The following is a 57,671-nucleotide window of genomic DNA, read 5'->3' as shown; positions in this document are numbered from 1 at the left end:
GCCCGTAATTCACTGCTTTCAGGGCACGATGGTGCGATAATCCCACTTTGCGAATCGATATCCGGCGCAGCCAGTGGCTGAGCCGTCACTTTTTCTGGCGAAGCAGCATGAGCATCCACCTGAACACCGCCGAAGACATCGCCCAAATGCGCGTGGCTTGCCGCCTTGCCTCCGAAGTCCTCGACTACATCACCCCGCACGTCAAGCCCGGCGTGACGACCGGCGAACTCGACAAGCTCTGCCACGCCTACATGCGTGACGTGCAAGGCACGGTGCCCGCGCCACTGAACTATGCGCCCCCTGGCTACCCGCCCTTCCCCGGCGCCATCTGCACCTCGGTCAACGACGTGATCTGCCACGGCATTCCCGGCGACCGCGTGCTGAAGAACGGCGATGTCATCAACCTCGACATCACCGTCATCACCAAGGAAGGCTACTACGGGGACACCAGCCGCATGTTCATCGTGGGCGAGGGCTCGATCCTGGCCAAGCGCCTGGCGCAAATCACCTACGAATGCATGTGGAAGGGCATCCAGCAGGTGCGCAACGGCGCGCGGCTGGGCGATATCGGCCATGCCATCCAGGTGCACGCGGAAGCCGCCGGCTACAGCGTGGTGCGCGAGTACTGCGGCCACGGCATCGGCAAGGTCTTCCACTCCGACCCGCAGGTGCTGCACTACGGCCGCCCCAACACCGGCATGGAAATCAAGAGCGGCATGATCTTCACCGTGGAGCCGATGATCAACGCCGGCAAGCGCGACATCCGCACGATGCCCGACCACTGGACCGTCAAGACGCGCGACCGCAGCCTGTCGGCGCAGTGGGAACACACCGTGCTGGTCACCGATACCGGCTTTGAAGTGTTGACGCTGTCGGCGGGATCGCCGGTGCCGCCGGCCTTTGTCACCGAACCCGTCGCGGCCTGACGTCGCGTCGATCGCCAGGGCGCCGACCGCGGCGCCCTTTCTACTTCCAGCCGTGCCCACGACCCCCATCGCCCAACCCATGGACACCACGCCGGAACTCCTCCTCTGCCAGCGCATCCGCGACAAGCTCAAGGCCGACAAGCAGGCCCTGTTTGCCGAATTCAATGCGCACAACCAGGTCAATCCGCTCGTCACCCGGCTGCGTCGCGCCGTGGATGCCGCCCTGATCGATGCCTGGAGTGGCCTGGAGTTGCCCGCCGACGCCGCACTCGTCGCGGTAGGCGGCTATGGACGCGGCGAGTTGTTTCCCCATTCGGATGTCGACGTCCTGCTGCTGCTGCGCGCGGAGCCCGACGCCGAGACCGCGGCCAAGCTGGAGCGCTTCATCGGCCTGTGCTGGGACCTCGGCCTGGAGATCGGCTCGTCGGTCCGCACCGTGGACGACTGCATCCGCGAGTCCGCGGCGGACATCACGATCCGCACATCCTTGCTGGAAGCCCGCCTGCTGACGGGCAACAAGGCGCTGTTTGCCGACTTGCGCACACGCTACCAGGCCGACATGGACGCGGCCGACTTCTTCCAGGCCAAGCTGCTGGAAATGCGCCAGCGCCACGCCAAGTACCAGGACACCCCCTACGCGCTGGAGCCCAACTGCAAGGAAAGCCCCGGCGGCCTGCGCGACCTCCAGGTCATCCTGTGGATGACGCAGGCGGCGGGCCTGGGCGACAGCTGGAAGCAACTGTTCGAGCGGGGCCTGCTGACCGAGCGCGAGGCCCAGGAGCTCACCCGCAACGACCGCCTGCTGCGCACCATCCGCGCCCGGCTGCACCTGCTTGCGGGCCGGCGCCAGGACGTGCTGGTGTTCGACCTGCAGACCGCGCTGGCGGAATCGTTCGGTTATCGGCAGACCACGCACAAGCGTGCCAGCGAGCAGCTGATGCGCCGCTACTACTGGGCGGCCAAGGCCGTCACGCAGCTGAACAGCGTGCTGCTTCTCAACATCGAAGCCATGCTGTTCCCGAGCGAGTCCAAGGTCACGCGTGTGATCAACGACCGCTTCGTGGAGCGCCAGGGCATGCTGGAAATCACCAGCGACGACCTGTACGAGCGCGATCCGCACGCGATCCTGGAAACGTTCCTGCTTTACGAACGCACGCCGGGCGTCAAGGGCCTGTCGCCGCGCACGCTGCGTGGCCTCTACAACGCCCGTACGGTCATGGACGCCAGCTGGCGCAACGACCCGGAAAACCGCCGCCTGTTCCTGGCCATCGTGCAGGAGCCGCAGGGCATCACGCACGCTCTGCGCCTGATGAACCAGACCAGCGTGCTGGGCCGCTATCTGATCAACTTCCGGCGCATCGTTGGGCAGATGCAGCACGACCTGTTCCACGTCTACACCGTGGACCAGCACATCCTGATGGTGGTGCGCAACATGCGCCGCTTTGCCATCGTCGAGCACTCGCACGAGTTTCCGTTCTGCAGCCAGCTGATGGCCAGCTTCGACCGGCCATGGGTGCTGTGCGTGGCCGCGCTGTTCCATGACATCGCCAAGGGTCGCGGCGGCGATCACTCCAAGCTCGGCACCGTCGATGCACGCCGCTTCTGCAAGCAGCATGGCATCTCGCGCGAAGACACCGACCTGATCGCCTGGCTGGTAGAAAACCACCTGACCATGAGCCACGTGGCGCAGAAGCAGGACCTGACCGATCCCGAGGTGGTGAAGTCGTTCGCCAGCGTGGTCGGCAACGAACGCTACCTGACCGCGCTCTACCTGCTGACCGTGGCCGATATCCGCGGCACCAGCCCGAAGGTCTGGAACGCATGGAAGGGCAAGCTGCTGGAGGACCTGTACCGCATCACGCTGCGCGTGCTCGGCGGCGCGCAGCTCGATCCCCACTCGCTCTGGGCCCAGCGCCGCGACGACACCATCGCGCAACTGCGTCTCAAGGCGTTCGACCCGGACCTGGCCAGGCCGCTCTGGGGCAAGCTCGACGTCTCCTTCTTCCTGCGCCATGACGCGCGCGACATCGTCTGGCTGACGCGCCACCTGTTCAACAAGGTGGACAGCGACGCAGCCGTGGTGAAGGCCCGCATCTCGCCAGCCGGCGAAGGCCTGCAGGTGGCGGTCTACGTCAAGGACCAGCCCGACCTGTTCGCGCGGATCTGCGGCTACTTCGAGCGCAAGGCGTTCTCGATCCAGGACGCCAAGATCCACACCACGCGCCACGGCTACGCGCTGGACACCTTCCAGGTCACGGACCCGGGCCGGGATGGCGACTACCGGGACATCCTGACCCTTGTCGAACACGAACTGGCGGAGCGTGTGCGGCTGGAGTGCCCATTGCCCGAGCCGACGCAAGGCCGGCTGTCGCGCCAGTCGCGCAGCTTTCCGATCAAGCCGCGCGTGGACCTGCGGCCCGACGAACGCGGCCAGTATTACCTGCTGTCGCTGTCCGCCAACGACCGCACCGGCCTGCTCTATGCCATTGCCCGTGTACTGGCCAAACACCGCGTGTCCGTGCATTCGGCACGCATCAACACCCTGGGGGAACGCGTCGAAGACGTGTTCCTGGTCGATGGCAGCCGTCTTGCCGCCGACAACCGATTGCAGATTCAGCTTGAACAGGACTTGCTCGAAGCGCTGGCTATCTGATGGCCACGCGTATCGGGACGCAACGATATGACCGATAGCAAAACGCCCGGCCGCAAGACGCTGGGCATCAAGACCTCCCCCACCACCGACGCGCCCCGCAAGGCCACCCGGCCTGTACGCGTATCGGACCTCAATCGCAAGCGCGTGCAGGATGTGGTGACGGGAATCAAGCAAGCGAAGGAGCGCGCTGGCGAGAAGGCCAAGCGCAAGGCCGCGCCTGCGGAAGGCGCCGCGCGCCCGGAACGATCGACCCGTCCTGCGCGTCCTCGCCCGGCCGATGGCGAACGGGCACCGCGCCGCTTCGGCAACGACGACTCACGCCCGCCGCGTCGTTATGGCGACGATGAATCGCGGCCGCCGCGTCCGCGCAGCTTCGGCGACAACGAGTCGCGTCCGCCGCGTCGCTATGGTGACGACGAACGCCGTCCGCCGCAGCGTGGTTTTAGCGACGACAATCGCCCCGCGCGCCCGCGCAGCTTCGGCAATGACGATTCGCGCCCGCCGCGTCCACGCAGCTTCGGCGACAACGAATCGCGGCCGCCGCGCCGCTATGGTGACGACGAACGCCGTCCGCCGCAGCGTGGTTTTGGCGATGACAATCGCGCACCGCGCCCTCGCAGCTACGGCAATGACGACTCGCGCCCGCCGCGTCCGCGTAGCTTCGGCGACAACGAATCGCGGCCGCCGCGCCGTTATGGTGATGACGAGCGCCGTCCGCCGCAGCGTGGTTTTGGCGATGACAATCGCGCGCCGCGCCCTCGCAGCTACGGCGACAACGAATCGCGCCCGCCGCGCCGCTATGGTGACGACGAACGCCGTCCGCCGCAGCGTGGTTTCAGCGATGACAATCGCGCGCCGCGCCCTCGCAGCTACGGCGACAACGAATCGCGCCCCCCGCGCCGTTATGGTGATGACGAGCGCCGTCCGCCGCAGCGTGGCAGCGATGACAATCGCGCATCGCGCCCTCGCAGCTTCGGCGACAACGAATCGCGGCCGCCGCGCCGTTATGGCGACGACGAGCGCCGTCCGCCGCAGCGTGGTTTCAGCGACGACAATCGCGCACCGCGCCCGCGCAGCTTCGGCAACGACGACTCGCGCCCGCCGCGTCCGCGCAGTTTCGGCGACAAGGAATCGCGCCCGCCGCGCCGTTATGGTGATGACGAGCGCCGTCCGCCGCAGCGTGGTTTCAGCGATGACAATCGCTCACCGCGCCCGCGCCGTGCAGGTGGCGACGACTCGGCTCGCCCGGCCGCACCGGCCCGTCGCTTTAGCGACAATGCGGATCGCGCACGCCCGGTCCGCACCGAGCGTCCGGCACCGCGCACCGAGGCCCACGAACAGCGCGAAGCGCACGAGGCCGATGAAAGCGGTTTGGTTCGCCTCTCCAAGCGCATGTCGGAACTGGGCCTCTGCTCGCGCCGCGAAGCTGACGAATGGATTCCGCGCGGCTGGGTGCTGGTCGACGGCAAACCTGTCACTGAACTGGGCTCGCGCGTCCGCCCGGACGCCGAGATCGAGATTCTGCAGGCCGCCCGCTCCGAACAGGGCGAACGCGTGACCGTGCTGCTGAACAAGCCGGTGGGTTACGTATCCGGCCAGGCGGAAGACGGCTACGAGCCGGCCGCCGTGCTGTTCGCGCCCGAGAACCAATGGGCGGAAGACCCCACGCGCAAGCGCTTTGCGCCGTGGCAGCGCAAGAACCTGGCCCCGGCTGGCCGCCTGGACATCGACTCCACGGGCCTGCTGGTGCTGACGCAGGACGGCCGCGTGGCCCGCGCGCTGATCGGCGACGACTCCAACGTCGAAAAGGAATACCTGGTGCGCGTGGTCTGGGAATCGCCGGAAGGTCCGGTCGAGCGCAATATCAGCGCCGCGTTCCCGGCTGACCAGCTGGAACGCTTGCGCCACGGCCTGTCGCTCGACGACGTCCCGCTCAAGCCCGCGAAGGTCAGTTGGCAGAACGAGGAACAGCTCCGCTTTGTGCTGCGCGAAGGCCGCAAACGCCAGATCCGCCGGATGTGCGAACAGGTGGGCCTGAAGGTGATCGGCCTGAAACGCGTGCGCATGGGCCGCGTGGTGCTGGGCGACCTGCCGCCGGGCCAATGGCGCTTCCTGGGTCCGTTCGAGAAGTTCTGAACCGTTTGGCCAACAGACGGCCGCGAGAAATAAAAAAAGCGGAACGCGCGTGCGTTCCGCTTTTTTTATGCGTCATCCCCCCTGGCCATTCCTGGAACCGGCTATCGCGGCCGTACGGGCGGCAGGCGACGCAGCGCTGCCTCGGTCGCCTCATCGGCAGGCACATAGACCAGCAGCCGCGCGCCGTTGCGCGGCGCCGTCCACCAGTTGGTCTGCGTCAGGCTCAGCACGCCCGTTTCCGGATGCGTGAACTGCTTCACGTGATTCTGGATGCCGCGCACCTGGTAGCGCTGCCAGAGATCGCGGAACAGGTCGGAAACGGCCAGGTAGCGCTGCAACTGGGCTTCCCACAGCGGGTCGTTCATATGCTCGGCCATGGCCGCACGGTACAGCGCCACCATGTTGGCCACCATCCCCTGCCAGTCGACCACGATCGCCCGCCAAACCGGCTGCGTCAGCGCCAGATAAATGCAGTTGCGATCCTCGACGGGCAGGTTTGGCACGTCGATCTGAAGCAGGCGGCAGTATGCGTCGTTGTGGGCAACGATGTCGAAACGCGCATTCTGGACCAGCGCGGGGATCGGATCGAGCTGATCGAGAATGCGCTGCGTGCTTGCCGCCACCGTCTCGCAGACAAAGGAAGCGGACGGCGGCACCGGACGCTGCATGCCCGCCAGCGTAAAAAGGTGTTCGGTCTCGGACTCGCTACATTGCAGCGCCGCCGCCACGGCACTCAACACCTTGACGGAGACCCGGATCGGGCGCCCCTGCTCCAGCTTGGTGTACCAGGTGATGCCGATGTCCGCGAGCGCGGCCACTTCCTCCCGACGCAGACCCGGTGTGCGCCGCCGGCCGATACGGGCCATGCCGACCCGTGACGGGTCCAGGCTCTCCCGGCGGGCGCGCAGGAAGGCGCCGAGCTCCGCTTCCCGGCCGGTAGCCGCCGGCAGGTCGGCGTCACTGGGATCGGCCAGCTGCGCGGGATCGTGGCGAACGTTCATGATGCGGCACTCCGGATAGGGGCTGGGGGGCGGCCTGAAGGTGGGTCGAAGGTGGTTCGAAGGCAAGTCGACGGCTGCCCGACGGCTGGCTGAAGATAGGCTGGCACCATTTATACCAGTCTAGCCGGGCTCTTGTACCAGTCTCGATCGGCCACCATACTCCGGTCCTCTGTTTCTGTCGAGGCGCGCATCGCCATGCATTCCGAAGCATCTCCCACCACTCTCCGGCAGGCCGGGCTCTTTGTGCTGCTGGCCGGCCAGCTTCTTCCGCAAATCGATTTTTCCATCGTCAACGTGGCGATGCATGCCATCGCGCACTCGCTGCATGCCACGGCCACCGAGCTGGAACTGATGGTGGCGGTGTACGGCGTCGCGTTTGCCGTCTGCCTGGCCATGGGCGGCCGGCTTGGCGACAACTATGGCCGCCGCCGGATCTTCAATTTCGCCGTCTTCCTGTTCGGCGTGGCCTCGCTGCTCTGCGGCGTGGCCAACTCGATGTGGTTCCTGCTGGGCGCCCGGGTTCTCCAGGGCATCGCGGCCGCGTTGCTGATTCCGCAGATCCTGGCAACGATCCACGTCGGCCTGCGCGGCCACGCACACTCGCGCGCGCTGGCGCTGTTTGCATCGATCAGCGGGCTGGCGTTCATCATCGGGCAGGTGCTGGGCGGATTCCTGGTCGCGGCCGATATCGGCGGGCTGGGCTGGCGCAGCGCGTTCCTGATCAACCTGCCCGTATGCGCCGCGATTCTTGCCCTGTCGCGCCGGCTGATCCCGGAAACGCGCCGCGACAACGCGGCGGGCATCGACGTGCCCGGCACCATGCTGCTCGCGATCGTCATTCTGGCCGTCCTGCTGCCGCTGGCCATGGGGCCGTCGATGCACTGGACGTGGCCGGTGCTGGCCGTGCTGGTGGCCGCCGCACCGCTCACGCTGTGGCTCTGGAAGACGGAACTGCGCCAGGAGCGGCGCGGCCTGCATCCGTTGCTGCCGCCGTCACTGGTGCGGCTGCCCAGCGTGCGCTTCGGCTTCTTTGTCGCCATCCTGTTCTATGCGTGCTGGAGTGGCTTCATGTTTGTGCTGGCGCTGGCATTGCAGGCGGGGGCCGGCATGGCGCCGACGACTGCCGGCAATGCCTTTATCCCGCTGGGCCTGGCGTTCTTTGCCGGATCGCTGATGAGCCCGCGCCTGGTCGGGGCATGGGGCCGCACGCGCGTGCTGATCCTGGGTTGTCTGATCCAGATGGTGGGCATGGTCGCGCTCGGCTACACGCTGCACCATGTGTGGCCGCATCCGGACATCCTCGACCTGGCCGCGCCGACCATGCTGATCGGCATCGGCAATTCGCTGGTGGTGGGATGCTTCTACCGGATCGGGCTAGCCGATATTCCCGCCGATCAGGCGGGCGCCGGCAGTGCGACGCTGGCAACAGTGCAGCAGGCCGCCTTCGGACTGGGATCGGCGCTGCTGGGCTCGGTGTTCGCCCAGTCGCTGCACCAATCGGCCCACCTTCCCACCGAACTTGTGGCCCGATACCTCGATGCCACGCTGGCCAGCCTCGGCGCCGAGCTTTGCATGATGGCGATACTGGTGTGCGGCGCGATGGTCTATCACGTCCGCCACGGGCAGCCGGCGCTGGCGGCCGGCGCCGCCTCCGCTCAATCGTCGTAGTTCGGCGGCAATTCCGGGAACAGCACCTCGGTGAACCCGAAGCGCGTGAAGTCCTTGACGCGCATCGGGTACAGCACGCCGATCAGGTGGTCGCACTCGTGCTGGACCACACGGGCGTGAAAGCCTTCGGCCACGCGCTCGATCGGGTTGCCGAGCAGGTCGTAGCCGGAATACTTCAGCCGCGTATGCCGGGGCACCACGCCGCGCAAGCCGGGCACGGACAGGCAGCCCTCCCAGCCGTCTTCCATCTCGTCGGAGAGCGGCTCCAGCACCGGGTTGATCAGCACGGTCTTGGGCACCATGGGTGCGTCCGGGTAGCGCGGGTTGCGATCGAAACCGAATATCACCACCTGCAGGTCCACGCCGATCTGCGGCGCGGCAAGTCCGGCACCGTTGGCATGCTCCATGGTGTCGAACATGTCATCGATCAGCAGCCGCAACTCCGGCGTGTTGAACTGCGTCACCGGCCGCGCGACCTGCAGCAGGCGCGGGTCGCCCATCTTGAGAATGTCTCGGATCATTGTGCGTTCTCCGGTTCCGCACCGCCCTGTTGTTCCATCTGTGCCACCTCGGCCAGCAGCGCCAGCATGCCGTCCTCGTCCAGCACGGGCACGCCCAGCGCCTGGGCGCGTTCGAGCTTGCTGCCGGCTTCCGCGCCGGCCACCACGTAGTCGGTTTTCTTCGACACCGACCCCGCTACCTTGGCGCCCGCGGCCTCGAGCCGTTCCTTGGCATCCTCGCGTGACATCGTCGGCAGCGTCCCCGTCAGCACGAAGGTCTTGCCGGCCAATGGCAACGGCGCGCGCGCCATGGGCTCGGTCTCCGGCCAGTGTACGCCGGCGGCGCGCAGTTGTTCGATGACCTCGACGTTGTGCGGCTCGGCCAGGAAGCCGGCGATCGACTGCGCCACGACGGGGCCCACGTCGTTGACTTCGAGCAGCGCGGCCTCGTCCGCCGCCATCAGGTTGTCCAGCTTGCCGAAATGCTTCGCCAGATCCTTGGCCGTGGCCTCGCCCACATGGCGGATGCCCAGCGCGAAGATGAAACGGTTCATCGTCGTCTCGCGGGACGCCTCGATCGCGGCAAGCAGGTTGGTCGCGGACTTGTCTGCCATCCGGTCCAGCGCCGCCAGCTTGGCCACGCCGAGCTTGTAGAGATCGGCCGGTGTGTGGACGATGCCCTGGTCGACCAGTTGCTCCACGACCTTGTCGCCAAGGCCCTCGATGTCCATGGCGCGGCGCTGCGCGAAATGCAGCAGTGCCTGCTTGCGCTGGGCGGCGCAGATCAGGCCACCCGTGCAACGCGCGATGGCTTCACCCTCCAGCCGCTCGATATGCGATCCGCATACCGGGCACGCGGTCGGCATCACGAATGCGCGGGCACCTTCCGGGCGGCGTTCGAGCACCACGGCCACCACTTCGGGAATCACGTCGCCGGCGCGGCGCACGATCACCGTATCGCCGACATGCACATCCTTACGCCGGATCTCGTCCTCGTTGTGGAGCGTGGCATTGGTCACCGTCACGCCACCCACGAACACGGGGGCGAGCCGCGCCACGGGCGTGATCGCACCCGTGCGCCCGACCTGGACCTCGATGTCCTCGACGACCGTGGTCATCTCCTGCGCCGGGAACTTGTGTGCCAGCGCAAAGCGCGGTGCGCGCGAGACAAAGCCCAGTTGCTCCTGCTCCGGCACCGCATTGACCTTGTAGACCACGCCGTCGATGTCATACGGCAACTGGTCACGGCGCGCGCCGATTTCGCGATAGAACGACAGCAGGCCCTGGGCGCCCTTCACCACCTGGCGCTCGCTGCAGACCGGCAGGCCCAGCGTGGCAAAGCCGTCGAGCATGACGCTGTGGGTCGGCGGGCGCTCGGCGCCCTGTAGTTCGCCAATGCCGTAGGCGAAGAACGACAGCGGCCGCCTGGCGGTGATGCGCGGGTCCAGCTGCCGCAGGCTGCCAGCCGCCGCGTTGCGCGGATTGACGAAGGTCTTTTCGCCGGCCTCGGCCTGGCGCTCGTTGAGCTTGTCGAATTCGGCGCGATACATGAAGACTTCGCCGCGCACCTCCAGCACTGCCGGCGCCTTGCCACGCAGTTTCAGGGGAATCGCCTTGATCGTGCGGACGTTGACCGTCACGTCCTCGCCCGTTTCGCCATCGCCACGCGTTGCGGCCTGGACGAGCTTGCCGTCCTCGTAGCGCAGCGACATCGCCAGACCATCGAACTTGAGTTCGCAGGCGTACTCGACGGCACTGTCGGCCGCCTCGGCAGCGCTGAACAAATCTTCCGCGGGCGCGGCGGCCGCCGTACGGCCAAGACCCTGCGCGCAGCGACGGTCGAAACCGATCACGTCCTCGTCGTCGAAACCATTGTTCAGCGACAGCATCGGCACGCGGTGCCGGACGGTATCGAACGCGGACAGCGGCGCCCCGCCGACGCGTTGCGTCGGGGATTCATCGGTCAGCAGATCGGGATGCTCGGTCTCCAGCGCCTGGAGTTCGCCGAACAGCGCATCGTAGTCGGCGTCCGGAATGGTGGGCGCATCGAGCACGTAATACTGGTAGTTGTGGCGTTCCAGCTCGTCTCGCAGCCACTGCACGCGGGCGGCGGCGGCCGCGGGCGCGGCGGTGGCCGACAAAGCGCCGGCTGGCGCGGAGGCCGGAGCCTGCGCGCCCTGAATCTTCGCGGTCATGGCAGGCTCCGTTACAGGCTGAACAGTCGAATGGCCACGGGTGACCCGGCTGGCATGCCGCGGGCATCCAGCGTCTCGTACAGTTTTTCCAGCTGGCCGAAGATCGCGACGAATGACGCCTCGGTCAGCGGACGCATGTTGTCGTCGACCAGTTGCGCGCCCATGCGCTGGGCCAGGCTGTAGCCGTATTCGCAGACCAGCTTGAACGGCTTGATCGACTGCGGCGCCTGGGGCACGTCCAGCAGCAGCGTGATCTGGCGGCCGGCATTGAGCGTCAGGTCATCGCGGAGGAAGTTGGTGTCGCCAAACTGCAGCGTAAACAGCGGCTTTTGCACGCCGTCGGCACCTGGCGCGTAGCGGATGAAGCGCGTGCCGTCGCGAGAGAGCACCAGCCCGTCCTGCGTGGCCACGGTCTGCACGTAGGCGGCGGACCACGGTGCGCCATCGGAAATCACGTTGACACCCAGCTGGACGTCGGACGCCGCCGCGAAGCCATCGAGTTCGCGCGCATTGGCCACGGTCTCGGTCATGTCCGGCAGTTCCGCCGATGCATCCAGCGCTTCAGCCAGCGCCTCGACGGCGTTGACGAACTCGGAGAACTCGAGCGCATTGAGCGGACCGCTGCGGCTGGCCAACTGCACGGCAACCTGAATATCCTCGTACTGGTGGCCCGCGGTCACGGGTTCCCACGCGTTGGCCTCGGCGCGCAGGCCCTCGATATGCACGGGCTTGGTGCCGGCGCGGCGCAGCCGGCCCGTCAACGGCAGGATGCGGTCACCGGAAGCCTTGCGCTCCAAGTGCATGGGCACGATGCAATCGATCAGCGGATCGATCATGGCCGGCGTGGGCTGGCCGTCCAGCAATGCCACGGGGGCCTCCACATCCGGCTGGGACTGGGGCTGGGCTGCAGACGAAGACGGTGCCGGTTGCGCGTGGGCCTGCGCCTCCAGTTCCGCGCCCGCCTCGGCTTCCGCTTCGTGAGCGGAGGCGCCGCGGCTCACGGCCGGCGATGCGGCCACGGCCACTTCGTCAGCCACGATCTCGTCGGCATCGGCGGAACCCGCTGCCGCGCTCGCGGCGGCAGCCACCACCTCGTCGTCGTGTCGATGGTCCTTGCCCGCACCCAGCGTCGGCTCACGGCGCGAAACATGCTCCGGCGGCGTTTCCTGCAGCCTGGCCGCCGTGTCCGGATGGGTCGTCTTGCCGACCACCGGCTCGCGCATCGGCGGCAGGTCATCCTCGGGCATCAGCGGACGCACACGGCGCGCCTTGTGAATCTGCCAGCGGTTGTACGCCACCAGCAGCAACAGAAGAACAGCACCTGCGATGATCAATGCATTCTGCAGTTCCATCTTAAGCGGCCTCCGCCATCGACACTGCTGCATCCATATCCACCGCCACGATCCGCGATACACCCTGCTCCTGCATGGTCACGCCGATCAGCTGGTGGGCCATCTCCATCGCAATCTTGTTGTGGGAAATAAAGACGAACTGCGTCTTGTCGGACATGCGCGCCACCATGTTGGCGTAGCGTTCCGTGTTGGCATCGTCCAGCGGCGCGTCCACCTCATCCAGCAAGCAGAACGGGGCGGGGTTCAGCTGGAACATCGCGAACACCAGCGCGATCGCCGTCAGCGCCTTCTCGCCGCCGGACAGCAGGTGAATCGTCGAGTTCTTCTTGCCCGGGGGCTGCGCCATCACCTGCACGCCGGCATCGAGGATTTCCTCGCCGGTCATGATCAGGCGCGCCTGGCCACCGCCGAATAGCGACGGGAACAGCTCGCCAAAATGATGATTGACCTGGTCGAACGTGCCCTGCAGCAGCGCGCGGGTTTCCTGGTCGATCTTGGCGATCGCGTCTTCCAGCGTGTTGATGGCGTCGTTCAGGTCGGCGGACTGCGCGTCAAGGAACGTCTTGCGTTCGCGCGCGGCGGCCAGTTCGTCGAGCGCGGCCATGTTGACCGGACCCAGCGCGTTGATCGCGTTGTTGATCCGCGTGACTTCGCCCTGCAGATACGACGGCTTCAGGTCGCCGGTCAGTTTGTCCGCCAGCGTCGCTTCGTCGACCTGCGCGGTCGACAGCTGCTCGGTGAACTGCTCCTGGTTCAGGCGCGCGGCCTGCTCCTTCAACTGGCATTCCGTGATGCGGTCGCGCAGCGGCTGCAGGCTGCGTTCCGCGGCCAGGCGTTGCTCGTCGTACTGACGCAACTGCGCGGACAGCGCATCGAGTTCGATACGCGCGGCAGCCAGCTTTTCTTCCTTCTCCGCGCGCACCTCGAGGGCGTCCTGCAGGCCGGTGTGGGCGGTCTGCTCGTTGATCGTTTCCAGCTCGACGCGCGCATTTTCCAGCGACTCGGCGATGCGCTCGGACTGATCGGCGGCCATTTGGATATTGCGGCGCAGTTCGTCGATGCGACCCGACAAATTGCGCTCGGCAAACAATGCCTCCTGCGCGGCACGCTCGAAATCGCGCAACTGATGGCGGGCGGACGACAACTTGCTGTCCAGCGCCTCGAAGGCCATCTGGTGGTCCTCGTGCGAGGCCTGCATCTCCGCCAGCTGGGTATCGTGCTGCTCGAAGCTCGCCTCGGATTCCGCGCGCACGGCGCGTTGCTCCTCGATCTGCGCGCCGATCTCGGCCAGTTCCTCGCGGATCTGGCCGCTACGCGCCGAGAAGCGCTCCATCGCCTGCGACAGCTTGAGCACGTCCATCTGCAGCGTATGGACGCGGCGCGTGGCCTGCTCGGCACGCGAGCGGGCGTCGGCCAGCGTCTGGCTGGACTGCGTGTAGGCAGCCTCGGCCCGCACGGCCTGGGTCTTGGCCTCGTCGGACAGTAGCGTCTGCGCGCGGGCCTGCTTCTGCAGGTTTTCGATTTCCTGCTCGCGGGCCAGCATGCCGGCCTGTTCGGAATCGGCGGCATAGATCTGGATCGCGTTGCGGCCGACCAGGTGGCCATCCGCTACGACGAATTGCGCGCCTTCCGGCAGCGTATTGCGCGCAGCCAGGGCCTGCGCCATGTCGGTGGCCGTGTAGATATCGGCCAGCCAGTCCTGCATCACCGCGCGGATGCCGGGTTCGGTGATCTGCACCAGCGACATCAGCGGACGCAGGCCAGCCGGCGCCTCAATGGGGCGGGCGGCGGGCGGCGGGGAATAGAAGGCCAGCTTGGCCGGCGGCGCATCGGACAGGAAGGCCTTGACCCAGTCCAGGTTCGAGACTTCCAGCGCGGCGAGCTTTTCGCGCAGCACGGATTCCAGCGCGTTTTCCCAGCCCGGCTCGATATGGACCTTCTTCCAGAGACGCGGCAACTCGGACAGGCCATGGCGTTCCAGCCACGGCTGGACCTTGCCTTCGGTCTGGACGTTTTCCTGCAGCTGGCGCAGTGCCGCCAGACGCGCTTCCAGCGAGGCGATGGTCGCGGCTTCGCGCTGCACGCGCTCCTGCGCGCCACGGCGCTCGGCGTCCAGGCGCGGCACGGTGTCCTCGCTGTCCATCAGCACGGCCTGCGCTTCTTCCAGCAAGGCTTCCTGCTCAGCCAGTTCGGCGCGCTGCTCTTCCAGGCGCGTCTCGTCCGGGCGATCCAGACCCTTCTCTTCCTGAGACAGGCGATCCTTGCGCTGCTCCAGCTGCTGCAGCATCTGATCCGCGCTGCGCTGCTGCGCGGCTTCCAGCTTCAGTGCCTGCTCGGCCTGCATGATGCCGGCGCGCTGCTCGCCCAGCAGTTGCTGGGCGTCGCGCCACTGGCCTTCCAGCGTCGGCAGCTCATCGTTCTTCACGGCGACCGCTTCCTGCGCCTCGATCGTGCGGGCTTCGGCCAGCGCCAGGCTTTCCTCGGCCTGGGCCAGTTCCTCGGTGGCCTGTTCGGCCTTGCCCTGCCACTGCTCACGCTGCGTGCTCAGGGCCGCGATCTGGGCCTGCACGCGGTTGCGCGACTCCACCACGTAGCGGATCTCGGCCTCCAGCTTGCTGACCTCGGCGTTGGCCTCGTACAGCGCGCCCTGCGCGGTGTGCATGCCGTCGGACGCGGCATAGTGTGCCGCGCGCATCGTTTCCAGCTCGGCTTCGACGTGGCGCAGTTGCGCGGTCTGGGCCTCCAGGTCGATCTGCGCCGTTTCAATCGCGCGCGTGTGGCGCTCCTGCTCGGCCTGGGCTTCGCGCTTGCGCAGCAGCCACAGCAGGTGCTGTTTCTCTTCGCCATCGGCCTGCAGCGTCTTGAAGCGTTGCGCCACCTCGGCCTGCCCCTCGAGCTTGTCGAGGTTGCTGCCCAGTTCGCGCAGGATGTCTTCCACGCGGGTCAGGTTCTCGCGGGTGTCGCCCAGGCGGTTTTCGGTCTCGCGGCGGCGTTCCTTGTACTTGGACACGCCGGCGGCCTCTTCCAGGAAGATCCGCATGTCATCGGGCTTGGCCTCGATGATCCGGGAGATCATGCCCTGCCCGATGATGGCGTACGCGCGCGGGCCCAGGCCGGTGCCCAGGAAGATGTCCTGGATGTCGCGGCGGCGGACCGGCTGGTTGTTGATGTAGTAGGACGACGTGCCGTCGCGCGTCAGCACGCGCTTGACGGCCACTTCGGCGTATTGGCTCCACTGGCCGGCGGCACGGCCTTCGGCGTTGTCGAACACCAGTTCCACGCTGGCGCGGCCGGCCTGCTTGCGGGCCGTGGAGCCATTGAAGATGACGTCCTGCATGGATTCGCCACGCAACTCGGAGGCACGTGACTCGCCCAACACCCAGCGCACGGCGTCGATGATGTTGGATTTACCGCATCCGTTGGGACCTACGATGCCGACCAGCTGGCCGGGCACTTGAAAATTGGTGGGATCGACGAAGGACTTGAAGCCCGCCAGCTTGATCGAGGACAGTCGCACGGTTGTCGTGTGGTTTGGGCAATACGAAGATAGGAAAAGCCGGGCTGTCCCGGAGCGCTCGGCGCGGCGTGACGCCTGCGACCCTTCCTGCCCCCGGTGCCCGATAGATTGGCGGTAATCATACCATCGCCATACCCTCGTCCGGCCGCTTTATCGACCGTTGCGCAGGCCCCGAAACGGCTCCGGCCGGAATTGGAAAACCCTTGCCATTCCATCGCTTGCGGACGTTGCTGCAAGCATTTTCTAGGCACCCGGCCTGTTACGCCGAAACGTCACCGTGCCGGCGCCGGCGGAAATGTCTTAGGGTTATTGCTAATCCGTTCCAATGCCCGCGTGATCCCGGAGACCCTCCGGGCAAGCGCCCTCCCCGCCGCTCCGCCGCCATCGTGGCCGTCACATGCCAGGGCCGGGTGCGGCTTGCTGTACGGATGACGACCCACCCGCCACGCGCGCGGCTGGCGGGCCAGTGCTATCCGCCGCGCGCCTGGCGTGCCTCGTAGGCCTTCAGGTGGCCATAGGCGAGGCGCAGCAGCGACAGCCCGCCGCGCTGCCCCTGCGCCGACGGCCCGCGCCGGATCAGGTCGCCGAGGATATGGTCGGCTTCCGTGCGCGAGCGGTTCTCGACATCGCGCAGCATGGATGCCGTCAGCGGCGACGGCGTGAGAAGCATTCTGTTGGCACGCACATCGAATTCCGGCGGCATGACGTGGCCATTCTCCTGCGCAACGGCACGGCATTCGTCCAGCAGGCCTTCGATAAACGCCTTGCCGTCCGGCGTGCCGAGGATATCGCCGACCGATGCCCGCATCAGGCAGGTGCTGCCCGCCAGCGTTGCGAGGAATATCCATTTCTCCCACATGCTTTGCACGATGTCCGGACTGACCGCGATATCGAATCCGGCCCCCGTCATCGTGTCGGCAATCGCCTGCACGCGCGGCGACACGCCTCCCGACAGTTCGCCAAAGGTGATGCCGTGAATGTCGTTCAGATGAACGATTTCACCCTCGGGATTCAGCGTCGCCGCGATCACGCACTGGCCGCCCAGCACCTGGTCGTTGCCAAAGCGCTGTTGCAGGACATCGATGTGCCGCATGCCGTTGAGCAACGGCAGGATGACCGTCGACGGCCCCACCATCGGCGCGAACGATGCCATGGCATCGTCGTCCAGGCTGTACGCCTTGCAACTCAGCAGGACCAGGTCGAATGCCCCGGCGGCGTCGCCGGTCTGGACCGTCCTGACCTCTCGCAACGCAAGGTCGCCGCGCGGGCTCCTGATCACCAGCCCGCCGTGACGCAGCGTCTCGGCCCGCTGCGGCCGCACCAGAAAGGTCACGTCCCGGCCGGCTGCGGCAAGACGCCCACCAAAATAGCCGCCGACGGCCCCCGCTCCGACTACCAGCACTCGCATGATCCACGCCTCCTGAAATGTCGCGTCGGCACGCATCGCCGTGTGGCCAACGAGATCGATGCACGGACTCTAGCAGAGCGACGCGTGGATCGTCGTCCGCATTGCCGCGACCGAAGCACCTGAGCGCGGCAACGCAGCATCGACAAGCGCACAACAAGGGTGACTGCTCCTTGCATTGACCCGCGCGCGTACTATGCTTCAGCGAAATCCAATAGTTATTGGCTGTACTTTGGTTGTCTGCAAGGTCAGTTAATCACGTAACTGCCCGGGGGATGAAGAAGAAAGAGCGCACCCCACAGCGCTCGAAGGCAGGAAACATTATGTGTTTCTACGGTCGCAATTCGCGTTGCCTGCAATTGGCAATGCTGAGCGTGCTCAGCCTCCCCGCCTTTGCCTATGATGTCGCCCCCGTCTCCGGCGGCGGCAAGATCGAGGGCAAAGTCACCTTCCAGGGCACCGTCCCCATCCGCAAGATCATCCCCACCAAGGACCGTGACGTCTGCGGTGGTCCGCGCGATGAACCTCAGGTTCGCGTCGGCGCCGGCAAAGGCGTCCAGGACGCCGTGGTGTATCTCAAGGAAGTTCCCAAAGGCAAGGACTGGGGCGCACCGGACAAGGTCCCCGTGCTGGACCAGGAGCACTGCATCTTCAAGCCCGCGGTACAGGTGATCCGCCCCGGCAAGATCGAAGTCACCAGCTCCGATCCGGTCCTGCATAACACGCACGGCTTCTACGGCCAGCGCACGGCGTTCAACCTGGCACTGCCGGAAAAAGGGGTCAAGATCACGCGCGATTTGCCGCGGCCCGGTCTCGTACGCGTCGAATGCGATGCGCATGGCTGGATGCTGGCGCATATCTACGTCGCGGACAGCCCGTACTACGCCCTGACAGGTGAAGACGGCAGCTTCCGCATCGACGATATTCCGCCCGGCAATTACACCGTGGTCGCCACGCAGTCCTACACCGGAGACACCGAGATGCCCGTCACGGTAGCCGGTGGCCAGACCGCAAAGCTCTCGATCGAACTGAAGAAGAAATAACTTCAGTTTCACACCGCAGTTTCATCACCCCCCCAGGGGGGGCGGAGGGCCGCCAGATGAACGACTTTGAACTCGAACGACGCGAATTGCACCGGACCCTGCGCGGGCCGGGCGATCGCCCCGAAGGCGGTGCGGTCTGGACACGCCGCACGTTCATGCACCAGGCGCTGCTGAAAGGCGTGGCAGGGGCCGCCGCATGTGGATTCTTTCCACTCCTCAGCACGCTCGACGTGGCCTACGGCCAGACCGGCCAGACCTTCCGCTTTGCCTGGGTGTCCGACACCCACCTCTATCCCCGGGACGTGAACTCCCGCTTCGTGGAAAAGACCGTGCGCGCCTTCCAGGAAGTCCAGGCGATGAATCCGCCGGCCGACTTCATGATCTTTGGCGGCGACCTCGCGCAACTTGGCGATCCCGTCGAACTGAAACTCGGCGCCGACCTGCTCAAGGAAGTGAAGATCCGCAAGGTCTTCATTCCGGGCGAGCACGACTGGTACCTGGATATGGGGTCGACCTGGAACAAGACTTTCGGCACCGCGCCGTGGACCTTCGACCACAAGGGCGTGCGCGTGATCGGCCTGAACACCATCGCCGGCGCGCCAGATTTCTGGACGGCTCGCAAGATGACGCCGAAGGAGCGAATGGGACATATGGCCACGCTCGACGGCACGCTGGGCGGCGCGTGGTCGGTCATCGGCGACAAGCAGCTGCGCTGGCTCAGCAGCACGCTGTCAGGCTGGCCCAAGACCAGCCCCGTGATCCTGTTCACGCATACCCCGCTGTATGAGTACTACCCGCCGTGGAACTTCTGGATCCGCGACTGGCGCGAGGCGCATGAAGTCCTCAAGCCGTACGACAACGTCACCAATATCCACGGCCATACGCACCAGGTGCTCTACAACGAGATCGGCAAGATCCGCTCGATCGGCATGCTGGCCACCTCCTGGCCGTGGCCGTATGCGCCCGAAGGCGTGCCCCTTCTGACCAGGCCTATGATCCGGGCCGATCCGGGCGATCATTTCGACGGCGTGGGCTGGAGCACCCTGACGATGACCGCACCGGGGCGGGTCGACAACGAATACAAGATGTGGCGCAAGACGGTGTTCGCCGATCACCCGGCGGACTCCGGCACCGAGGACAATCGCAACCAGGTCCTCAGCCCACGCATCGCCGACCGTATGTAGAGAAGGAGCGGCCGGCACCCCTCATCCGGCGCAGCAATGCGTGAGGAGAGAACGATGAAAAAACACGAATGGCATGCCCGGGCCCTGACGGCGGGCGTGGCCGTGTTGCTGCTGCTCGGCTACGACAGCGACCGGCCGATGGCGCACAAGGAACCCCACACATCGGATCAACTGAAAGCGTTCGAAGACGTCTTCATGGAACAGGTGAAGGTCGGCGACCAGCTCTTCCACGGCGATCCCGGCGCGCAGAAGCAGCTGAACGTCAAGCTGACGAACACCGGCATGGCCTGCGCGATGTGCCACCCGTTTGCCTCCGACACGCACCCGCACGAGTTCCCGAAATTCCAGGAGCAGATGAACGAGTTCGCCACATTGCGCGACATGATCAACTGGTGCATCGAGAAACCAAACGAAGGCGAGAAGATCGACCCCAACGGGCCTGCCATGAAGGCCCTTGAGGCTTACATCTACTACTCGAACCGCAACAGCAAGCTCGACCCTGGCAGGCACTGAGTCGCCCAAGAGAGCGCAAGCCCATGACCACCACCGCCCGCGCGACATCGGATCCATCCGAAGCATTTCCCGACCTGGATTCGCTGATCGACCGCGGGCTGGTGCTCAAGTGGCTGTACTGGGGCCTGTTCTGGCTGATGTTCACGCCCAGCATCGGCGTGACCATTTCCAGCCTGTTCAACTACCCCGACTACCTTGGCACCTCGCAGTACCTGACCTTCGGCCGCCTTCGGCCGATGCATGTCAACGGCGTGATCTTCGGCGCCTTCTCCACGCTCTTCATCGGCCTTTGCCACTATCTGCTGCCGCGCCTGTGCGGGGTGCCGGTCTGGAAGGGGCAATGGGGACACTGGCTGGTCTGGGTATGGAACCTGGGCCTGATCGCCGGCATGGCGTCACTGATGCTTGGCTACAACCAGGGGCTGGAAGCCGGCGAATTCCCGACGGCGATCGACGCCGTCATCTTCTTCGTGGTGTCCGTCACGACCGTGCAGTTCCTCATGACGATCGCGCATCGCCGCGAACCGCAACTGTATGTGGCGGTCTGGTACCTGATCGGCGCCTTTGTCTGGACCGTGATGAACCTGGTGCTGGGCAGCTTCATCCTGCCCTTCGCCATCACTGGCATCAACAGCGCGGCATTCCACGGCCTGTTCATCCACTACATCGTGGGCCTGTGGATCACGCCCGCGGGCTATGTGCTGATCTACTACTTCCTGCCCGCAAGCGTGCAGAACCCCGTCTACAGCCACAAGCTGTCGCTAGTGGGTTTCTGGTCGCTGGCGCTCTTCTACCCTTTCGTCGGCATTCACCACTATCTGTACAGCCCCATTGCCGACTGGGCGGAAACGCTGGCGATCATCACCTCCATGCTGCTGATCGTCCCGGTATGGACGGTCCTGCAGAATTTCTTCGGCACCATGATCGGCCGCTGGCACACGTTCACCCAGAACCTCACGGCCAAGTTCCTGATCATGGGGTCGCTGATGTACCTGGTGGGATGCTTCCAGGGTTCCACGGAAGCGCTGCGTTCGATCCAGCAGCCGACGCATTTCAGCGATTTCGTGATCTCGCATTCGCACCTGACCGTGTTCGGCACCTTCGTGGTCTGGGCCATCGGCGGCACGGTCTATGTGATACCCAAGCTGGTGGCGCGGCCGCTCTGGTCTCCCCGGCTCGGCAACTGGTCGTTCTGGCTGATCACCTTCGGCATCAGTCTGATGGGGCTGGACCTGACCATGGCCGGCCTGCAGCAAGGCTACATGCTGATGGCAGGCGTGGAATGGCTGGACTCCCTGGTGGCCATCCGCCCCTACTGGCTGGTTCGCACCACGGCCGGCATCTCCATGGACATTGGCATGTCCCTGCTGGTCTATAACCTGATGCGCACCGTCCTGTCGGCGGAGCCGGCAACGGACACAGGCCCCGCGCGCTCCGTACAGGGAGCCGCCCCATGACCCGGCGCCCGGATGGCCGCTACGGACTGCGCTTCTATGCGCTGGTCGCCGGATTCGGCTGCATTTCGCTGGCCGCGTTCGTGCAGGGCGTGCTGCCCATGCTGGAGCCCCAGTCGCGGACCGACAAGGTCACCCAGGTGGTGCGCACCGATCTGGGCGAACTCAAATGGATCGAGGCCCAGGCCACGGACTACACGCCGCTGCAACTGCGCGGGCGCGCGGTCTATACGCGAGAAGGCTGCTGGTACTGCCACTCGCAATTCGTGCGCCCCGTCACTGGCGAGACACGACGCTGGGGCCCCGTCGCCCAGGCTGGCGAGTACGCCTTCGACCTGCCGCATCTGTTCTCCACGCGACGCATCGGACCCGACCTCTCGCGCGTGGGCCTGAAATACAGCGATGCCTGGCACCTGGCGCATTTCTGGGATCCGCGCATGCTGTCGCCCGACTCCATCATGCCGCGGTTTTCCGCGCTGTTCACCGGCCCCCACGTCGCCAAACTGGTGACGGATCAGCAGGGGCGCCGCACCATCGAGAACACGCCGCAAACCCGCCTGCTGTTCGATTTCGGCAGCAGCCAGACGATCACCCTGACTCCCAACCAGTCTGGGCTGCTCTACGTGCCGGAACGCGGCAAGTACCCCGTGATCCTGACGCCCAATCACGAGTTCGAAGGCGAGACCGTCACCCTGCTGACCGACACCGAGGACCTGCGGGCGCTGGTGGCCTATCTGCAGAAACTCGGCACCAACCGCGGCAAGTGGCGCGACCGGTTCGAGCCGCAGCAGATGGAAGCCTCGCAGACTTCCGTGCCGCGCTCGGAGGAATGGATCGCGCATGGCAAGACGGTGTACGAGCGCCGCTGCCTCGGCTGCCACGGCGTCAAGGGCGACGGCAACGGCCCGGCCGCCGCATTCATGCAAAAGGACCGCCCGCGCAACTTCACGCTGGGCGTGTTCAAGTTCCGCCTCACGCCGTCGGGCTCGATGCCGGATGACGGCGACCTGCTCCGCACCATCACGCGCGGCGTGCGCGGGACGGCGATGCCGAGCTGGCACGAGCTGCCGGAGAAGGATCGCCTGGCGGTGATCCAGTACATCAAGTACGAACTGGCGGCCGACCGCAGCAAGCCCGACAAGCCTTACTTCTATTTCCTGGAGGAACCGGCGCTGGCTCCCATCTTCATCGGCGTTCCGCCCAAGCCGTCGGCGGAAACCATCTTGCGTGGCAAGCAGGCCTGGGACCGCGCCAAATGCTGGGAATGCCACGGGCGCGGCGGCAAGGGTGACGGCGAAAAGGCGGCCGGCCTCAAGGACGACTTCGGCTTCCCCATTCCGCCGGCCAACCTGACCACCGGGCAATTCAAGTCCGGCGCATCGGTCAAGGACATCTTCCGCACCATGAGCACGGGGCTCTCCGGTACGCCGATGCCGTCGTTCAGCGACACCGTGTCCGAGGCCGACCGCTGGGCGCTCGCGTACTTCGTCCTGTCGCTGTCGGCCTACACCGATCCGCTGACCGGCCAGCCGTTACCCATTTCACCCGAGCAAAAGGCCGCGCTGAACGACCCCGCGCTGCGCGCGGACGAGTCGCGCCAGGCTTACCGTGCACCGGGCACCGGTCAGCCGGCGCAACCTGGCCAGCCGAGCACCTATGCGGGCGAAGCCTGGGCCAGGCGGCATGGCTTCGCGTTCGCCGACGAACGCTGACACGAACGCTGACGAACCCGGGGCGCGATCATGGCCGAACTCACCTTCCTGCAATTCGTCGTGGCCTTCTTCATGAGCCTCGGCGCGGTCTGCCTGTTCATCTGGGCCGTGCTGTCCGGATTGTTCGAGGACGTGGAAGCCATCAAGTACAAGGCCTACCGGGCCGAGGTCAGCGATGACGGCGCGGAGGAGAAAACCGGCCATGAGTAACGAACGCGACGACACCCCCGCCGGGCAGGAACTGCCCCACCACCGTCAGACCGAGGACTACGGCGGCGGCCACATCCAGGCGCGCCACGGACGCATCAACGCCTGGCTGCTGGTCGTCTACCTGGTGCTGTTCATCTGGGCGCTGTACTACGGCTACACATACTGGGGCGGGCTTGGGCCGGGGCTCGACCTGACACGCTAGCCCGCCACCCGCCTGCGCACGACCCACTGGAGATCCACATGGCACCGAGACTGCTGCTGGCACTGGCCCTGCTCAATCTGGCCTTCCTGTTCGGCGAGCTTGCGCTTAACATTCTCGGCGTGCGCCTGCTGTGAAGGGCGAAGGGAGCCTGCCATGACCCTTTACGAATCGATCGCCTTCTGGATCTTCGTCATCATGACGGTCGGATTCTTTGCGTGGGTGGCGTATCTGGCGGCACACAAATAACGGGAAAGCCATGACCGCCCTGTGGCTCGTCTTCCTGGCCGGCGCCGCCGGCAGCATGCACTGTGTCGGCATGTGCGGCGGCTTTGCATGCGGCCTGGGGCCCGCGCCCGGCGGACGCCTCGCCACCCTGCTGCGGCACCTGGCCTACAGCGTGGGCCGCATTGGCAGCTACGCCTTCCTCGGCACGCTGGCCGGCTATCTCGGCATGCTGCTGGTCGGTCACGCGGGCGAGAACAGCACGGCCAGCATGATCCAGCGCGCGCTGGCCGTATTGTCCGGCCTGCTGATGCTGGGGATCGGGCTGAACCTGGCCGGACTGCTCGGCCATCGCGGCCATGCCCTCGGCGGGGCAGGAGCCCGGTGGCTGACACAGTCGCTGCGCACCTTGCTGCGCCAGCCCGGGCCCGGCGCGCCGCTGGCGTTTGGCGTGCTGAACGGGTTTCTCCCCTGCCCGCTGGTCTATGCCTTCGCCGCCCAGGCGGCGGCCAGTGGCACGGCGCTGACCGGGCTGCAGATCATGGTCGCATTCGGGCTGGGCACCTTGCCGGCGATGCTGGCCATGAGCGGACTCGGTCTCTGGTGGCGCGCGCGCCACCAGCCTGACGGCGCGCCGGCGCAGCCGGTGGTAGCCAGCTTCCTGCCCGCGCCGGCCGCGCGCCTCGACTGGCGCATGCAGGGCGTGCGGGCGGCCGGCGGATTTATCGTCCTGCTGGGGCTGATTACGCTGGCCCGTGGCGTCGTGCCGATGAGCGCCCACCTGCACTAGGGATTTCCGACCACCGCCATGGAAACTCCCCACGCCTGCAGCCACTGCCAACTGCCAGTCGGCCGACTGGGCCAGCAGCGCGAGATCGATGGCGAAGCCCACTGGTTCTGCTGCTATGGCTGCTGCCTGGCCTATCAGGTGCACCACGGCGACCACGAGGAACCGCAGGCGGCGGCGGCCCTGATCCGTCTCGGCGTGGGCGGCTTCCTCGCGATGAACGTCATGCTGTTCAGCTGGTTGTTCTACGCGAATGCCTTTACCGGTGACGAGGCATGGTTGCGCCAGCCCGTTCTCTGGCTGTTGTGGGCGCTGGCCACGCCGCTGGTGCTGCTCCTCGGTCGCCCATTTGCCGAAGGCGCGTGGCAGACTGCGCAGCGGGGACGGTTCTCCACCGACACACTGGTCTGCATCGGCGTGCTCGCCGCCTATGGCTACTCGGGCTGGCAGGTATGGCGGGCGTCCGAACTGGTCTACTTCGACACCGCCGCCATGGTGCTGCTGCTGTTCACGCTGGGCCGCCTGCTCGAAGCGCAGGTACGGGTCCGCACGGCGCGTCGGCTGGCGCCCATGCTGGCGGCCGAGCGCGCCGAAGCGCGCGTGGTCGATGGCCATACGGAATGCTGGCGCGCCGTCACCGCGATCGGGCCGGGCGAACTGGTGCGGATTCTCCCCGGCGAACGCGTCCCGGTTGACGGCATCGTCGTCGATGGCCGCTCGGAGTGTAACGAGGCCGTGCTGACCGGGCAGAGCGAACCCCAGTTCAAGCCGCCCGGCGCGCTGGTGCATGCCGGCAGTGTCAACGGAAGCCGGCCGCTCCTGGTCCAGGCCACGGTGGCCGGCGCCCAGACGCGTTGGCAGCAGATCGGCCGGCAGGTGCGGGAAGCGCTGGCGCGCAAGACCCTGGCGGGGGATACGGTGGATCGCATCGTGGCCGTATTCGTGCCGGGCGTGCTGGCCCTGGCCGCCGTCAGCGCGTGGTTCTGGGGCAGCCGCGCGGGCGATCCGGCGCAGGCGGCCGATGCGGCCATGCTGGCCGGGCTGGCCGTGCTGGTGGTGGCCTGTCCTTGCTCGCTGGGCCTGGCCGCGCCGCTGGCCCATGCGTTGGCCATCGGCCAGGCGGCGCAGCACGGCATCCTGGTCCGCGGCGGCGACGTGCTGGAGTCGCTGGCGCGCCTGGAAGGCGTCGCCTTCGACAAGACCGGTACGCTGACCGCCGATACGCTGCTGCCCGTCGGCATACAGGCCGACGGCGCCAGTCATGCGCAGGTCCTGCGTGTGGCGGCAGGGCTGGCACAGGCCTCGGTCCATCCGGCCGCGCGGGCGATTGCCGCGATGGCACGCTATGCGGCAACGCCGGGCGCGGCGCCCGCATCCAACGACATCGCCTCCAGTGCCGGCGAGGGACTCACCGGATCCTTCGACGGGATGCATTGCGCGCTGGGATCGCCGGCATTCCTCGGCACGCTTGGCTGGGAGGTTCCGCCCGCTCTGCTCGCCGTGGCACCGCTCGGCTGCACGCTCGTGCTGGTGGGCTGGGACGGGCAGGCGCATGGCCTGATCGCGCTACGCACGCTGGCCATGCCGGATGCCGGCGAGGTGATCGCCGAGGTGCAGCGCCTGGGCCTGCGCACCCTGCTTCTGAGCGGCGACAACGCGCATGCGGTGGAGGAAATGGCCGGCGAACTGAACATCGGCGCGTGGCAGGCCGGGCTGCTGCCGCAAGAGAAGGTGCGCGCGCTGCGCGACTGGGCAAGCGGGACGGGGCGAGTCGCCATGGTCGGCGACGGCCTCAACGACGGGCCTGTGCTGGCAGCCGCATCGGTCGGCATCGCGATGGGCAATGCTGCCGATCTGGCGCGCGAGAGCGCGGACGTCGTGCTGCCGCGCACCGGGCTGGCCAGCCTGCCGTGGCTGCTGCAGCGATCGCGTCAGGTGCGCCGGACCGTCCGCACCAACCTGGCCTGGGCCTTTGGCTACAACGCGATCGCGCTCGCGCTGGCTGCCAGCGGCCTGCTGCAGCCGGTGCTCGCGGCGATCCTGATGGGCGGCTCCAGCGTGCTCGTCGCCCTGCGCTCATGGCGCGCCTGCGCCGTTGCCGACGCACAGCCGGAAACCGGGGGCAGCCCGGGTGCCCGCAGCCCGGGCCGGCCTGCCGCGCTGCCTTCCGGCCAGGGAGCGTTGCCATGAATCGATGCCTGCCCCGGCTTGCCGCCTGCCTGTGCGCAATCCTGCTGCCGCTGCTGGCGCAGGCCTCGCACAACGCGACGCAGCAAACCGATATGTCCTCGGGAGGCTGGCCGGTCGGCGCCTTCAGCCTCACGGACCAGCACGGCCGGCCCTTCACGCAGGCACAGCTGCAGGACCGCTGGACCCTCGTGCTGCTGGGCGACACACACTGCGGCGAGCCGTGCAGCAAGGCGCTGACCGCGCTGACAGGCCTCTACCAGCGCATCAGCACCACGCAGAAACTTGCCACCACGCAAGTGCTGTTCATTTCGCTGGACCCGCGGCGCGATAACCCGGAGGCGCTGCGGCGGTATCTGGCGCCCTATGACGCGCGCTTCGTCGGCGCCACGGGCAGCGCCGAGACGCTGGCGGGACTCATCGACGATCTCGGCGCGAAGCCTGGCGTGCCGCCCACTGCCAATGCCCCGTATCCCGGGTCGCTGATTCTGATCGGGCCAGATGGGACGGTGCGCGGGCAGTTCCTGCCACCGTTCGACGTCCCCTTGCTGACCGCCGCATACCTGAAGGCACGCGTACGGAAGTGATGCGCGGCTCGCCTGTCGGCCAACTGACGACCAACGGATACGAGCCGGCTCGATGTGACCTTGCCGCACGACCCGGAGTGACGCGGAAGTATCAAACCCTACGCGGCCGCCTCCACGCCCGGCGCCGCCACCGTGCCGGCTGGCTTCGCGCGGTGCACCAGCCCTGACAAGGCGCCGGCCGCCACGATGCACAGCCCGCCTGCCGCCTCCTTCCAGCTCAGTGTTTCCGTCGCCAGCCACCAGGCCGACACGGCCGCCACCACGATCTCGAACAGCATCAGCAGCGACACCCGGTTGGCCGGCAACCGCTGCAGCCCATACTGGACGATGGCATTGCTCACCACCAGCACGACGGACAGGCCGAGCACCAGCGACGCCACGGACACGCCGGCACCGCGTGCCAGCACCACATGGCTGCCATCCAGCAACAGCGCACAGGGCACGCCGACCACCGTGCAGCCGACATAGACCACGACCGTACGCAGACGGGCGTCCATCTCCGGAAAGCGCTGCCCCGCGCGGCGTGACAGCACATTGTTGACGGCAAAGCCCATGCCGCCGGCGAGGCCCGACCATTCGGCGGCATTGCCCGGCAGCGGCACCCCGACCTCGGGCGTCCACAGCATCAGCCCGGCGCCAAAGAGCGCCAGCGCCACCAGCAGCAGGCCGGCGGCGGACAGGCGCTCGCCCAGGAACATCCGGGCAAACAGCGCGGTCCAGACCGGCGTGAGGTAGAACAGCAGCAGCACGCGCATCACATGGCCATTGACGCTGCCCCAGACAAACCCGGCATTGGTCACGCCCGCGGCCAGCCCGATCGCGGCGAACAGCCACGACCCGCGCAGGCCCGACAGTTGCCGCCGGAACACGATCAGCGAAATCAGGGCGGCGGTGCAACTCACCAGCGCCGCCGCGCTCATGCCGCCCAGCCCCCAGCCGTTCAGCACGCGATACGGAAACCAGGCGATGCCCCAGACCGAGGCGCCAAACAGGATGGACAGGGACGATTTGACGGAATGCGGGTCGGCGGGGATATGCTGCGCCGCAACGTTGGATGCGCTCATGGAAATGGGAAAAACGGGGAAAAACAGGAAAAGATCGCAAGGCAGGCGGCCGCACGAAGCACACAGCATGGAGGGGTGGCGGGAGCGGCGACGGCCAGTGCGGTGGCCATCACCGGTTGCCGATGCCCGGCATCGGTGCGCGAACCGGGCGCCAGGGCCTCGCCGACGCACGGAATGCGGTGCCATTCCTCTATAATGCGTGGTTTTAACCGGCCCCCACCAGATGAATCCGCGCCTCGACCTGCTCCAGTCCTACCCCTTCGAGAAACTGCGGGTGCTCTTTTCGGATGTGAAGCCTGCCGACAAGCCAGCAATCAGCTTCGGCATCGGCGAACCCAAGCACCCCACGCCCGAATTCATCAAGACGGCACTGGCCGGGTCCCTCTCGGGGCTGGCGAATTATCCCACAACGGCCGGTTCCGACGCACTGCGACAGTGCATCGCCCGCTGGCTGGAGCGCCGCTACGGCCTGCCCGGCGTCAACGCCGCGACCGAAGTGCTGCCGGTGACCGGCTCGCGCGAAGCGCTGTTCGCCTTCGCCCAGACCGTGGTCGACGGCACCCGTCCTGACGCGCTGGTGCTGTGCCCCAATCCGTTCTACCAGATCTACGAAGGCGCGGCCCTGCTGGCCGGCGCCTGCCCGGTTTTCGCCAACAGCGACCCAGCGCGCAATTTCGCCCCGGCGTTCGACCAGATCGACGCCGATGTCTGGCCGAAGGTCCAGCTGCTGTACGTCTGCACGCCGGGCAACCCGACCGGTGCGGTGCTGTCCCTGGAGGACTGGCGCCAGCTGTTCGCGCTGTCCGATCGCTACGGCTTCGTGATCGCCTCCGACGAGTGCTATTCCGAGATCTATTTCGACGAGGCTCAGCCGCCGCTGGGTGCGCTGGAGGCCGCCCACAAGCTGGGCCGCGGCTTCGAGCGGTTGGTCATGTTCTCGAGCCTCTCCAAGCGATCGAACGTCCCGGGCCTGCGCTCCGGCTTCGTGGCCGGTGACGCCGCGATTCTCAAGAAATTCCTGCTATACCGTACCTACCACGGTGCCGCGATGAATCCGGCCGTGCAGACGGCCAGCGTGGCCGCCTGGAACGACGAAGCCCATGTGCGCGACAATCGCGCCGCCTACGTGCGCAAGTTCGGCGAAGTCACGCCGCTGCTGGCCGAGGTGCTCGACGTGGCGCTGCCCGATGCGGCGTTCTACCTGTGGGCCGATGTTTCGCGCACCGGGCTGACCGATACCGAATTCGCCGTGCGCCTGCTGGCCGAGCAGAACCTGACCGTGCTGCCCGGCAGCTACCTGGCGCGCGACGCCCACGGCACGAATCCGGGCCGGAACCGCATCCGGATGGCGCTGGTGGCCACGCCCGAGGAGTGCCTGGCAGGCGCGCGCCGGATCGTCGAATTCTGCAAGTCGCTGGGCTGACCGGCGCGAACGTTTGACCCTGATTCACCAAATGTCCCGGCGCCGGGACACGCAAACTCCGGCGCCGCCTCCGCAAATTCACCACTGAAGACACAAACATGACGCAAGCACTGCAAGCCCTGATCGACCAGGCCTGGGAAGACCGCGCCAGCCTGTCGCCGAAGTCCGCCCCGAACGATATCCGCGAGGCGGTGGCCAACGTGATCTCCCAGCTGGACACCGGCGCCCTGCGCGTGGCCGAAAAGCAAGGCAAGGACTGGGTGGTCAACCAGTGGATCAAGAAGGCCGTACTGCTGTCGTTCCGCCTGGAAGACAACGCGCCGATGAGCGCCGGCGGCTTCGCCCAGTTCTACGACAAGGTGCCGACCAAGTTCGCCAACTGGACCGGCGACGACTTCGCCCGCGCCGGTTTCCGCGTGGTGCCGCCCGCCGTGGCACGTCGTGGCTCGTTCATCGCGAAGAATGCCGTGCTGATGCCGTCGTACGTGAACATCGGCGCCTATGTGGATGAAGGCACGATGGTCGACACCTGGGCCACCGTGGGTTCGTGCGCGCAGATCGGCAAGAACGTCCACCTGTCCGGCGGCGTGGGCATCGGCGGCGTGCTGGAGCCGCTGCAGGCCAACCCTGTCATCATCGAGGACAACTGCTTCATCGGCGCCCGCTCGGAAGTCGTGGAAGGCGTGATCATCGAAGAAAACTCGGTCATCTCGATGGGCGTGTACCTGGGCCAGTCGACCAAGATCTATGACCGCGAAACCGGCGAAATTCATTACGGCCGCGTGCCGGCGGGTTCGGTGGTGGTGGCGGGCAACCTGCCGTCGAAGGATGGCAAGTACAGCCTGTACTGCGCCGTCATCGTCAAGAAGGTGGACGCGCAAACCCGCGCCAAGACCAGCCTGAACGACCTGCTGCGCGGCGACTGATCGCCGGCGAGCGGATCGCGCGACGCCGCCGGCCGGCCTGCTGGCTGGGCTGGCGGCGTCGAGACCTGCCGATGCCGCCAGCCAGTTTTCCGGCGGCGTCGACATCTGCCAATGCCCTCCCTCCGCAAGCGACTCATGGCCCTGGACCCCGCCACCGTCAGCACCGTGCTCTCCCTGCTGCCGACCATTCTCGAACAGGCCAACAAGACCATCGAGAAGATCAAGAAAGGCAAGCGCAAGGGCGAGGCGCCCGGCGCCCCGGACCTCGTGGAAAACCGCGATCCGGTCGCCCGCATCGCCGAGCTGGAAGCGGCCGTGGTGCAACAGGCCGAAGCCGTCAAGATGCTGGCCGAGCAACATGCGATCACCATCGAGGCCCTGCGAAAGGAAGCGGCGCGGCTGGAACGCCGCCTGCGCCTGATGACCGGCGTGGCCATGGCCGGCGTGGCGCTGGGCCTGGGCGGGCTGGTCATCGCGATCAACCTGCTGTTCCGCTAGGCGCCTGGCGACGCCGGCCCCTGGCAGGCCCTTTACAGGCCCCCTGGCGTCGCCCCGGCAAAGCCCTTACCCAACCGGCCTTTCATGGCCCCAGACACCATGACCGTCCTGCTCTACGGCATTCCCAACTGCGACACCGTCAAGAAGGCCCGCACCTGGCTGGATGCCAACGGCGTGGCCTACACCTTCCACGACTTCAAGAAGCAAGGCGTGGACGAGACGATGCTGCGCGCCTGGCTTGGCCATGTGCCGCTGGCAACGTTGCTGAACAAGAAAGGCACGACGTACCGCTCGCTGTCCGATGCCGACAAGGCCCGGGCGGAAAGCGAAGCCGGCGCCATCGCCCTGATGCAGGCCAGTCCGTCGCTGATCAAGCGGCCCGTGCTGGACCGGGGCGGCAAGGTCAGCGTCGGCTTCTCTGCGGACGCCTACGCCACGTTGTTCTGATATTTGTTTGCTCCCCTCGCCCTATGAACCCCACCCTCGCCCTCACCGAAGACCTGATCCGCCGCCGTTCCGTCACGCCCGCTGACGAAGGCTGCCAGGCCGTGCTGGAAACCCGCCTGAAGGCGCTCGGTTTCGAATGCGAAAACATCGTCAGTGGCCCGGATGACTTCCGCGTGACCAACCTGTGGGCAGTCCGGCGCGGCACCCAGGGCAAGGCGGGCAAGCTGCTGGCCTTCGCCGGCCACACGGATGTGGTGCCCACCGGCCCGCTGGACCAATGGAAATCCGATCCGTTCGAACCGACGCATCGCGACGGCAAGCTCTACGGGCGCGGTGCGGCGGACATGAAGACCTCCATCGCGGGCTTCGTGGTGGCCGTCGAGGAATTCGTCGCCCGGCATCCCGATCACGCGGGCGCCATCGCCTTCCTGATCACCAGCGATGAAGAAGGCCCCGCGCACGACGGCACGGTGAAGGTCGTGGAAGCGCTGCGCGCCCGCGGCGAGCGCATGGACTACTGCGTGGTGGGCGAGCCGACTTCCGTCGACACGCTGGGCGACATGGTCAAGAACGGCCGTCGCGGATCGCTGTCCGGCAAGCTCACCGTCAAGGGTGTGCAGGGGCACATCGCCTACCCGCACCTGGCCCGCAACCCGATCCACCTCGCCGCACCGGCGCTGGACGCCCTCGTAAACGAGGTCTGGGACGAAGGCAACGAGTACTTCCCGCCGACCACGTGGCAAATGTCGAACATCCACGGCGGCACGGGCGCGACCAACGTGATCCCGGGCCATGTGACGATCGACTTCAATTTCCGCTTCTCCACGGCCAGCACGCCGGACGGCCTGAAGGCGCGGGTCCACGCGATCCTGGACCGGCACCAGCTGGAATACACGCTGGACTGGACGCTGGGCGGCGAACCGTTCCTGACCCCGCGCGGCGGCCTGTCCGAAGCGCTTGCCGCGGCGATCTCCGCCGAGACCGGCGTGACGACCGAGCTGTCGACCACGGGCGGCACCTCCGACGGCCGCTTCATCGCACGGATCTGCCCGCAGGTCATCGAATTCGGCCCGCCGAACGCCAGCATCCACAAGATCGACGAACATGTGGAAGTGCGCTTCATCGAGCCGCTCAAGAATGTGTATCGCGGCGTGCTCGAACGCCTGATCGCCTGAGCGTTTCACCCGCCGGGCGTCACCGGGACCGGTTTTCAGAGGCGTCCGATGGACGCTTCCATACGGCCCGGCCCGGCGATGTCGCCAGAGTTTGCTGACCGCACTGGCGGTCAGCGTCGTTTCATACCGGCCGCCGATTCATTCCGGCCGCCGTTTCATCCCAGCCGTCGTTTCATCCAGCCAATTCCAGCGAGTCCTTCCATGGCCACCTCTCCCTTGCAAACCGTCCGTGACCTGCTGCGCCTGGCGGTCTCGCGCTTTACCGCCGCGAAACTGTCCTTCGGCCACGGCAGCGCCAACGCCTACGACGAGGCCGCCTATCTGGTGCTGCATACGCTGAACCTGCCGCTCGATACGCTCGATCCGTTCCTGGACGCCCGCCTGCTGCCCGAGGAAGTCGACGCGGTGCTCAAAGTCATCGAGCGCCGGGTCACCGAGCGCGTGCCGGCCGCCTACATCACGCACGAGGCCTTCATGCACGGCCTGCGCTTCTATGTGGATTCCCGCGTGATCGTGCCGCGCAGCTTTATCGGCGAACTGCTGCAGGAGGGGCTGGAACCCTGGCTCGGCGAGACGGAGCAGATCGGGCCGGTGCTGGAGCTCTGCACGGGCTCCGGCTGCCTGCCGGTCATCGCGGCGCACGTCTGGCCGAATGCGCGGATCGATGCCGTGGACATCTCCCCGGACGCGCTGGCCGTGGCACGGCGCAATGTGGCCGACTACAAGATGGGCGACCGGATCTCGCTGTACGAAGGCGACCTCTATGCGCCACTGCCGGCCGGCGCGACCTATGACGTCATCCTGACCAACCCACCCTACGTCAACGAGCAATCGATGCGCGACCTGCCAGCCGAATACCTGGCCGAGCCGCGCATCGCGCTGGCGGGTGGCGATGACGGCATGGACATCGTGCGCCGGATCATTGCGGGCGCGAAGAAGCGCCTGAACCCGGGCGGCGTGCTGGTGGTGGAGATCGGCAACGAAAAGGAAAATGTCGAGACCGCGTTCGCGGATCTGGACATCGTCTGGCTCCCCGTCAGCGCGGGCGAGGAACAGGTGTTCCTGCTGACGTACGAGGCGCTGCCGGGCTGATTGGTCAGCCTTTCCCTAAGATTTGGTGCGAAATTTTCGCCGAAATATAAATTTTCTTCGTTCAGCGCAAATTTTGTGCGAAACAGGACGGTGCAGTCCGGTCTCTTTGCAGATTTGGACGCACCTCCTAAAAAAAAGTAGGCAAAATACCCCCGCAATATAAAAAATCTTCGTTCAGCGCAAAAATTGTTGCGACCTATAAATCACATAAAGGGAAAAGTGCAAAAAATGCGTCTGGTTGGATACGCGCAGCTGCGGGAGCGGCTCGATCTTCCTGCCGTCCCGGTGAACCGAGAGGCGCGCGCCGGCGCGACCACCCGCATCCTGGAAACCGCCGACGCCGTGCTCTTCCCACGCAAGGTGGCGCCGCCGGAGGATGCCTCCCTGCTGGACCACACGCTCTTTGCACTCAAACATGAAGGCACCAACCTGGCCATCCTGGCCGGCGCGCTGCCGCACATTCCCCGTGACGAGATCCAGGCGGAAATCGATGCGCAGCCCAGTAGCCGTTTTGCGCGCATCGCCGGACTGCTCTGGGAACACTTCACCGGCACGCAGCTGACCCCAACGCTCTCGGACAAGGTGCCATACGTGAACCTGTTCGATCCGGCCCAGTACTACACCGCCGAGCCGGGCCAGCTCTACCCGCGATGGCGCGTCCGCTTCAACGGCCTGGGCAACCTGGACTATTGCCTCAGCGTGCGTCGCACGGAGGCCATCCAGTCGATCCTCGACATGGATGTGTTCGCGCGAATGGACGCCTTCATTGCCACCGTCGGCAAGGACGTACTGGACCGTGCGCTCAGCTGGGCCTACCTCAGTGAAACCGACAGTTCGTTCGAGATCGAACGCGAACGGCCCACGCAGGACAAATCCGAGCGCTTTGTCCAGTTGCTGCTTCACGCGCATGAACAGCGACCGCTCAGCGAGGAATACCTGACCGAGCTGCAGAACGATGTCATCTCCAACCCGTTCGACCTGGCCGTTCAGTACCGGACCCAGCAGAACTGGCTGCGCCGCGGCGGCCATGGGCCTGCATCCGTCACGTATATCCCGCCAAAGCCGGACGACGTGCCGGGTCTCATGCAGGCACTCGAAGATTTTGCCAACGCACCGCCTGCGAATCTCGATCCGCTGATCGTGGCGAGCGTGGTGTCGTTCTGGTTTGTCTTCATCCACCCATTCATGGATGGCAACGGACGCCTGTCGCGCTTCCTGATCCATCACGCGCTGTGCCGGTCCGGCAAGATGGCAAAGGGGTTTCTGCTGCCCGTATCCGTGGCAATCAAGCGCCACGAAATGGACTACCTTGCCGCGCTGGAAGCCTTCTCCAAACCGGTACGGGCACTATGGCGCGTGCGCGCCATGGGCGATCAGGAGTTCGATTGCCAGACCAGTGCCGGCACAACGCCGTATAGCTACTGGGATGCCACGCCATGCGTGGAGTTTGGCGTACGCATGGTGAAGGAAGCGTTGGAACACGACTTGCAAGCGGAGACCCAGTTCCTGCAGGGCTACGACGAGGTCGTCAAACGCATCGGCGCCGAATTCGACATTCGGAACAGTGACCTGGCCACGCTGGTATCCAGTTGCTTCAAGGAAAAAGGCCGGGTCTCCAACCGGTGGAGAAAGCAGCTCGGTGACCGCGTCCAGCCCGAGGCATTCGATGCGATCGAGGCGGCTGTCCGGGACGTCTTCTTTCCCGACCCAGCATGAAAAAGGGCATGCCGTCGATCGCCGGCATGCCCGTTGTCTACACAATCTGCACCTTCCGCGCGTCCCGCGCGGGGATCGGGATCAGCCTCCCGGACCCACCGACCAGATCGTCCCGTTCGACGACACCTGGTAGTAGTCGGCGCCCACGCCTACCCAGTGATAGCCCTTCTTGGGCGCTGGGAGGTTGTAGTCCTTGTACTTGTCGATGACATATTGCCTGTCACGGAACTCCGCGGGCAAACGGTCGCCCTTGTTCCATTTCTGCGGGGCGTAGGGGGACTGCGCGCCCATCGGCGCCGCACTCGCCGAATCGGCTGGCATCTGTTGCTTCGACGTGCCATGCGGCTTCTGTCCTTGTTGGGAGAGAGCGAATGGCATGGTCAGCATGCCTGCCGCAACCAGCGCGGCGGATATTAACGTCTTCGTTTTCATCGTGATCTCCTCACGGATGGACCCGTCGGTTGCCCGGGCCCGGGCAACCTAAAACAGCTTAGTAGCAATTGCGGGGCCTGACCGGTCAGAGATCGGCCACTCGTGACGGATGCAAGCCATTTCCCGAACAATTCTTGCGCGCGGCCGACGATTTGGTGCGATTGCGGCACACCGGCGACGCTCCCACGCGCGCTTGCCGCATGTGCGACGAAGGCCCGCCGCATGCGTAGATTTGGCAGCGGGTGCGTGTAGCAAATGCCACCGCCGCCTGCTGCGGCGCGGCAAATGTTCTCCTTGCGGACCCTGTGAAAATTTCCTAAAAATTGGTCAGACCGCCTGACCTCCATGCCAACGAACCGGCCGGAGGCGGGTGCCGCCCCGATGCAGCGAATCCATCCAGGACCTCAGATCCGACATGCCGATTCAGCAGATCGAACCGCGCCGTCTTTACCGCCAGATCGCCGACCAGTTGCGCCGGCTGATCGAGGGCGGTGAATTTCCCGTGGGCTCCCGGCTGCCGCCGGAGCGGGACCTGGCGGCACAGCTTGGCGTATCGCGCCCGTCCGTGCGCGAGGCCTTGATCGCGCTGGAGGTGGAAGGCCTGGTCGAAGTCCGCATGGGCTCGGGCATCTACGCCTGCGCCGCGGACCCCGCGCCACTGGGCACGCCGGCGGGCAGCGTCATAGCCGAGCCGCCGCTCGACGTCATCCGCGCGCGCCAGACCATCGAAGGCGAGATGGCCGCCAATGCGGCACGGCACTGCACGCCGGCGTTGCTCGAAGCGCTGGCCGAGGCCATCGCGCTGATGGAAGAGGAAGCCGGCGCAGGCCACATCCCCGTGCGCGGCGACCGCCTGTTCCATCTGCGCATCACCGAAGTCTCGGAGAACTCCGTACTCCTGCGTCTGGTCGCCGAACTCTTCGACGAGCGCCACAACCCGCTGTTCGCGCAATTTGGCAGTCATTTCGAGAACGCCGCCAGCTGGATGGCCGCGATTGCCGAACATCGCACCGTGGTGGCCGCCATCGCTTCCGGATCCGCTGATGCCGCACGGGCCGCCATGTGCGAGCACCTCGAGCTGTCGCACAGCCGCTTCTATGCCGCGTGGCCGGGCAACGCGGAATCCCCGGCGGCCGCCGCCCCCGCCCGGCCGCGCCGCAAGAAGGCCGCGGGCACCGCCAATTCGCTAAGCGAGGAAACCTGATGTCGCTGACCTGCCATATCCACGCCAGCGAGGACCTGCGGTTCTCGGACGTCGAACCCGTTGCGCCCGGTCCCCACGAAGTCCAGGTCCGGCTGGGCGCGGCCGGCATCTGTGGCTCGGACATCCACTACTTCTTCCATGGCAAGGTGGGTGCGTTCGTCATCCGGGAACCACTGACACCGGGGCACGAGGCCTCCGGCATCGTGGAGGCCGTTGGCAGCGCGGTCACGCGCGTCGCGCCGGGCATGAAGGTGGCGATCAATCCGTCCCATGCATGCGGGCAGTGCGATTACTGCCGCGCGGGCCGCGACAACCTCTGCCGCAACATGCGCTTCCTGGGCAGCGCCAGCGTCTACCCGCACGTGCAAGGCATGTTCCGCCAGCACTTCCTGATGCACGAGCGGCAGCTCACGCCGGTGGAATCCGATATCTCGCTCGGCGAACTGGCCTTTGCGGAGCCGCTTTCCGTGGCCCTGCACGGCGTCAATCGCGCGGGCGAGCTGCTGGGCAAGACCGTGCTGGTGACCGGCGGCGGCACGATCGGCAGCCTGACGGTGATGGCCGCCCGGCTGGCCGGCGCCGCCCGCATCATCGTCTGCGACATCGCCGAACGGCCGCTGGAAGTCGCGCGCACGGTCGGTGCGGATGAGACGATTCTCACCACCGGCACCGCCGCCAGCGCACTGCAGGACCTGGCGGACGTGAGCCTGGAAGCGGCGGGCAGCCCCGCCGCGCTGGCTACCTGCCTCACGGCCACGCGCCGTGGCGGACGCATCGTGCAGGTCGGCACCCTGCCCGCGGAGGGCCTGCATTTCCCCGCCAACAACATCATGGCGCGCGAGCTGGACTACGTCGGCGCCTTCCGCTTTGGCCGCGAATTCGACTGGTCGGTGCAGTACCTGACCGGACGGCGGCTCGATGTCCGCCCGTTGCTTTCGGCGCAGTTGCCGCTGGCGCAGGCGGTGGAGGCGTTTCACCTGGCGGCCGACAAGGGCCGCAGTACGAAAGTGCAGTTGACCGGCTGAGGCCCCCGGCCTCGCCCCGACCGGCTCCCTCTACTAAAAAAGCCGGCGGGATTCCACCCAGAAACAGGAGACAACCAATGATGCGTCATCGCCGGCAGTTCTCGTCGTGCGTGCTCGGGGCGGCCATGCTGTTGGCCGGCTTCAGCCTGTCGTCCACCGCCCTCGCCCAGGCGCAGGCCCCGATCAAGCTCAAGTGGGCGCACGTCTACGAGACTTCCGAGCCGTTCCACAAGTGGTCCGTGTGGGCGGCGGAGGAAATCAAGAAACGCAGCAACGGCAAGTACCAGATCGATGTCTTCCCCGCCTCCCAGCTGGGCAAGGAGAACGACATCAACCAGGGCCTGGCGATGGGTACGGTCGACATCATCATCTCGGGCTCCAGCTTTGCCGCCAAGTCGTTCCCGCGCATCGGCGTGACGTACTACCCGTATACCTTCCGGGATGCCACGCACCTGCTGGCATACACCAGGAGCGACATCTACAAGGAACTGACGCGCGGCTACGAGGACAAGACCGGCAACCACATCGTCGCCACCACGTACTACGGCACGCGGCAGTCCACGTCGAACAAGCCGTTTTCTCATTGCACGGAAATGAAGGGCCTGAAGATGCGCGTGCCGGACGTGCCCGCCTACCTGGCCATGCCGCGCGCGTGCGGCGTGAACACGTCGCCGATCGCCTTTGCCGAGGTCTACCTGGCGCTGCAGAACGGCACGGTGGAAGCGCAGGAAAATCCGCTGACGACCATCGAGGCGAAGAAGTTCTACGAGGTACAGAAATACATCGTGCTGACCGGCCATATCGTGGATCACCTGAACACGGTGATATCCGGCGCGCTGTGGAAGAAGCTGTCCGAGCCCGAGCGGAAGATGTTCAACGAGGTGGCGCAGGAAGCCGCCGCCAAGGCGACGGAAGACGTGGTGGCGCGCGAGAAGGAACTGGTCGCCGTGTTCCGGCAGAAGGGCATCACGGTGACCCAGGTCAGCGTGCCCGAGTACCGCGACGCCGTGCTCAAGAACGTGACCTTCGAATCGCAGGGCTATCGCAAGGCCGACTGGGAAAAAATCCAGGCCGTTCAATGATGGCGGGCCGGTGGCGCCCCGCGCCACCGTGCTGCTGAAGGGTGCTGAAGGGAGCCAAACGGAGCCGAACCCATGGAATTGCAGTCCCGCCTTGCCAACCCCGACGGCCCGCCGCCGCAGCCCGACCCCGAGAACGCGACGACGGACGGACCGCATATGTCCTCCGTCGCGGACCTCGTCCACAGCTTCGAGGAAGCCGACGCCCAGCCCGTGGTCCTCGACGACGTCGCCGCCGAGGACTGGTTCACCCTCGGCCTGTTCTGGGTGATGACGATCCTGGTCTTCCTGCAGTTCTTCACGCGCTACGTGATGAACGACTCGCTGGCGTGGACGGAGGAGCTGGCCACGTACTGCCTGATCGGCGTGGTCTTCATCGGCGCGTCGATGTGCATGCGCAAATGCCGCCATATCCAGGTGGACCTGCTCTACCGCTACCTGCCGCACCGGCCGGCGCGCGTGCTCTCCACGCTAGTCGACATCGTGCGCACGGCGTTCTTCGCCTATGCCGCGTGGCTGGTGTGGCGCTACATCGGCATCGTCGGCGACGAGCCCATGACCACCATCGAGTGGAACAAGAACCACGTCTACTGGCTCGCGCTGATCGGCTTCGTGCTGATGTTCGGACGCTCCGTCCAGGTGAGCTGGCAGAACTGGCGACGCGGCTATTCGATCCTGGAACGCCCGCAGGCGTTCGAATCGTTCGACAACTGACCCCCGCCGTCCCGAACCCGGAGCCGCAAGATGTCGATTCTCATTGTTTCGTTTCTGGCGTTGATGCTGTTCGGCGTGCCGGTGGCCGTGTCGATGGCGCTGGCGTCCCTGCTCTATATCTGGACCAGCGGCACCGTGCCTGACGTCATCCTGGCCCAGCGCATGATCGCCGGCGTGGAGAGCTTTCCGCTGCTGGCCGTGCCTTTCTTCATCCTGGCCGGCAACCTGATGAACGTGGCCGGCATCACGGGCCGCATCTACAACTTCGCCGTGGCGCTGGTCGGCTGGATGCGCGGCGGGCTGGGCCACGTCAACATCATCGGATCGGTGATCTTCTCGGGCATGTCCGGCACCGCCATCGCCGACGCGGCCGGCCTGGGCACCATCGAGATCAAGGCGATGAAGGACCACGGCTACGAGACCGAGTTTGCCGTGGGCGTGACCGCGGCGTCTGCCACGCTCGGGCCGATCATTCCGCCGTCCCTGCCCTTCGTGATCTACGGGATGATGGCCAACGTGTCGATCGGCTCGCTGTTCCTGGCGGGCATCATCCCCGGACTGGTGCTCACGCTGTTCATGATGGGCACGGTCGCATGGATCGCGCATCGCCGCGGCTGGGGCGGCGACACGGCGTTCTCGTGGAAGCTGCTGAGCTCGGCGACCATCGAGATCCTGGTGGTGCTGGCCTTTCCCCTCGCCATCTGGCTGGCGACGAAGATGGGCGTCTCCACCAACATGGCCGCGCTCGGCGCGCTGGTGGCGCTGCTGGCGCTGGACTGGTATTTCGACTTCTCGGCGGTGATGGCGCTGATGGCCCCGGTCATCCTGATCGGCGGCATGACGCTCGGCTGGTTCACCCCGACCGAAGCGGCAGTGGCCGCCGTGATCTGGGCGCTGTTCCTGGGGCTGGTCCGCTATCGCTCGATGACGATGCGCGCGCTGGTCCGCGCCACGCTGGACACCATCGAGACCACGGCCTCGGTGCTGTTCATCGTCACGGCGGCGTCGATCTTCGCGTGGCTGCTGACCACCAGCCAGGCCGCGCAGATGCTGACCGATGCCATCCTCGGCTTTACCCAGAACAAGTGGGTATTCCTGCTGCTGGCCAACCTGCTGATCCTGATCGTCGGCTGCTTTATCGACACCACGGCCGCCATCACCATCCTCGTGCCGATCCTGCTGCCGATCGTGCTCAAGCTCGGCATCGACCCGATCCACTTCGGACTGGTGATGACCCTGAACCTGATGATCGGCCTGCTGCACCCGCCGCTGGGCATGGTGCTGTTCGTGCTGGCGCGTGTGGCCAAGCTGTCGGTGGAGCGCACCACGGTGGCCATCCTGCCGTGGCTGATACCGCTGTTCCTGACACTGATCGCCATCACCTACGTGCCGGAAATCACGCTCTGGCTGCCGAACCTCGTGGGCAGCAAGTGAGCCGGCCCATGATCAAGACAGCCGCGACCACCACGACGGGCACGACGATCCGCTCCGTCGAGCTGTTCCAGGTGGACCTGCCGCCGCCGGTGCCGCGCTCCGACGCCATCCAGTCCTTCGTCACGCAGGAAACGCCGATGGTGCGAATCCGCTGCGCGGACGGGTCCGAGGGCACCGGCTACAGCTATACGATCGGCACTGGCGGATCGTCCGTGATGGCCCTGCTGCGGGACCACCTCGCGCCGCGCCTGATCGGCCGCGACCCGGCGCACATCGAAGCCATCTGGCGCGACCTGCTGTTCGCCACGCACGCCACCTCGGTTGGCGCGATCACCAGTCTCGCGCTGGCCGCCATCGACACCGCGTTGTGGGACTGGCGCTGCCATCGCGACGGCCAGCCACTGTGGCTCGCGGCCGGTGGCGCCCAGGCGCGCGTGCCGGTCTACACCACCGAGGGCGGCTGGCTGCACCTGTCGCCGGCGGCGCTGGTGGAGGAAGCGATCGCCGCCCGGGAGGCGGGCTTTCAAGGCGCCAAGATCAAGGTCGGCAAGCCCCAACTGGCTGACGACCTCGCGCGCCTGTCGGCCGTCCGTCATGCCGTGGGCGACCACTTTGCGCTGATGGTCGATGCCAACCAGTGCTTCACGGTGGCCGAGGCGATTCGCCGCGCCCCGCACTACGCCGAACTCGGCCTCGGCTGGTTCGAGGAGCCCTTGCCCGCGGACGACCTGACCGGCCACGTCAGGCTGGCCAACGCCACCTCCCTGCCGATTGCCGTGGGCGAATCGCTCTACTCGGCCGGCCAGTTTGCCGACTACGTACGCCAGGGCGCTTGCTCCATCGTGCAGGCCGATGCGGCCCGCATCGGCGGCATCACGCCGTGGCTCAAGGTGGCGCATCTTGCCGAGGCCGCCAACCTCGCCATCTGCCCGCACTTCCTGATGGAACTGCATGTTTCCCTCTGCGCGGCGGTGCCCAATGCCGCGTGGGTCGAATACATCCCGCAACTCGACGCCATCGCCACCACCCGCGTCCGGATCGAGGACGGCCATGCCGTGCCGCCGGACACGCCGGGGCTGGGCATCGACTGGGACTGGGCCGAGATCGAACGCCGCGCGGCCGCCCGCGTGGTCGTTTCCTGAACATCCACAAGGAGTCCTCCATGACGCAACGACTTGCCGGCAAGATCGCCCTGGTGACCGCAACCGGCCAGGGCATTGGCCGCGCCACCGCGGAAGCGTTCCTGCGCGAAGGCGCCCGCGTGATCGCCGCCGACATCAACCCGGAGACACTTTCAGAACTGGCTGATTTGCCAAACTGCAGCGCGCAGCGCCTCGACGTCACCGATGCCGCCGCCGTGCAAGCCGCCGCAGCGGAGATCGGCCGGCTCGACGTGCTGTTCAACGGCGCGGGCTTCGTCCACCATGGGACGATTCTCGATTGCGACGACGCGGCGTTCGATTTCTCGGTGAACCTGAACGTGCGGGCGATGTATCGCATGATGCGGGCCTTCCTGCCGGCCATGCTGGCCGCGCGGCGCGGATCGATCATCAACATGGCATCCGTGGCAGGCAGCATCAAGGGCGCACCGAACCGCTTTGTCTATGGCACGACCAAGGCGGCCGTCATCGGCATGACCAAGGCCGTGGCCGCCGACTACATCGGCCAGGGCATTCGCTGCAATGCAATCTGCCCCGGCACCGTGGAATCCCCGTCGCTGCGTCAGCGCATCGCCGACCAGGCCAGGACCAGCGGACGCACGCTGGCGCAGGTGGAAGCGGACTTCGTCGCGCGCCAGCCAATGGGCCGCATCGGCACCGCGGCGGAGATCGCCGCGCTGGCCGTCTACCTCGCCTCCGACGAATCCGCGTTCACCACCGGCACGGCGCAGGTCATCGACGGCGGCTGGTCGAACTGAACGACCATCGAGGGCTCCCCATGCCAGCCGCCACCCCGCTCAGGCCCGATCCAACGCAGGCCACCCAGCCCACGCCGGGCTCCCCTGCCGCCCCGGCCGTGATCCGCATCCATCCCGCCGATGACATCGTCATCGCCTGCCGCCAGCTGTTGTCCGGCACCGTGCTGCCGGAGGAAGGCGTGACCGTGACGGGGCTGGTGCCGCCCGGCCACAAGGTGGCCGTCCGCGCCATCCGGGCCGGCGCGCCGGTACGGCGCTATAACCAGATCATCGGCTTCGCGCGGCAGGACATCGCGCCGGGCCAGCACGTCCATACGCACAACCTGGCGATGGGCGACTTTGCCCGCGACTACGCGGCCGGCGCGGACATCCACGCCACCGAATACGCCAGCCGTGCCGTGACGTTCGACGGCATCGTGCGTGCCGATGGCCGCGTGGCCACGCGCAACTACATCGGCATCCTGACCTCGGTCAATTGCTCGGCGACGGTCGCGCGCGCCATTGCGGACCACTTCCGCCGCGACATCCATCCGGCGGCACTCGCGCCCTACCCCAACGTCGATGGCGTGGTGGCACTCACGCATGGCGCCGGCTGCGCCACGGACAGCGATGGCGAAAACCTGCGCGTACTGCGCCGCACCCTGGCCGGCTATGCGAAGCATCCGAATTTCGCGGCGGTGCTGGTGGTGGGCCTCGGCTGCGAAACCAATCAGATCGATGCGCTTCTCGCCGAGCCCGGCCTCGCCGACCTGGCCGCCGGCCCACGTTTCCACAGTTTCAATATCCAGGACACCGGCGGCACGGCAAAGACCGTGGCGCGCGGCGTGGGTATCGTGCAGGCGCTACTGGACGACGCCAATCGCGTGACGCGCCAGCCTGTGCCAGCCAGCCACATCATCGTCGGCCTGCAATGTGGCGGATCCGATGGCTACTCGGGGATCACGGCCAATCCCGCGCTCGGCGCGGCCGTGGACCTGCTGGTGCGGCACGGCGGCACGGCGATCCTGTCGGAAACGCCGGAAATCTATGGCGCCGAACACCTGCTGACGCGCCGCGCCGCGTCACCGGCCGTGGCCGAACGCCTGATCGCGCGCATCCGCTGGTGGGAGGATTACACCGCGCGCAATGCCGGCAGCATGGACAACAACCCGTCGGCCGGCAACAAGGCGGGCGGGCTGACCACGATCCTGGAGAAATCGCTGGGCGCGGTGGCCAAGAGCGGCACGACCAACCTCGTCGAGGTCTATGAGTTTGCCGAGCCGGTGCGCGCCAAGGGTCTGGTGTTCATGGACACCCCGGGCTACGACCCCGTCTCCGCCACGGGCCAGGTCGCGGGCGGCGCCAACCTGATCTGCTTCACCACCGGGCGAGGATCGGCCTACGGCTGCGCGCCCTCGCCCTCGCTCAAGCTGTCCACCAACAACGCGCTCTGGCAACGGCAGGCGGAGGACATCGACATCAACTGCGGCGACATCCTGGATGGCGCCACCAGCATCGCCGGCAAAGGCGAAGCGATCTTCCGACTCATGCTGGAGACGGCTTCGGGGCGCAAGACGCGCAGCGAACTGCATGGCTACGGACAGAATGAATTCGTGCCGTGGTCGCTCGGCGCGGTGATGTAGTGCCGAAGCCCGAGTCGTCGGACGACCGGACTACCGAACCCTCGAAACACCGGGCCACCGAATCACTGGCCGTCAATCAGACCATTCTCATATCGATGGAGACCTGGCATGAAGATCACCAAGGCGCGCGTTATCGTCTGCAGCCCGGGGCGCAACTTCGTCACGCTGAAGATCGAGACCGACGAGGGCCTGTCCGGCATCGGCGACGCCACGCTCAATGGCCGGGAACTCGCCGTGGCCAGCTATCTGGAAGACCACGTGATTCCGTGCCTGATCGGCCGGGACGCGCACCAGATCGAAGATATCTGGCAATACCTGTACCGTGGCGCCTACTGGCGGCGCGGCCCGGTGACGATGAGCGCCATCGCCGCGGTGGACACCGCGCTCTGGGACATCAAGGCCAAGGCCGCCGGCCTGCCGCTCTACCAGTTGCTCGGCGGCAAGAGCCGCACCGGCGTGATGGTGTACGGCCATGCCAACGGCAGCGACATCGCCGCCACCGTGGATGAAGTGCTGCGCTACAAGGAAATGGGCTACAAGGCCATCCGCGCCCAGTCCGGCGTGCCGGGGCTCAACAAGGTCTACGGCGTGTCCAGGGATCGCCTGTTCTATGAACCGGCCGACGCCAACCTGCCGTCCGAACACGACTGGAGCACCGAGCGCTACCTCGACCACACGCCCCGGCTGTTCGAAGCCGTGCGCGATGCGGTCGGGCCGGACATCCACTTGTTGCACGACGTCCACCACCGGCTCACGCCGATCGAGGCCGGGCGCCTCGGCAAGTCGCTGGAGCCCTATCGCCTGTTCTGGATGGAGGACGCCACGCCGGCGGAGGACCAGCGCGCCTTCCGCCTGATCCGCCAGCACACCGTGACGCCGCTGGCCGTGGGCGAGATCTTCAACAGCATCTGGGACTGCAAGACGCTGATCGAGGAGCAGCTCATCGACTATATCCGCGCCACCGTGGTCCACGCCGGCGGCATCACGCACCTGCGCCGCATCGCGGACTTCGCGGCCATGCATCAGGTGCGCACCGGCTGCCATGGCGCCACGGACCTGTCGCCGGTCTGCATGGGCGCGGCACTGCATTTCGACCTCTGGGTGCCGAACTTCGGCATCCAGGAATACATGCGCCACACCGACGACACCGATGCGGTCTTTCCGCACGCCTACACGTTCCAGGACGGCATGCTGTACCCGGGCGATGTGCCCGGTCATGGCGTGGAGATCGATGAAGCGCTGGCGGCGAAGTACCCCTACCAACGGGCCTACCTGCCCGTGAACCGGCTGGCCCACGACGGCACGCTGTGGCACTGGTAGAACGGAGGATGCCCATGCCACGACTCCATCCCGACCAGCTCGACGCCCTGCCCCCCGAGGTCCGCCGGCCCCGTTATGCGCGCGAACGGCTGCGTGCAGGCATCGTCCATCTGGGCATCGGCGCCTTTCACCGTGGCCATCAGGCCGAGATCACCGAGGCCGCCATCGAGGCCGGCGGCGAGGATGGGCTCGGCTGGGGCATTGTCGGCGTGTCGCTGCGCCGGCCCGATACCCACGACGCGCTGACGCCGCAGGGCGGCCTGTATACGCTGTCACTGCGCAGGGCCGGCGATGGCGGCGAGATCCGTGAATCGCTGCAGGTCATCGGCGCGGTGATCGACATCCTGGTGGCCGAGGGCGACCCGGCCGCCGTGCTGGACCGCATCGCCCATCCGGACACACGGATCGTCAGCCTGACCGTGACCGAGAAGGGCTACTGCCATGATCCGGCGACCGGCGCCCTGAACCGCGACGATCCGGGGATCGTGAGCGACCTCTCGCATCCTGACGGGCCAGTCACCGCCATCGGCTACCTGGCGCGCGGCCTGCAACGCCGCATGGCGCGCGGGCTCGGACCGCTGACGCTGCTGTCCTGCGATAACCTGGCCAGCAACGGCAACACGCTGCGCAAGGTTCTGCTGGCCTTTTGCGCGGAAATCGATCCGGCGTTGCAAGACTGGGTAGCCACCCGCTGCACGTTTCCGAATTCGATGGTCGACCGTATCGTGCCGAAGACCACGCCGGTCGATGTGGCGCGGGTCGCCACGGCACTCGGGCAGCAAGACGCGTGGCCGGTCGTCGGCGAGCCCTTCTTTCAGTGGGTGATCGAAGACCGCTTCGCCTCGGGCCGGCCGCGCTGGGAAGCCGGCGGCGCGCAGTTCGTCGACGAAGCCCGGCCATTCGAGGTGCTCAAGCACCGGCTGGTCAACGGCAGCCAGTCGATGATGGCGTACATGGGTGTCATGGCTGGCTGGCCGACCACCGATCGTGTGATCGCCCAGCCAGCGGTTCGCACGTTCATCGCCACCACGATGGCGCGCGAGGTGCAGCCCACGCTGCCGCCGCTGCCCGGGCTCGACATCGACGCCTACCGCGACAGCCTGCTGCCGCGCTTCACCAACCCCGCGCTCGGTCACCAGACGCGGCAGATCGCCATGGATGGGTCGCAGAAGATCCCGCAACGGCTGCTGGCGCCGATCCGTGACCGCATCGCCGCCGGCCAGCCATTCCCCCGGCTGGCGCTGGGCGTGGCCGCGTGGCTGTATTTCCTGCGCGGCTATGACGAGGCCGGCGCCGCCTACCGGATCGAGGACCCACTGGCCGGGGCACTGGCGGGTGTGATGGCCGAAGCCGAATCGCAAGCGGAAAACCGGTTCGATGCGACCGAGCGAGAACGCGTCCGCGTGCGCGCGATCGCTGGATTCCAGCCGGTGTTTGGCGCATTGGGCGAGTCGGACGTCTTCATCCAGGCCGTCGCGGAACAGCTCGAACGGCTACGCTCGCACGGCGTGGCCGGCGCCCTGGGCGCGATCAACGCCGCCCCTTTTCCCGAGTAGCCTTGCTGAGGCTCCGATTCCGTTCCGGGGCGGCTCCGGCCCGGAACCGCTTCAGAACAGTCTCGGCACGGACGCGATGAGCATCGCCGCGCCGGAGCACGTGAGCAGCGTCAGCACGATGCGCCGGAAGGCGACATCGCTGATGCCGATATAAACGCGCGTGCCCAGCAGCGTGGGAATCAGCATCGCCGGCGCGACGATCGCGAACATCGGCAGCATGTCCTTCGTGATGATGCCGGTGCCGATGTAGACCGCCATCGTCACCAGCAGCGCGCCGAGGTTGAAGTTCTGGATCACCACGCGCTGCGTGTCCTTGTCGAAGCCGCGCAGCGTGCACCACAGCGTGGGGGCAATGCCGGTGAATCCGCCGATCCCGCCCATGATCCCGCCAATCCCGCCCACGATGGCGTCGGCCACGCGCCCGCCGTGCCGGATCGGCGGCAGCTTGCCCGAGAACAGCATGATCGGGCACCAGATCACGAGGATGATGCCGAGGCAGAGCTTGAACAGGTGGACGTCGAGCATCGGCAGGATGGTGACGCCGATGGGAATGCCAACGATACCGCCCAGCAGGAAGGGCAATACGGTGGCCAGGTGGAATTTGCGTCGGACCGTGAATGCCGCGAGCAACTGGCCGGTCAGCGCGCCGAAGACGGACATCGCCGAGGCCATCCGGGGCTCCACGCCCCAGGCCCAGAACGACATGGCGACCATGCCGAAGGCAAAACCGGAAAGACCCTGGACAAAACCGGCGACGACGGCGCCGAGCGCAATGATGAGTACGACCGAATCGACATGCATGAACGCGTGAGCTGGGAGCGCTTCTTATGCTTCTTCTTTTTGCAGGCCCCGGCAGGTCCGCAACAGACCCGGCACCGGGGAACTCCGGCATTGTAGACCGATCGCAAGCGGCGCCCCGTGGCAGGCCGGCATGCATGCGCTGGCGTCATGGCCGCATGCGCAGATTTCGTTTCCCGCGTCATCGTGGCGCCCCTAACATCGGTTTCACCTGCCAGAACGGGAGAGAGAGACATGCAAGCCAGCGCCCCCACCTACGTCGCCGCCCCGCCTCATATCGGCGCCAGCCAACGCCGCCGTGCCATTATCGCCACGGTCATCGGCAACGGCCTCGAATGGTTCGATTTCACGGTGTACAGCTTCTTCGCCGTGATCATCGCCAAGCTGTTCTTTCCGACAGGCAATGACCTGTCGTCGCTGCTGCTGGCCGTCGCCACGTTTGGCGTCGGCTTTTTCATGCGGCCCGTGGGCGGCATCATCCTTGGCGTCTATGCCGACCGCGTCGGCCGCAAGGCGGCGTTGTCGCTCACCATCCTGCTGATGGCGCTGGGCACCACGCTGATCGGCATCGCCCCCACCTATGACCAGATCGGCGTGTTCGCGCCGTTGCTGATCGTCGTTGCCCGGCTGATGCAGGGCTTTTCCGCAGGCGGCGAGATGGGCGGCGCCACCGCCTTCCTGACCGAGTACGCGCCCGAGCACCAGCGCGCCTATTACTCCAGCTGGATCCAGGCCAGCATCGGCGTGGCAGTGCTGCTGGGCGCCGCCGTCGGCACCTTCGTCACGGCCTCGCTGAGCCCCGAGGCGCTCAACAGCTGGGGCTGGCGCCTGCCGTTCCTGCTCGGCATGGTGATCGGCCCCGTGGGCTACTACATCCGCCACCACCTCGACGAGACGCCCACCTTCCGCGCAGCCACGGACAAGACCGATTCGCCGCTGACTGAGGTGCTGCGCGACTATCCGCGCCAGACCGCGGCCAGCTTTTCGATGGTGATCCTGTGGACCGTGTGCACCTACGTGCTGCTGTTCTACATGCCGACCTACGCCGTCAAGGTGCTCAAGGTGCCGCAATCGACCGGCTTCATCGCCGGCATGGCCGGTGGCCTGGCCATCATGATCTTCGCCCCGCTCGTTGGCCTGCTGGCCGACCGCATGGGCCGGCGTGGCCTGCTGTCCGGCGCCGCCGCGCTGATCTTCGTGCTGGCGTACCCGATGTTCGTCTACATCAACCAGGCGCCCGGGCTGGCGTCGCTGCTGGTGTTCCAGATCGTCTTCGGCGTGCTGATCGCCACCTACACCGGCCCGATCCTGGCGGCCTTCTCCGAGCTGTTCCCGGCCAAGGTGCTGTCGACGGGACTCTCCGTCGCCTACAACCTGGCGGTGACCATCTTCGGCGGCTTTGCCTCCTTCTTCATCACGTGGCTGATCGCCACCACCGGCAGCACGATGGCCCCGGCGTTCTACGTGATGATCGCCGCCGCCATCAGTTTTGCCGGCACGCGCCTGGTGCGCGAACCGGCCTATCTCCAGAAGCGCTAAGCCATGACCCAGATCCTGCTCAAGGGCGGCAACGTCCTCGACCCCGCCCGCGGCACCGCGCTGCCGCGCCACGATGTGCTGATCGACGGCGACCGCATCGTCGACGTCTCCGCCACGCCGCTGCACGCGCCGCTGGCCACCGTCATCGACGTCGGCGGCAAGACCGTCATGCCGGGCCTGATCGACTGCCACGTTCACGTGCTGGCGGCGCTGGCCAACCTGGGTGTGAACGCGATCCAGCCGAATGTGCTCGTCGCCTTCCGCGCCATGCCGATCATGAAGGGCATGCTGGAGCGCGGCTTCACCACCGTGCGCGATGCCGGTGGCGCCGACTGGGGCCTCTCGCAGGCCGTGGCCACCGGCCTGATTCCCGGCCCGCGCATCTTCCCCTCGGGCAAGGCGCTGTCGCAAACCGGCGGGCACGGCGACTTCCGCCCGCGCGCGGACACACTGGAGCCCTGCTCCTGCGCCTTCCGCGCGGGAGCCATCGCGCGCATCGCCGATGGCGTGGACGCCGTGCGGCTGGCCGTGCGCGAGGAAATCCAGAAGGGCGCCACGCAGATCAAGATCATGGCGTCGGGCGGCGTTGCGTCGCCGACCGACCCGATCGGCAATACGCAGTACAGCGAGGACGAGATCCGCGCGATCGTGGCCGAAGCCGAAGCCGCCCAGACCTACGTGATGGCCCATGCCTACACGGGCCGCGCCATCACGCGGGCCGTACGCTGCGGCGTGCGCACCATCGAGCATGGCAACCTCGTCGATGCAGCCGCGGCCCGCGTGATGCGCGATCACGGCGCGTTCGTCGTGCCGACGCTGATCACCTACGATGCCCTGGCGCGCGACGGCGCACGGCTGGGCCTGCCGGCCGAATCGGTCGCCAAGATCGAAACCGTGCGGCAGGCCGGCCGCGATTCGCTGGCGATCTACGCCGAGGCCGGCGTGCCGATGGGTTTCGGCTCCGACCTGCTGGGCGAGATGCATCAGTACCAGTCCGAGGAATTCCGCATCCGCGCCGAATACCTCGGCAATCTGGAGGCCATCCGCTCGGCCACGTCGATCGCCGCCGCGATCCTGCAGCGCGAGGGCGAGCTCGGCACGGTACGCATTGGCGCGCTGGCGGACCTGATCGCCGTCGATGGCGACCCCCTGACCGATATCGGCGTGCTGGCGGGCCCGGATGCCCGCATCGGCCTCATCATGCAGGCCGGCAAGGTCCATCGCGCACCACGCTGACGCATGGAGACGCCGTGGCGCGCCAGACGTGCCACGGCGCGGGTGTCCGACTTATCATGGCGGCTTCCCCCGCCATCGGTCACGCCCGTCATGCGCATCTCCCCGCTCCCGCCGCTGCCATGCCTGGTCGCCTTCGAATCGGCGATGCGGCACGGCAGCTTTACCCGTGCCGCGTCCGAACTCCATCTCACACAGAGCGCCATCAGCCGGCAGGTGGCGCAGCTTGAGCGCTTTCTCGGCAAGAAGCTCTTTATTCGCGAGCCACGCGCGCTGCGCTTGACCGTCAGCGGCCAGGAATATGCCGAACAGGTGCAGCGCCTGCTGGTGGGCTGCGCCGAAGCGACGGAAGATGTGATGAAACGCAAGGGACAGGTCGAGCTGACAGTGGCCTGCTCCTCAGGCGTCGCCGTGCTGTGGCTGGCGCCGCGGCTCGCCACCTTCCGCGCGCGACACCCCGATTTCCACGTGCGCATGATCGTCAACGACAGCCTCGCCTCGCTGGCGGGAACCGACTTCGACATCGGCCTGTACTACCTGCGCGAAGGCGCCCCGAGCGGGCTGGCGGCGCGCCGGCTCTATGAGGAAGAGGTGTTCCCGGTGTGCGCACCGGACTACCTGCGCGGCAGGCACCTGAGCGTGGCGGACCTGCCGCGCGAAACGCTGCTGGTGCTGGAAGACGCGCAGCGGCAATGGATGTCCTGGCCGACCTGGTTCGCGCGCAACGGCCTGCGCGACGCCCGCATCGCGCACGAGCTCGTGATCAACGCCTATCCCGTGCTCGTGCAGATGGCCATCGAGGGGCAGGGCATCGTGCTGGGATGGCGCCACATGATCGACCGTTGCATCGAAACCGGCGTGCTGGTGCGGGCGTGCGATGCCAGCGCCTCGCTCGGTGGCGGCTATTACGCCGTCTGGCCGAGCGACCGTGCAGAGCCGGCCGCGGCGCGCATGTTCCGGAACTGGCTCGTCGACGAAAGCGGCGCGGAGCAGTAAGGCCCGCGTCATCGCTGTCGCAACCATGCCACAACGATAGTGCCCACCCTTGCCACCGCCCCGCAGACCGCCGTAGGATCACAACCCTCTTCCCCCACCACTGCAAAGGAGATCGCCATGAAGCAGCAATCGGTTCCTTGCAGGCCGCGTCTGGGCTAACCGCATTCCCCGTTTCCGCACCTCGCGCGGGAACCCACACATGCGTTGCCCTGGCTCCGGCCTGCCCCATTCGGATGTTTCTTTTTCCCTATCTGGATATGGCAAATGGGCAACTGCTTCGTGCAATTGTCGGAGGCGATCTCGCTGATCGCGTCGGACGACACCTGGATCGAAGGTAACGCGATCCACCAACTTCACACTACCGCGGCACTTCAAGGCATGCGACAGGTCGTGGCGATGCCCGACCTGCATCCCGGCCGCGGCTACCCTGTCGGCGCCGCGTTCTTCTCGGTCAACCGACTCTACCCCGCGCTCGTCGGCAACGACATCGGCTGCGGCATGGCGCTGTGGCAAACCGGTCTTGTCGCCGGACGTGTCGGCATCGACCGGCTCGACAAGCGGCTTGGCAACCTCGACGTCCCGCTGGGCGATGCCTGGGCCGAGGAAATCGCCCGGCTGGCTCCTCCGGGCATCGGGCATGCCGATGCGCTCGGCACGATCGGTGGCGGCAATCACTTCGCCGAGCTGCAACAGGTCGATGAGGTCCACGACGCTGCGGCCATCGACAAACTGGACATCGTCGCGCGACAGCTCCTGCTGCTGGTGCATAGCGGATCGCGCGGACTCGGCCAGGCCATTCTGCGCGACCACGTTGACCAGTTTGGCCACCAGGGGCTGGCCGATGACGACGCGGCCTGCGCCGCCTACCTCGCCCGCCATCGGCAGGCACTCTCCTTTGCGCACGCCAATCGCGAACTGATCGCGCTGCGGATGCTCGACCGGCTCTGCGGCGGCGAAGGCCGGCGCGTGCTGGACGTCCATCACAACTTCGTGGCGCCGGCCGTGATCGACGGCGTATCGGGCTGGCTCCATCGCAAGGGCGCCACCCCCGCCGACGCCGGTCCGGTGGTCATTCCGGGCTCTCGCGGCGACTACAGCTACCTCGTCGAACCCATCGCCGACACGCGCAGCCTGCTGTCGCTCGCGCATGGCGCCGGGCGCAAGTGGATGCGCAGCGAATGCAAGGACCGGCTGGTCAGGCGGTTCAGCGTCGAGCAACTGCGCCGGACGAAGCTGAACAGCCACGTGATCTGCGAGCATCGCGACCTGATGTACGAGGAAGCGCCGGAAGCGTACAAGCCAATCGATAGCGTCGTCGGCGCGCTGCACGATGCGGGGCTGCTGAAGATCCTGGCGCGGCTGCGGCCGGTGCTGACGTACAAGACGCGCGGGGGGTGCTGCGAATGATCCTGTTGCAGATCTCCGCCTCGCACGGCCCGGAGGAATGCGGGATCGCCGCAGCCAGGGCCCTGCATCGGCTGCTCCATGAGGCGGGCCAGTGCGGCGTCGATGTCTGCGTGCTCGAACAGGTGGATGGCGCGTCGCGCGGCGCGCTGCGCTCCGCCCTGCTGAGTCTGGACGGCGACCAGGCAGAGCACCTGGCTGGCCGCTGGACCGGCACGATCCAGTGGATATGTGCCAGCCCCTGCCGACCAAGGCATCCGCGCAAGAACTGGTTCATTGGTGTGGCACGCTGCGTGGCGCCGGCGCCGGTATTGGTGGGTGCCATCCGTTTCGAGGCCATGCGCGCATCGGGACCGGGGGGCCAGCATGTCAACAAGACCGCATCGGCGATCCGGGCGACGCATCTCGCCACCGGCATCAGCGTTCGCGTGCAGACGGAGCGCAGCCAGCATGCCAACAAGCGGCTGGCCATCGCGTGGATCGCACACCGCCTGGCAGAGCATGCGGAAGCGCAGGACGCGGGCCTGCGCGCGCAGCGCCGGCAGATGCATCACGAAGTCGAGCGCGGCAAACCGGTGCGGATCTTCCGGGGCGAGGATTTCGTACCGGACTAGGTCGTCAGGCGGAGACGGAGACGGCGGCGCGGGCCTGCCCCGCTTCGATGATCAGATCCCGGCGCCGCGCCGGACGGCTTCCGTCACCTGCGCCACCACGCCGTCGCGCCAGTCGTCGGCATCGCCATAGAAGGCGCGCCAGACCGCCTGCTTGATCAGGGTCCGCTGGTTTTCATCGGCCTCCGGGTGACGATGCAGCCAGTGATCGCCACGCAGGGCTTCCAGCACCTCGCCCAGCGGCAGCGTGCCGAATTCGAGCGCGATGCCCGCATAGTCGATGGCGGGCAGCGTCTGCGGCACGGCCATCCACGCCAGACCGGTCAGGTTGGAGGAGGTCGAGGAGCCGTCGTAGATCGAGGTCACGCTGTTGCCCCAGATCGCGCGCACCTTGCCGATCTGGTCCGCATGGTCGGGCCCCATGTAGATCGGCTCGCCGTAGCCCCAGGGGCCCAGCCCCGTATGGATATCGATCCAGCGCAGGGTGTCGCGGCCGGCGCCAAAGCGCGCCAGGATTCGGCGCAAGGTGTAGTTGCTCCACGTCGCCTTGTGTCCGCCGAAGAACAGTCCTCCCGGATCCTGGTACTGGCCGCCGCTGACCGCGGCCTGATACCACGACATGCCCTTCTCGGCCACGATCTTCATCAGCGCGGCCTGGTCTTCGCCGGATGGCGGCCAGTGGGGCGGCAGCAGAAACGGCGCCACCTCGGCATACGGCGCGTTCTGCGGCAGGGGCGCGTCGAAATCCATGAAATTCCGGTTCAGGTCGACGTTTTCCTCGTTGACGCGGCGCAGGTGCGAGAAGCCATAGGGATTGACCGCGTGAACCAGCACGAGCGCAACGCCCGCGGCGCGGCAGTCGGCATGCAAGGTGGTATCGCCCAGCATCGCCACCTGCGCGCCCGATCCGCAGAAACCCTCGGCGCCATGTGTGCCTGATGTCACCAGCACGACGTGCCGCGCATCGTCCGCGCCAACCCAGGCGACATCCATCGCGAGCGTCTCGCCCTCGTGGCCGGTCTGGGTGGGATGTGGGAATTCGGTCAGCGTGGCGCCGGTCTGGCGCGCCGCGGTCAGGAACTTCTGGCGGGCTTCCGCATAGCTTCGGGCGAAGCAGCGGGCAATCGGACTGGCGCTGGCAGGCATGGCAAAGGGGGCCTGGGCCGAGTGGGGATGGGCAGATTAAACGCCATTTCGCGCCGGCTTGCCACCTCGACGCGGCAATTCCGCTAGAAGAGCTCGCCGCTCCCCTCCTGCGGCCACGCGGAGCGAAAGGCGTGGGGGTGCATGACGATGCCGGCGGCCTCGATCTGCGCGGCGGAGAGCACCAGATGTCTGGCCAGCCAGTCATGCAGGCTGCGCAGGAAACGTATGTTCTCGACGTTGTTCGACGCCGCGATCAGCCACTCCAGCTTGATATGCGCGGTATAGACATCGAGCAGGTTCAGGCCCTTGAGCTTGGCCGGCGTGGCCGCACTGCGCTCGATGGCCAGCACCCGCTGGACCTGTGCGCTGCCGAGCACGCCGCCGGCCGCGACCTGCTGGTAGAGGTCCTCGAGCGCCGGAAAGCGCACGGTCGGCTGCACGCGTGGCACCGCCGCCACCTTCTCCATGCGCAGGATCACGTAGCGCGTGGCGGCATTGCGGCGGGCGAGTTCCTGCTCTGCCGCGCTGGCCTTGCGGCTGCGGCGCGGCGGGGGCACATCGGTGAAGTCGGGGAGCCGCTTGACGGCGTCGCGCTCGGTGTAGTCCGGCACGCAGTCGAGCCAGGCCGGATCGGCCAGCACGGCGCGCGCGCATTCCGGGCCGAACGGGTATTCATCGCCGGCCGGGTCGCGCAGGATATAGGCGTGGCCTTCCGGAAAGCCGTGGTGCCGGCCGCCCTTTGCCCCGCGCGCGTGGCAGCGTGTGGTGGCTGGGTCGACGAAATCCTTGCGTACGGGCACCCAGCCCCCGTGCATGGCGTCAATCATGGTGTGGCGAGAAAGAGAACGACCGCTATTGTCCCACTATTCGCGCCACGGGCCGCGCTACTTCAGCATGAACGACATCGCCGAGCAGCAATTCAGCATGCGCACGGCGGCCTGGACGGTCGGCGCATCGAAGGACAGCGTCACGCCATCCACCCGCTCGAAGGTCGGCCACTGGCAGAACAGGTCGGCATGGGCCGAGGTCACGGTCTGCAGGCGGCAGTTGATCGGGCCGTCCAGCTCGAAGCAGCGCGCCTCGGGCCGCGCCATCGCGTTGCGCGTCACGGCCTCGGCCGCCTGCGCGATGGCCTCGCGCGCAGCGGCGGGCGACAGCGTCACGCCGCTGCCCTGCCCTCCGGCAGTCTTGGTCTGTACATAGCGCACCCACGGCATGAGCGTCTGCGTTTCGGCGATGAACACGTCGTCCCCGCTGGCCAGCAGCACCGGCACATCGAACTCGCCCGCCAGCGCCGCATAGATGCCGGCCTCGCCCAGCTCCAGCCCATTGAGCCAGACCCGCGCGAACGCCCCGCTATTGATCGTATGCGCCAGCACCCCACGGCTTTGCGCGCGGCCGTGGTAACCGATCATGAACACGCCGTCGCAGTCGTGCTCCACGCCGGCCATCATGCTCAGGTAACGCGGCTTGCCAAGCACCAGTTGCGCGCGCGGATCGATCTGGTCGGGCAGCAGGTTGCGAAAACCGCCGTGCGAGTCATTGACCAGCACCGCGGAGGCGCCACCCGCAAACGCCCCTTGCACGGCCGCGTTGGCCTCGGCGGTCATCCAGGCGCGGGCGCGTTCGTATTCGCCATTGCCGGCGCGCGTCTGTTCGGCGTGGAAAACGCCAGCCACGCCTTCGATATCGGTGGAGATCAGGATCTTCATGCAGTCAGGTCTTGCAACAGGTCGCGCAGGGCATGGCGGCGGTGGCCGTCGCGGCCCTCCACGGCTTCGGCATGCCACAGCGCGCAAACGATGGCCCCCTCCACGCTGTCCGCTGCGGCGCGGAACAACGGGT

Annotated in this window: 49 protein-coding genes (1 of these 49 running past the window's edge); 36 read left to right on the top strand and 13 right to left on the bottom strand. The window is 66.8% G+C overall.

Annotation, left to right across the window (positions count from 1 at the left end; genetic code table 11):
- The first annotated feature begins 107 nt into the window (after positions 1–107).
- From map to AC1DOX_RS06825, 3 genes are all read left to right on the top strand, one after another.
- Positions 108–926 carry a type I methionyl aminopeptidase gene (gene map / locus AC1DOX_RS06835; protein WP_092133971.1) on the top strand — a complete coding sequence of 273 codons (819 nt, stop codon included), beginning with the start codon at positions 108–110 and terminating at the stop codon, positions 924–926.
- A 79-nt stretch (positions 927–1,005) separates the two neighbouring features.
- Positions 1,006–3,579 (top strand): [protein-PII] uridylyltransferase, encoded by a 2,574-nt coding sequence (locus AC1DOX_RS06830; RefSeq protein ID WP_441615057.1) that lies wholly within the window; start codon positions 1,006–1,008, stop codon positions 3,577–3,579.
- Between the two features lie 27 nt (positions 3,580–3,606).
- Complete coding sequence (locus AC1DOX_RS06825; protein ID WP_441614826.1) at positions 3,607–5,715, top strand: pseudouridine synthase; 2,109 nt, start codon at positions 3,607–3,609, stop codon at positions 5,713–5,715.
- Between the two features lie 101 nt (positions 5,716–5,816).
- Here AC1DOX_RS06825 and AC1DOX_RS06820 read toward each other — a convergent pair whose 3' ends face one another.
- Positions 5,817–6,716, bottom strand: a complete 900-nt coding sequence (locus AC1DOX_RS06820) for a helix-turn-helix transcriptional regulator (protein WP_441614828.1) — start codon at positions 6,714–6,716, stop codon at positions 5,817–5,819.
- Positions 6,717–6,911: 195 nt separating this feature from the next.
- Here AC1DOX_RS06820 and AC1DOX_RS06815 point away from each other — a divergent pair, with 195 nt between their 5' ends.
- Entirely contained in the window at positions 6,912–8,384 is a 1,473-nt protein-coding gene (locus tag AC1DOX_RS06815) for an MFS transporter (RefSeq protein WP_477101229.1), read from the top strand.
- Here the strand turns inward: AC1DOX_RS06815 and def are convergent.
- From def to panE, 5 genes are all read right to left on the bottom strand, one after another.
- The gene (def, locus tag AC1DOX_RS06810; RefSeq protein WP_441614832.1) at positions 8,372–8,905 is read right to left on the bottom strand and encodes a peptide deformylase; all 534 of its coding nucleotides are present in this window, start codon (positions 8,903–8,905) and stop codon (positions 8,372–8,374) included. The genes AC1DOX_RS06815 and def overlap by 13 nt on opposite strands.
- On the bottom strand, positions 8,902–11,079 hold the full coding sequence (gene ligA, locus AC1DOX_RS06805; RefSeq protein ID WP_441614834.1) for an NAD-dependent DNA ligase LigA: 2,178 nt from the start codon (positions 11,077–11,079) through the stop codon (positions 8,902–8,904). The genes def and ligA overlap by 4 nt, the downstream gene beginning before the upstream one ends.
- Before the next feature lie 11 nt (positions 11,080–11,090).
- On the bottom strand, positions 11,091–12,431 hold the full coding sequence (locus AC1DOX_RS06800) for a cell division protein ZipA C-terminal FtsZ-binding domain-containing protein (protein ID WP_441614836.1): 1,341 nt from the start codon (positions 12,429–12,431) through the stop codon (positions 11,091–11,093).
- 1 nt (position 12,432) lies between these two features.
- Positions 12,433–15,948, bottom strand: coding sequence for a chromosome segregation protein SMC (smc, locus tag AC1DOX_RS06795; protein ID WP_441614838.1), 3,516 nt, complete (start codon positions 15,946–15,948; stop codon positions 12,433–12,435).
- Positions 15,949–16,417: 469 nt separating this feature from the next.
- Positions 16,418–17,356, bottom strand: a complete 939-nt coding sequence (panE, locus tag AC1DOX_RS06790; protein ID WP_441614840.1) for a 2-dehydropantoate 2-reductase — start codon at positions 17,354–17,356, stop codon at positions 16,418–16,420.
- A gap of 362 nt (positions 17,357–17,718) precedes the next feature.
- On the opposite strand from panE, the gene AC1DOX_RS06785 reads away from it, so the two are divergent.
- The 10 genes from AC1DOX_RS06785 to AC1DOX_RS06740 all read left to right on the top strand — a co-directional run bounded on the left by AC1DOX_RS06785 (position 17,719) and on the right by AC1DOX_RS06740 (position 27,454).
- Entirely contained in the window at positions 17,719–18,396 is a 678-nt protein-coding gene (locus AC1DOX_RS06785; RefSeq protein WP_441614842.1) for a carboxypeptidase regulatory-like domain-containing protein, read from the top strand.
- A 56-nt stretch (positions 18,397–18,452) separates the two neighbouring features.
- Positions 18,453–19,580 (top strand): metallophosphoesterase family protein, encoded by a 1,128-nt coding sequence (locus tag AC1DOX_RS06780; protein ID WP_441614844.1) that lies wholly within the window; start codon positions 18,453–18,455, stop codon positions 19,578–19,580.
- A gap of 54 nt (positions 19,581–19,634) precedes the next feature.
- Positions 19,635–20,093 (top strand): hypothetical protein, encoded by a 459-nt coding sequence (locus AC1DOX_RS06775; protein WP_441614846.1) that lies wholly within the window; start codon positions 19,635–19,637, stop codon positions 20,091–20,093.
- Between the two features lie 23 nt (positions 20,094–20,116).
- Positions 20,117–21,550, top strand: coding sequence for a cbb3-type cytochrome c oxidase subunit I (locus AC1DOX_RS06770; RefSeq protein ID WP_441614848.1), 1,434 nt, complete (start codon positions 20,117–20,119; stop codon positions 21,548–21,550).
- Positions 21,547–23,259, top strand: coding sequence for a cbb3-type cytochrome c oxidase subunit II (locus AC1DOX_RS06765; protein WP_441614850.1), 1,713 nt, complete (start codon positions 21,547–21,549; stop codon positions 23,257–23,259). The genes AC1DOX_RS06770 and AC1DOX_RS06765 overlap by 4 nt, the downstream gene beginning before the upstream one ends.
- Before the next feature lie 30 nt (positions 23,260–23,289).
- The gene (locus tag AC1DOX_RS06760) at positions 23,290–23,469 is read left to right on the top strand and encodes a hypothetical protein (RefSeq protein ID WP_441614852.1); all 180 of its coding nucleotides are present in this window, start codon (positions 23,290–23,292) and stop codon (positions 23,467–23,469) included.
- Positions 23,462–23,671 carry a hypothetical protein gene (locus tag AC1DOX_RS06755; RefSeq protein ID WP_441614854.1) on the top strand — a complete coding sequence of 70 codons (210 nt, stop codon included), beginning with the start codon at positions 23,462–23,464 and terminating at the stop codon, positions 23,669–23,671. The genes AC1DOX_RS06760 and AC1DOX_RS06755 overlap by 8 nt, the downstream gene beginning before the upstream one ends.
- 256 nt (positions 23,672–23,927) lie before the next feature.
- A complete protein-coding gene (locus AC1DOX_RS06750) occupies positions 23,928–24,683 on the top strand; it encodes a sulfite exporter TauE/SafE family protein (protein ID WP_441614856.1) in 756 nt (251 codons plus the stop codon).
- Positions 24,684–24,701: 18 nt separating this feature from the next.
- A complete protein-coding gene (locus AC1DOX_RS06745) occupies positions 24,702–26,870 on the top strand; it encodes a heavy metal translocating P-type ATPase (RefSeq protein WP_441614858.1) in 2,169 nt (722 codons plus the stop codon).
- Positions 26,867–27,454: an SCO family protein gene (locus tag AC1DOX_RS06740; protein WP_441614860.1), complete on the top strand. Its 588-nt coding sequence runs from the start codon at positions 26,867–26,869 to the stop codon at positions 27,452–27,454. Before AC1DOX_RS06745 ends, AC1DOX_RS06740 begins: the two co-directional genes overlap by 4 nt.
- Positions 27,455–27,552: 98 nt before the next feature.
- Here the strand turns inward: AC1DOX_RS06740 and AC1DOX_RS06735 are convergent, their stop codons facing one another.
- On the bottom strand, positions 27,553–28,518 hold the full coding sequence (locus AC1DOX_RS06735) for a DMT family transporter (protein WP_441614862.1): 966 nt from the start codon (positions 28,516–28,518) through the stop codon (positions 27,553–27,555).
- 223 nt (positions 28,519–28,741) lie between these two features.
- Between AC1DOX_RS06735 and dapC the strand changes: the two genes are divergently transcribed.
- The 7 genes from dapC (at position 28,742) to AC1DOX_RS06700 (ending at position 35,795) form a co-directional block, all read left to right on the top strand.
- Positions 28,742–29,941 carry a succinyldiaminopimelate transaminase gene (dapC, locus tag AC1DOX_RS06730; RefSeq protein WP_441614864.1) on the top strand — a complete coding sequence of 400 codons (1,200 nt, stop codon included), beginning with the start codon at positions 28,742–28,744 and terminating at the stop codon, positions 29,939–29,941.
- A gap of 98 nt (positions 29,942–30,039) precedes the next feature.
- Entirely contained in the window at positions 30,040–30,867 is an 828-nt protein-coding gene (dapD, locus tag AC1DOX_RS06725) for a 2,3,4,5-tetrahydropyridine-2,6-dicarboxylate N-succinyltransferase (RefSeq protein WP_477101230.1), read from the top strand.
- Between the two features lie 111 nt (positions 30,868–30,978).
- Entirely contained in the window at positions 30,979–31,365 is a 387-nt protein-coding gene (locus AC1DOX_RS06720) for a hypothetical protein (RefSeq protein ID WP_441614868.1), read from the top strand.
- Positions 31,366–31,464: 99 nt separating this feature from the next.
- Positions 31,465–31,812, top strand: a complete 348-nt coding sequence (locus AC1DOX_RS06715) for an arsenate reductase (protein WP_441614870.1) — start codon at positions 31,465–31,467, stop codon at positions 31,810–31,812.
- A gap of 23 nt (positions 31,813–31,835) precedes the next feature.
- Positions 31,836–32,987 carry a succinyl-diaminopimelate desuccinylase gene (gene dapE, locus AC1DOX_RS06710; RefSeq protein ID WP_441614872.1) on the top strand — a complete coding sequence of 384 codons (1,152 nt, stop codon included), beginning with the start codon at positions 31,836–31,838 and terminating at the stop codon, positions 32,985–32,987.
- 201 nt (positions 32,988–33,188) lie between these two features.
- On the top strand, positions 33,189–34,079 hold the full coding sequence (gene prmB / locus AC1DOX_RS06705; RefSeq protein WP_441614874.1) for a 50S ribosomal protein L3 N(5)-glutamine methyltransferase: 891 nt from the start codon (positions 33,189–33,191) through the stop codon (positions 34,077–34,079).
- Positions 34,080–34,307: 228 nt separating this feature from the next.
- The gene (locus AC1DOX_RS06700; protein WP_441614876.1) at positions 34,308–35,795 is read left to right on the top strand and encodes a Fic family protein; all 1,488 of its coding nucleotides are present in this window, start codon (positions 34,308–34,310) and stop codon (positions 35,793–35,795) included.
- An 81-nt stretch (positions 35,796–35,876) separates the two neighbouring features.
- Here the strand turns inward: AC1DOX_RS06700 and AC1DOX_RS06695 are convergent, their stop codons facing one another.
- Positions 35,877–36,227 (bottom strand): RcnB family protein, encoded by a 351-nt coding sequence (locus AC1DOX_RS06695; protein ID WP_441614878.1) that lies wholly within the window; start codon positions 36,225–36,227, stop codon positions 35,877–35,879.
- A 415-nt stretch (positions 36,228–36,642) separates the two neighbouring features.
- Between AC1DOX_RS06695 and AC1DOX_RS06690 the strand changes: the two genes are divergently transcribed.
- From AC1DOX_RS06690 to AC1DOX_RS06645, 10 genes are all read left to right on the top strand, one after another.
- Positions 36,643–37,431: a FadR/GntR family transcriptional regulator gene (locus AC1DOX_RS06690; RefSeq protein ID WP_441614880.1), complete on the top strand. Its 789-nt coding sequence runs from the start codon at positions 36,643–36,645 to the stop codon at positions 37,429–37,431.
- On the top strand, positions 37,431–38,456 hold the full coding sequence (locus AC1DOX_RS06685; RefSeq protein ID WP_441614882.1) for an L-idonate 5-dehydrogenase: 1,026 nt from the start codon (positions 37,431–37,433) through the stop codon (positions 38,454–38,456). The genes AC1DOX_RS06690 and AC1DOX_RS06685 overlap by 1 nt, the downstream gene beginning before the upstream one ends.
- 77 nt (positions 38,457–38,533) lie before the next feature.
- A complete protein-coding gene (locus tag AC1DOX_RS06680; protein ID WP_218132678.1) occupies positions 38,534–39,538 on the top strand; it encodes a sialic acid TRAP transporter substrate-binding protein SiaP in 1,005 nt (334 codons plus the stop codon).
- A 72-nt stretch (positions 39,539–39,610) separates the two neighbouring features.
- A complete protein-coding gene (locus tag AC1DOX_RS06675; RefSeq protein WP_441614884.1) occupies positions 39,611–40,249 on the top strand; it encodes a TRAP transporter small permease in 639 nt (212 codons plus the stop codon).
- Between the two features lie 30 nt (positions 40,250–40,279).
- On the top strand, positions 40,280–41,683 hold the full coding sequence (locus AC1DOX_RS06670; protein WP_441614886.1) for a TRAP transporter large permease: 1,404 nt from the start codon (positions 40,280–40,282) through the stop codon (positions 41,681–41,683).
- 8 nt (positions 41,684–41,691) lie between these two features.
- Entirely contained in the window at positions 41,692–42,825 is a 1,134-nt protein-coding gene (locus AC1DOX_RS06665; RefSeq protein ID WP_441614888.1) for a mandelate racemase/muconate lactonizing enzyme family protein, read from the top strand.
- A 20-nt stretch (positions 42,826–42,845) separates the two neighbouring features.
- A complete protein-coding gene (locus AC1DOX_RS06660) occupies positions 42,846–43,601 on the top strand; it encodes an SDR family oxidoreductase (protein ID WP_477113997.1) in 756 nt (251 codons plus the stop codon).
- Positions 43,602–43,621: 20 nt separating this feature from the next.
- Entirely contained in the window at positions 43,622–45,223 is a 1,602-nt protein-coding gene (locus AC1DOX_RS06655; protein WP_441614892.1) for a UxaA family hydrolase, read from the top strand.
- Positions 45,224–45,331: 108 nt separating this feature from the next.
- Positions 45,332–46,543 carry a D-mannonate dehydratase ManD gene (manD, locus tag AC1DOX_RS06650; protein WP_092134014.1) on the top strand — a complete coding sequence of 404 codons (1,212 nt, stop codon included), beginning with the start codon at positions 45,332–45,334 and terminating at the stop codon, positions 46,541–46,543.
- Between the two features lie 14 nt (positions 46,544–46,557).
- A complete protein-coding gene (locus AC1DOX_RS06645) occupies positions 46,558–48,099 on the top strand; it encodes a mannitol dehydrogenase family protein (RefSeq protein WP_441614895.1) in 1,542 nt (513 codons plus the stop codon).
- A 51-nt stretch (positions 48,100–48,150) separates the two neighbouring features.
- On the opposite strand, the gene AC1DOX_RS06640 is transcribed toward AC1DOX_RS06645, so the two are convergent.
- Positions 48,151–48,900, bottom strand: coding sequence for a sulfite exporter TauE/SafE family protein (locus AC1DOX_RS06640; RefSeq protein ID WP_441614897.1), 750 nt, complete (start codon positions 48,898–48,900; stop codon positions 48,151–48,153).
- A 231-nt stretch (positions 48,901–49,131) separates the two neighbouring features.
- Here AC1DOX_RS06640 and AC1DOX_RS06635 point away from each other — a divergent pair, with 231 nt between their 5' ends.
- The 5 genes from AC1DOX_RS06635 (at position 49,132) to prfH (ending at position 54,683) form a co-directional block, all read left to right on the top strand.
- Positions 49,132–50,436: an MFS transporter gene (locus AC1DOX_RS06635; protein WP_441614899.1), complete on the top strand. Its 1,305-nt coding sequence runs from the start codon at positions 49,132–49,134 to the stop codon at positions 50,434–50,436.
- Positions 50,437–50,439: 3 nt separating this feature from the next.
- Positions 50,440–51,672, top strand: a complete 1,233-nt coding sequence (locus AC1DOX_RS06630; protein WP_441614901.1) for a metal-dependent hydrolase family protein — start codon at positions 50,440–50,442, stop codon at positions 51,670–51,672.
- Between the two features lie 90 nt (positions 51,673–51,762).
- Complete coding sequence (locus AC1DOX_RS06625; protein ID WP_092134023.1) at positions 51,763–52,665, top strand: LysR substrate-binding domain-containing protein; 903 nt, start codon at positions 51,763–51,765, stop codon at positions 52,663–52,665.
- 264 nt (positions 52,666–52,929) lie between these two features.
- A complete protein-coding gene (locus tag AC1DOX_RS06620; protein ID WP_441614903.1) occupies positions 52,930–54,072 on the top strand; it encodes an RNA ligase RtcB family protein in 1,143 nt (380 codons plus the stop codon).
- The gene (prfH, locus tag AC1DOX_RS06615; protein ID WP_441614905.1) at positions 54,069–54,683 is read left to right on the top strand and encodes a peptide chain release factor H; all 615 of its coding nucleotides are present in this window, start codon (positions 54,069–54,071) and stop codon (positions 54,681–54,683) included. Before AC1DOX_RS06620 ends, prfH begins: the two co-directional genes overlap by 4 nt.
- A gap of 51 nt (positions 54,684–54,734) precedes the next feature.
- On the opposite strand, the gene AC1DOX_RS06610 is transcribed toward prfH, so the two are convergent.
- The 4 genes from AC1DOX_RS06610 to AC1DOX_RS06595 all read right to left on the bottom strand — a co-directional run.
- Complete coding sequence (locus tag AC1DOX_RS06610; protein WP_441614907.1) at positions 54,735–55,826, bottom strand: M14 family metallopeptidase; 1,092 nt, start codon at positions 55,824–55,826, stop codon at positions 54,735–54,737.
- 83 nt (positions 55,827–55,909) lie between these two features.
- A complete protein-coding gene (locus tag AC1DOX_RS06605) occupies positions 55,910–56,653 on the bottom strand; it encodes a hypothetical protein (RefSeq protein ID WP_477101232.1) in 744 nt (247 codons plus the stop codon).
- A 57-nt stretch (positions 56,654–56,710) separates the two neighbouring features.
- Positions 56,711–57,538, bottom strand: a complete 828-nt coding sequence (locus AC1DOX_RS06600; protein WP_441614911.1) for a M55 family metallopeptidase — start codon at positions 57,536–57,538, stop codon at positions 56,711–56,713.
- Positions 57,535–57,671 carry the end of a DmpA family aminopeptidase gene (locus AC1DOX_RS06595; protein ID WP_441614913.1) on the bottom strand. It continues 919 nt past the right edge of the window, so 137 of the gene's 1,056 nt are visible here — the last part of the coding sequence; its start codon lies off the right edge, out of view; its stop codon occupies positions 57,535–57,537. The genes AC1DOX_RS06600 and AC1DOX_RS06595 overlap by 4 nt, the downstream gene beginning before the upstream one ends.

The organism is Cupriavidus sp. 01L415 (assembly GCF_056400065.1).
Note: the sequence above shows the minus strand (reverse complement) of the source record. Positions and strands in the feature narration are given on the sequence as shown.

Bases quoted from the DNA above. Each gene is read 5' to 3' on its own strand.
- map (WP_092133971.1), top strand. From the start codon at position 108: ATGAGCATCCACCTGAACACCGCCGAAGACATCGCCCAAATGCGCGTG.
- AC1DOX_RS06830 (WP_441615057.1), top strand. From the start codon at position 1,006: ATGGACACCACGCCGGAACTCCTCCTCTGCCAGCGCATCCGCGACAAG.
- AC1DOX_RS06825 (WP_441614826.1), top strand. From the start codon at position 3,607: ATGACCGATAGCAAAACGCCCGGCCGCAAGACGCTGGGCATCAAGACC.
- AC1DOX_RS06820 (WP_441614828.1), bottom strand. From the start codon at position 6,716: ATGAACGTTCGCCACGATCCCGCGCAGCTGGCCGATCCCAGTGACGCC.
- AC1DOX_RS06815 (WP_477101229.1), top strand. From the start codon at position 6,912: ATGCATTCCGAAGCATCTCCCACCACTCTCCGGCAGGCCGGGCTCTTT.
- def (WP_441614832.1), bottom strand. From the start codon at position 8,905: ATGATCCGAGACATTCTCAAGATGGGCGACCCGCGCCTGCTGCAGGTC.
- ligA (WP_441614834.1), bottom strand. From the start codon at position 11,079: ATGACCGCGAAGATTCAGGGCGCGCAGGCTCCGGCCTCCGCGCCAGCC.
- AC1DOX_RS06800 (WP_441614836.1), bottom strand. From the start codon at position 12,431: ATGGAACTGCAGAATGCATTGATCATCGCAGGTGCTGTTCTTCTGTTG.
- panE (WP_441614840.1), bottom strand. From the start codon at position 17,356: ATGCGAGTGCTGGTAGTCGGAGCGGGGGCCGTCGGCGGCTATTTTGGT.
- AC1DOX_RS06785 (WP_441614842.1), top strand. From the start codon at position 17,719: ATGCTGAGCGTGCTCAGCCTCCCCGCCTTTGCCTATGATGTCGCCCCC.
- AC1DOX_RS06780 (WP_441614844.1), top strand. From the start codon at position 18,453: ATGAACGACTTTGAACTCGAACGACGCGAATTGCACCGGACCCTGCGC.
- AC1DOX_RS06775 (WP_441614846.1), top strand. From the start codon at position 19,635: ATGAAAAAACACGAATGGCATGCCCGGGCCCTGACGGCGGGCGTGGCC.
- AC1DOX_RS06770 (WP_441614848.1), top strand. From the start codon at position 20,117: ATGACCACCACCGCCCGCGCGACATCGGATCCATCCGAAGCATTTCCC.
- AC1DOX_RS06765 (WP_441614850.1), top strand. From the start codon at position 21,547: ATGACCCGGCGCCCGGATGGCCGCTACGGACTGCGCTTCTATGCGCTG.
- AC1DOX_RS06760 (WP_441614852.1), top strand. From the start codon at position 23,290: ATGGCCGAACTCACCTTCCTGCAATTCGTCGTGGCCTTCTTCATGAGC.
- AC1DOX_RS06755 (WP_441614854.1), top strand. From the start codon at position 23,462: ATGAGTAACGAACGCGACGACACCCCCGCCGGGCAGGAACTGCCCCAC.
- AC1DOX_RS06750 (WP_441614856.1), top strand. From the start codon at position 23,928: ATGACCGCCCTGTGGCTCGTCTTCCTGGCCGGCGCCGCCGGCAGCATG.
- AC1DOX_RS06745 (WP_441614858.1), top strand. From the start codon at position 24,702: ATGGAAACTCCCCACGCCTGCAGCCACTGCCAACTGCCAGTCGGCCGA.
- AC1DOX_RS06740 (WP_441614860.1), top strand. From the start codon at position 26,867: ATGAATCGATGCCTGCCCCGGCTTGCCGCCTGCCTGTGCGCAATCCTG.
- AC1DOX_RS06735 (WP_441614862.1), bottom strand. From the start codon at position 28,518: ATGAGCGCATCCAACGTTGCGGCGCAGCATATCCCCGCCGACCCGCAT.
- dapC (WP_441614864.1), top strand. From the start codon at position 28,742: ATGAATCCGCGCCTCGACCTGCTCCAGTCCTACCCCTTCGAGAAACTG.
- dapD (WP_477101230.1), top strand. From the start codon at position 30,040: ATGACGCAAGCACTGCAAGCCCTGATCGACCAGGCCTGGGAAGACCGC.
- AC1DOX_RS06720 (WP_441614868.1), top strand. From the start codon at position 30,979: ATGCCCTCCCTCCGCAAGCGACTCATGGCCCTGGACCCCGCCACCGTC.
- AC1DOX_RS06715 (WP_441614870.1), top strand. From the start codon at position 31,465: ATGACCGTCCTGCTCTACGGCATTCCCAACTGCGACACCGTCAAGAAG.
- dapE (WP_441614872.1), top strand. From the start codon at position 31,836: ATGAACCCCACCCTCGCCCTCACCGAAGACCTGATCCGCCGCCGTTCC.
- prmB (WP_441614874.1), top strand. From the start codon at position 33,189: ATGGCCACCTCTCCCTTGCAAACCGTCCGTGACCTGCTGCGCCTGGCG.
- AC1DOX_RS06700 (WP_441614876.1), top strand. From the start codon at position 34,308: ATGCGTCTGGTTGGATACGCGCAGCTGCGGGAGCGGCTCGATCTTCCT.
- AC1DOX_RS06695 (WP_441614878.1), bottom strand. From the start codon at position 36,227: ATGAAAACGAAGACGTTAATATCCGCCGCGCTGGTTGCGGCAGGCATG.
- AC1DOX_RS06690 (WP_441614880.1), top strand. From the start codon at position 36,643: ATGCCGATTCAGCAGATCGAACCGCGCCGTCTTTACCGCCAGATCGCC.
- AC1DOX_RS06685 (WP_441614882.1), top strand. From the start codon at position 37,431: ATGTCGCTGACCTGCCATATCCACGCCAGCGAGGACCTGCGGTTCTCG.
- AC1DOX_RS06680 (WP_218132678.1), top strand. From the start codon at position 38,534: ATGATGCGTCATCGCCGGCAGTTCTCGTCGTGCGTGCTCGGGGCGGCC.
- AC1DOX_RS06675 (WP_441614884.1), top strand. From the start codon at position 39,611: ATGGAATTGCAGTCCCGCCTTGCCAACCCCGACGGCCCGCCGCCGCAG.
- AC1DOX_RS06670 (WP_441614886.1), top strand. From the start codon at position 40,280: ATGTCGATTCTCATTGTTTCGTTTCTGGCGTTGATGCTGTTCGGCGTG.
- AC1DOX_RS06665 (WP_441614888.1), top strand. From the start codon at position 41,692: ATGATCAAGACAGCCGCGACCACCACGACGGGCACGACGATCCGCTCC.
- AC1DOX_RS06660 (WP_477113997.1), top strand. From the start codon at position 42,846: ATGACGCAACGACTTGCCGGCAAGATCGCCCTGGTGACCGCAACCGGC.
- AC1DOX_RS06655 (WP_441614892.1), top strand. From the start codon at position 43,622: ATGCCAGCCGCCACCCCGCTCAGGCCCGATCCAACGCAGGCCACCCAG.
- manD (WP_092134014.1), top strand. From the start codon at position 45,332: ATGAAGATCACCAAGGCGCGCGTTATCGTCTGCAGCCCGGGGCGCAAC.
- AC1DOX_RS06645 (WP_441614895.1), top strand. From the start codon at position 46,558: ATGCCACGACTCCATCCCGACCAGCTCGACGCCCTGCCCCCCGAGGTC.
- AC1DOX_RS06640 (WP_441614897.1), bottom strand. From the start codon at position 48,900: ATGCATGTCGATTCGGTCGTACTCATCATTGCGCTCGGCGCCGTCGTC.
- AC1DOX_RS06635 (WP_441614899.1), top strand. From the start codon at position 49,132: ATGCAAGCCAGCGCCCCCACCTACGTCGCCGCCCCGCCTCATATCGGC.
- AC1DOX_RS06630 (WP_441614901.1), top strand. From the start codon at position 50,440: ATGACCCAGATCCTGCTCAAGGGCGGCAACGTCCTCGACCCCGCCCGC.
- AC1DOX_RS06625 (WP_092134023.1), top strand. From the start codon at position 51,763: ATGCGCATCTCCCCGCTCCCGCCGCTGCCATGCCTGGTCGCCTTCGAA.
- AC1DOX_RS06620 (WP_441614903.1), top strand. From the start codon at position 52,930: ATGGGCAACTGCTTCGTGCAATTGTCGGAGGCGATCTCGCTGATCGCG.
- prfH (WP_441614905.1), top strand. From the start codon at position 54,069: ATGATCCTGTTGCAGATCTCCGCCTCGCACGGCCCGGAGGAATGCGGG.
- AC1DOX_RS06610 (WP_441614907.1), bottom strand. From the start codon at position 55,826: ATGCCTGCCAGCGCCAGTCCGATTGCCCGCTGCTTCGCCCGAAGCTAT.
- AC1DOX_RS06605 (WP_477101232.1), bottom strand. From the start codon at position 56,653: ATGATTGACGCCATGCACGGGGGCTGGGTGCCCGTACGCAAGGATTTC.
- AC1DOX_RS06600 (WP_441614911.1), bottom strand. From the start codon at position 57,538: ATGAAGATCCTGATCTCCACCGATATCGAAGGCGTGGCTGGCGTTTTC.